The sequence below is a fragment of the Brachybacterium sp. AOP29-B2-41 genome (assembly GCF_052378395.1).
Lineage (GTDB): Bacteria > Actinomycetota > Actinomycetes > Actinomycetales > Dermabacteraceae > Brachybacterium.
Map to the genome: position 1 here is coordinate 1 of NZ_JBQSXR010000008.1, position 57671 is coordinate 57671.

At 69.0% G+C, this 57671-nt stretch carries 51 protein-coding genes, 2 tRNA genes, 1 pseudogene and 1 riboswitch (1 of these 55 running past the window's edge); of the genes and pseudogenes, 33 read left to right on the plus strand and 21 right to left on the minus strand.

Annotated features, from left to right (window positions below; genetic code table 11):
- The 4 genes from murJ to trxB form a co-directional block, all read left to right on the plus strand.
- Nucleotides 1-1558 (plus strand): murein biosynthesis integral membrane protein MurJ (gene murJ / locus ACT3T9_RS09220; RefSeq protein ID WP_444606405.1); only part of this gene is annotated, 1558 nt, incomplete at its 5' end.
- A gap of 55 nt (nt 1559-1613) precedes the next feature.
- Nucleotides 1614-4565: a hypothetical protein gene (locus tag ACT3T9_RS09225; protein ID WP_444606406.1), complete on the plus strand. Its 2952-nt coding sequence runs from the start codon at nt 1614-1616 to the stop codon at nt 4563-4565.
- A 65-nt stretch (nt 4566-4630) separates the two neighbouring features.
- Nucleotides 4631-5128, plus strand: a complete 498-nt coding sequence (locus ACT3T9_RS09230; RefSeq protein ID WP_444606407.1) for a hypothetical protein — start codon at nt 4631-4633, stop codon at nt 5126-5128.
- 99 nt (nt 5129-5227) lie between these two features.
- Nucleotides 5228-6292: a thioredoxin-disulfide reductase gene (trxB, locus tag ACT3T9_RS09235; protein WP_444606408.1), complete on the plus strand. Its 1065-nt coding sequence runs from the start codon at nt 5228-5230 to the stop codon at nt 6290-6292.
- A gap of 3250 nt (nt 6293-9542) precedes the next feature.
- On the opposite strand, the gene ACT3T9_RS09240 is transcribed toward trxB, so the two are convergent.
- From ACT3T9_RS09240 to rpmH, 8 genes are all read right to left on the minus strand, one after another.
- Nucleotides 9543-11381 carry a ParB/RepB/Spo0J family partition protein gene (locus tag ACT3T9_RS09240; protein WP_444606409.1) on the minus strand — a complete coding sequence of 613 codons (1839 nt, stop codon included), beginning with the start codon at nt 11379-11381 and terminating at the stop codon, nt 9543-9545.
- An 88-nt stretch (nt 11382-11469) separates the two neighbouring features.
- The gene (locus ACT3T9_RS09245; RefSeq protein WP_441444922.1) at nt 11470-12351 is read right to left on the minus strand and encodes a ParA family protein; all 882 of its coding nucleotides are present in this window, start codon (nt 12349-12351) and stop codon (nt 11470-11472) included.
- A 34-nt stretch (nt 12352-12385) separates the two neighbouring features.
- Nucleotides 12386-13060, minus strand: coding sequence for a 16S rRNA (guanine(527)-N(7))-methyltransferase RsmG (gene rsmG, locus ACT3T9_RS09250; RefSeq protein WP_441444895.1), 675 nt, complete (start codon nt 13058-13060; stop codon nt 12386-12388).
- Nucleotides 13061-13068: 8 nt separating this feature from the next.
- Nucleotides 13069-13848 (minus strand): Jag family protein, encoded by a 780-nt coding sequence (locus tag ACT3T9_RS09255; protein ID WP_444606410.1) that lies wholly within the window; start codon nt 13846-13848, stop codon nt 13069-13071.
- 67 nt (nt 13849-13915) lie between these two features.
- Nucleotides 13916-15025, minus strand: coding sequence for a membrane protein insertase YidC (gene yidC, locus ACT3T9_RS09260; protein ID WP_442332263.1), 1110 nt, complete (start codon nt 15023-15025; stop codon nt 13916-13918).
- An 85-nt stretch (nt 15026-15110) separates the two neighbouring features.
- Complete coding sequence (yidD, locus tag ACT3T9_RS09265) at nt 15111-15407, minus strand: membrane protein insertion efficiency factor YidD (protein ID WP_441444898.1); 297 nt, start codon at nt 15405-15407, stop codon at nt 15111-15113.
- On the minus strand, nt 15404-15772 hold the full coding sequence (rnpA, locus tag ACT3T9_RS09270) for a ribonuclease P protein component (RefSeq protein WP_444606411.1): 369 nt from the start codon (nt 15770-15772) through the stop codon (nt 15404-15406). Before rnpA ends, yidD begins: the two co-directional genes overlap by 4 nt.
- Before the next feature lie 52 nt (nt 15773-15824).
- Nucleotides 15825-15962 carry a 50S ribosomal protein L34 gene (gene rpmH, locus ACT3T9_RS09275; protein ID WP_442332264.1) on the minus strand — a complete coding sequence of 46 codons (138 nt, stop codon included), beginning with the start codon at nt 15960-15962 and terminating at the stop codon, nt 15825-15827.
- 388 nt (nt 15963-16350) lie between these two features.
- On the opposite strand from rpmH, the gene dnaA reads away from it, so the two are divergent.
- The 11 genes from dnaA to ACT3T9_RS09330 all read left to right on the plus strand — a co-directional run bounded on the left by dnaA (nt 16351) and on the right by ACT3T9_RS09330 (nt 32042).
- The gene (gene dnaA, locus ACT3T9_RS09280; protein WP_441444901.1) at nt 16351-18039 is read left to right on the plus strand and encodes a chromosomal replication initiator protein DnaA; all 1689 of its coding nucleotides are present in this window, start codon (nt 16351-16353) and stop codon (nt 18037-18039) included.
- A gap of 608 nt (nt 18040-18647) precedes the next feature.
- The gene (gene dnaN, locus ACT3T9_RS09285; protein WP_444606412.1) at nt 18648-19772 is read left to right on the plus strand and encodes a DNA polymerase III subunit beta; all 1125 of its coding nucleotides are present in this window, start codon (nt 18648-18650) and stop codon (nt 19770-19772) included.
- A 19-nt stretch (nt 19773-19791) separates the two neighbouring features.
- Nucleotides 19792-21051, plus strand: coding sequence for a DNA replication/repair protein RecF (recF, locus tag ACT3T9_RS09290; protein ID WP_441444903.1), 1260 nt, complete (start codon nt 19792-19794; stop codon nt 21049-21051).
- Between the two features lie 218 nt (nt 21052-21269).
- Nucleotides 21270-21941 (plus strand): DciA family protein, encoded by a 672-nt coding sequence (locus ACT3T9_RS09295; RefSeq protein WP_442332265.1) that lies wholly within the window; start codon nt 21270-21272, stop codon nt 21939-21941.
- A gap of 168 nt (nt 21942-22109) precedes the next feature.
- A riboswitch (FMN riboswitch) is annotated at nt 22110-22239 on the plus strand.
- A gap of 125 nt (nt 22240-22364) precedes the next feature.
- On the plus strand, nt 22365-23423 hold the full coding sequence (gene ribD, locus ACT3T9_RS09300; protein WP_444606413.1) for a bifunctional diaminohydroxyphosphoribosylaminopyrimidine deaminase/5-amino-6-(5-phosphoribosylamino)uracil reductase RibD: 1059 nt from the start codon (nt 22365-22367) through the stop codon (nt 23421-23423).
- Nucleotides 23424-23560: 137 nt separating this feature from the next.
- Nucleotides 23561-24175, plus strand: coding sequence for a riboflavin synthase (locus ACT3T9_RS09305; protein ID WP_442332266.1), 615 nt, complete (start codon nt 23561-23563; stop codon nt 24173-24175).
- On the plus strand, nt 24172-25422 hold the full coding sequence (locus ACT3T9_RS09310) for a bifunctional 3,4-dihydroxy-2-butanone-4-phosphate synthase/GTP cyclohydrolase II (RefSeq protein ID WP_444606414.1): 1251 nt from the start codon (nt 24172-24174) through the stop codon (nt 25420-25422). The genes ACT3T9_RS09305 and ACT3T9_RS09310 overlap by 4 nt, the downstream gene beginning before the upstream one ends.
- Nucleotides 25419-25928 carry a 6,7-dimethyl-8-ribityllumazine synthase gene (gene ribH / locus ACT3T9_RS09315; RefSeq protein ID WP_441444908.1) on the plus strand — a complete coding sequence of 170 codons (510 nt, stop codon included), beginning with the start codon at nt 25419-25421 and terminating at the stop codon, nt 25926-25928. The genes ACT3T9_RS09310 and ribH overlap by 4 nt, the downstream gene beginning before the upstream one ends.
- Nucleotides 25929-26357: 429 nt before the next feature.
- Entirely contained in the window at nt 26358-28502 is a 2145-nt protein-coding gene (gyrB, locus tag ACT3T9_RS09320) for a DNA topoisomerase (ATP-hydrolyzing) subunit B (RefSeq protein ID WP_442332268.1), read from the plus strand.
- A gap of 84 nt (nt 28503-28586) precedes the next feature.
- Nucleotides 28587-31481 carry a DNA gyrase subunit A gene (gene gyrA / locus ACT3T9_RS09325; RefSeq protein WP_444592047.1) on the plus strand — a complete coding sequence of 965 codons (2895 nt, stop codon included), beginning with the start codon at nt 28587-28589 and terminating at the stop codon, nt 31479-31481.
- Between the two features lie 3 nt (nt 31482-31484).
- Nucleotides 31485-32042, plus strand: coding sequence for a DUF3566 domain-containing protein (locus ACT3T9_RS09330; protein WP_441444911.1), 558 nt, complete (start codon nt 31485-31487; stop codon nt 32040-32042).
- A gap of 33 nt (nt 32043-32075) precedes the next feature.
- On the opposite strand, the gene ACT3T9_RS09335 is transcribed toward ACT3T9_RS09330, so the two are convergent.
- Together ACT3T9_RS09335 and ACT3T9_RS09340 are read right to left on the minus strand one after the other, a co-directional pair.
- Entirely contained in the window at nt 32076-32564 is a 489-nt protein-coding gene (locus tag ACT3T9_RS09335; protein ID WP_442332270.1) for an aminoacyl-tRNA deacylase, read from the minus strand.
- A 34-nt stretch (nt 32565-32598) separates the two neighbouring features.
- On the minus strand, nt 32599-32973 hold the full coding sequence (locus tag ACT3T9_RS09340; protein ID WP_444606415.1) for a GNAT family N-acetyltransferase: 375 nt from the start codon (nt 32971-32973) through the stop codon (nt 32599-32601).
- A 193-nt stretch (nt 32974-33166) separates the two neighbouring features.
- Between ACT3T9_RS09340 and ACT3T9_RS09345 the strand changes: the two genes are divergently transcribed.
- Nucleotides 33167-33955 (plus strand): hypothetical protein, encoded by a 789-nt coding sequence (locus ACT3T9_RS09345; protein WP_444606416.1) that lies wholly within the window; start codon nt 33167-33169, stop codon nt 33953-33955.
- Nucleotides 33956-34034: 79 nt separating this feature from the next.
- On the opposite strand, the gene ACT3T9_RS09350 is transcribed toward ACT3T9_RS09345, so the two are convergent.
- The 4 genes from ACT3T9_RS09350 to ACT3T9_RS09365 all read right to left on the minus strand — a co-directional run bounded on the left by ACT3T9_RS09350 (nt 34035) and on the right by ACT3T9_RS09365 (nt 37984).
- Complete coding sequence (locus tag ACT3T9_RS09350; protein WP_444606417.1) at nt 34035-35597, minus strand: molybdopterin-dependent oxidoreductase; 1563 nt, start codon at nt 35595-35597, stop codon at nt 34035-34037.
- Complete coding sequence (locus ACT3T9_RS09355) at nt 35597-36526, minus strand: anti-sigma factor (RefSeq protein WP_444606418.1); 930 nt, start codon at nt 36524-36526, stop codon at nt 35597-35599. The genes ACT3T9_RS09350 and ACT3T9_RS09355 overlap by 1 nt, the downstream gene beginning before the upstream one ends.
- Entirely contained in the window at nt 36523-37086 is a 564-nt protein-coding gene (locus ACT3T9_RS09360) for a sigma-70 family RNA polymerase sigma factor (RefSeq protein WP_441444917.1), read from the minus strand. Before ACT3T9_RS09360 ends, ACT3T9_RS09355 begins: the two co-directional genes overlap by 4 nt.
- A gap of 160 nt (nt 37087-37246) precedes the next feature.
- Complete coding sequence (locus ACT3T9_RS09365) at nt 37247-37984, minus strand: fasciclin domain-containing protein (RefSeq protein ID WP_444601169.1); 738 nt, start codon at nt 37982-37984, stop codon at nt 37247-37249.
- Nucleotides 37985-38209: 225 nt separating this feature from the next.
- Here ACT3T9_RS09365 and ACT3T9_RS09370 point away from each other — a divergent pair.
- From ACT3T9_RS09370 to ACT3T9_RS09380, 3 genes are all read left to right on the plus strand, one after another.
- A tRNA-Ile gene (locus ACT3T9_RS09370) sits at nt 38210-38283 on the plus strand.
- 21 nt (nt 38284-38304) lie between these two features.
- Nucleotides 38305-38490 (plus strand): DLW-39 family protein, encoded by a 186-nt coding sequence (locus ACT3T9_RS09375; protein WP_441444919.1) that lies wholly within the window; start codon nt 38305-38307, stop codon nt 38488-38490.
- Nucleotides 38491-38539: 49 nt separating this feature from the next.
- Nucleotides 38540-38615, plus strand: a tRNA-Ala gene (locus tag ACT3T9_RS09380).
- 591 nt (nt 38616-39206) lie between these two features.
- Here the strand turns inward: ACT3T9_RS09380 and ACT3T9_RS09385 are convergent.
- A pseudogene (locus ACT3T9_RS09385) lies at nt 39207-39656 on the minus strand (flavodoxin family protein); the annotation flags it as partial.
- A gap of 266 nt (nt 39657-39922) precedes the next feature.
- Here ACT3T9_RS09385 and ACT3T9_RS09390 point away from each other — a divergent pair.
- Genes ACT3T9_RS09390 through ACT3T9_RS09400 form a run of 3 tightly spaced genes read left to right on the plus strand, consistent with a single transcriptional unit; the run spans nt 39923 to nt 42977 of the window.
- On the plus strand, nt 39923-40705 hold the full coding sequence (locus ACT3T9_RS09390) for a hypothetical protein (protein WP_444606419.1): 783 nt from the start codon (nt 39923-39925) through the stop codon (nt 40703-40705).
- 1 nt (nt 40706) lies between these two features.
- Nucleotides 40707-41480, plus strand: a complete 774-nt coding sequence (locus ACT3T9_RS09395) for a class F sortase (protein WP_444606420.1) — start codon at nt 40707-40709, stop codon at nt 41478-41480.
- Nucleotides 41481-41489: 9 nt separating this feature from the next.
- The gene (locus tag ACT3T9_RS09400) at nt 41490-42977 is read left to right on the plus strand and encodes a PepSY-associated TM helix domain-containing protein (RefSeq protein WP_444606421.1); all 1488 of its coding nucleotides are present in this window, start codon (nt 41490-41492) and stop codon (nt 42975-42977) included.
- Here the strand turns inward: ACT3T9_RS09400 and ACT3T9_RS09405 are convergent, their stop codons facing one another.
- A complete protein-coding gene (locus ACT3T9_RS09405) occupies nt 42978-43406 on the minus strand; it encodes an Lrp/AsnC family transcriptional regulator (RefSeq protein ID WP_441445960.1) in 429 nt (142 codons plus the stop codon).
- A gap of 169 nt (nt 43407-43575) precedes the next feature.
- On the opposite strand from ACT3T9_RS09405, the gene ACT3T9_RS09410 reads away from it, so the two are divergent.
- Both ACT3T9_RS09410 and ACT3T9_RS09415 read left to right on the plus strand, forming a co-directional pair.
- Nucleotides 43576-44187, plus strand: a complete 612-nt coding sequence (locus ACT3T9_RS09410; RefSeq protein WP_345075927.1) for a LysE family translocator — start codon at nt 43576-43578, stop codon at nt 44185-44187.
- A 185-nt stretch (nt 44188-44372) separates the two neighbouring features.
- Nucleotides 44373-44762 (plus strand): barstar family protein, encoded by a 390-nt coding sequence (locus ACT3T9_RS09415; RefSeq protein ID WP_345075928.1) that lies wholly within the window; start codon nt 44373-44375, stop codon nt 44760-44762.
- 12 nt (nt 44763-44774) lie between these two features.
- Here ACT3T9_RS09415 and ACT3T9_RS09420 read toward each other — a convergent pair whose 3' ends face one another.
- The gene (locus tag ACT3T9_RS09420; protein ID WP_345075929.1) at nt 44775-46292 is read right to left on the minus strand and encodes a helix-turn-helix domain-containing protein; all 1518 of its coding nucleotides are present in this window, start codon (nt 46290-46292) and stop codon (nt 44775-44777) included.
- A gap of 176 nt (nt 46293-46468) precedes the next feature.
- Between ACT3T9_RS09420 and aceA the strand changes: the two genes are divergently transcribed.
- From aceA to ACT3T9_RS09435, 3 genes are all read left to right on the plus strand, one after another.
- Nucleotides 46469-47839 (plus strand): isocitrate lyase, encoded by a 1371-nt coding sequence (gene aceA, locus ACT3T9_RS09425; RefSeq protein WP_444606422.1) that lies wholly within the window; start codon nt 46469-46471, stop codon nt 47837-47839.
- 91 nt (nt 47840-47930) lie between these two features.
- Nucleotides 47931-49619 (plus strand): malate synthase A, encoded by a 1689-nt coding sequence (gene aceB / locus ACT3T9_RS09430; protein WP_444606423.1) that lies wholly within the window; start codon nt 47931-47933, stop codon nt 49617-49619.
- Nucleotides 49620-49794: 175 nt separating this feature from the next.
- Nucleotides 49795-51276 carry an Hsp70 family protein gene (locus tag ACT3T9_RS09435; protein ID WP_444592053.1) on the plus strand — a complete coding sequence of 494 codons (1482 nt, stop codon included), beginning with the start codon at nt 49795-49797 and terminating at the stop codon, nt 51274-51276.
- A 99-nt stretch (nt 51277-51375) separates the two neighbouring features.
- On the opposite strand, the gene ACT3T9_RS09440 is transcribed toward ACT3T9_RS09435, so the two are convergent.
- The 3 genes from ACT3T9_RS09440 to fdxA form a co-directional block, all read right to left on the minus strand.
- Nucleotides 51376-51762, minus strand: coding sequence for a YciI family protein (locus ACT3T9_RS09440; protein ID WP_444606424.1), 387 nt, complete (start codon nt 51760-51762; stop codon nt 51376-51378).
- A 91-nt stretch (nt 51763-51853) separates the two neighbouring features.
- Nucleotides 51854-52243, minus strand: a complete 390-nt coding sequence (locus ACT3T9_RS09445) for a MerR family transcriptional regulator (protein WP_444592055.1) — start codon at nt 52241-52243, stop codon at nt 51854-51856.
- A gap of 137 nt (nt 52244-52380) precedes the next feature.
- A complete protein-coding gene (fdxA, locus tag ACT3T9_RS09450; protein ID WP_345075936.1) occupies nt 52381-52710 on the minus strand; it encodes a ferredoxin in 330 nt (109 codons plus the stop codon).
- Between the two features lie 127 nt (nt 52711-52837).
- Between fdxA and soxR the strand changes: the two genes are divergently transcribed.
- The 5 genes from soxR to ACT3T9_RS09475 all read left to right on the plus strand — a co-directional run bounded on the left by soxR (nt 52838) and on the right by ACT3T9_RS09475 (nt 56551).
- Nucleotides 52838-53326, plus strand: coding sequence for a redox-sensitive transcriptional activator SoxR (gene soxR, locus ACT3T9_RS09455; protein WP_444592056.1), 489 nt, complete (start codon nt 52838-52840; stop codon nt 53324-53326).
- Nucleotides 53327-53386: 60 nt separating this feature from the next.
- Nucleotides 53387-54016: a superoxide dismutase gene (locus ACT3T9_RS09460; protein WP_345075938.1), complete on the plus strand. Its 630-nt coding sequence runs from the start codon at nt 53387-53389 to the stop codon at nt 54014-54016.
- Nucleotides 54017-54254: 238 nt separating this feature from the next.
- Nucleotides 54255-54425: a hypothetical protein gene (locus tag ACT3T9_RS09465; protein WP_345075939.1), complete on the plus strand. Its 171-nt coding sequence runs from the start codon at nt 54255-54257 to the stop codon at nt 54423-54425.
- A 102-nt stretch (nt 54426-54527) separates the two neighbouring features.
- Nucleotides 54528-55913: an ATP-binding protein gene (locus ACT3T9_RS09470; protein WP_444606425.1), complete on the plus strand. Its 1386-nt coding sequence runs from the start codon at nt 54528-54530 to the stop codon at nt 55911-55913.
- Nucleotides 55910-56551, plus strand: coding sequence for a response regulator (locus ACT3T9_RS09475; RefSeq protein WP_444606426.1), 642 nt, complete (start codon nt 55910-55912; stop codon nt 56549-56551). The genes ACT3T9_RS09470 and ACT3T9_RS09475 overlap by 4 nt, the downstream gene beginning before the upstream one ends.
- A 110-nt stretch (nt 56552-56661) precedes the next feature.
- On the opposite strand, the gene ACT3T9_RS09480 is transcribed toward ACT3T9_RS09475, so the two are convergent.
- Nucleotides 56662-57210 carry an AMIN-like domain-containing (lipo)protein gene (locus ACT3T9_RS09480; protein WP_444592059.1) on the minus strand — a complete coding sequence of 183 codons (549 nt, stop codon included), beginning with the start codon at nt 57208-57210 and terminating at the stop codon, nt 56662-56664.
- A 274-nt stretch (nt 57211-57484) separates the two neighbouring features.
- Between ACT3T9_RS09480 and ACT3T9_RS09485 the strand changes: the two genes are divergently transcribed.
- Nucleotides 57485-57671, plus strand: partial view of a flavodoxin domain-containing protein gene (locus tag ACT3T9_RS09485; protein WP_444592060.1) — the beginning only. 308 nt of this gene lie beyond the right edge of the window; 187 of the gene's 495 nt are visible here — the first part of the coding sequence; it begins with the start codon at nt 57485-57487; its stop codon lies beyond the right edge, outside the window.

Below are 57671 nucleotides of genomic sequence, written 5' to 3' on the forward strand. Positions count from 1 at the left end.
GGCCAACGCCTTCAGTGCTGCGAACACGCTGCCCAACACCATCTGGCTGCTGGTGGGCGGCGGCACTCTGAACGCGATCCTGGTGCCCGCGATCGTCCGCGCGGTGAAGCGTCCGGACCGCGGCAGCGACTACATCTCGCGCCTGATGACCCTGGTCGCGGTGGTGTCGCTCGGAATCACCGCCGCCTGCCTGGTCGCGGTCCCGCTGCTGCTGACCCTGACCAGCGGCCTGCTGCCCCCCGCGACGTACGCGCTCGCGGTGCAGATGGGCTACTGGATGATGCCGCAGATCTTCTTCTCGGCGCTGTACGTGATGTGCGGCCAGCTGCTGAACGCGCACGATTCGTTCGGGCCGTACCAGTGGGCGCCGGTGGTCAACAATCTCATCGGCATCCTCGGTGCCGCGCTGTTCCTGGGCGTGTGGGGCACCGTCGGCGATCCCGGCCAGTGGACGATGTCGATGATCGTGGCGATCGCCGTGATCAACGTGGGCGGTTCGGCCGCGCAGGTGCTGTTCCTGTTCTGGTACGTCAAGAAGCTCGACCTGCGCCTCCGCCCGAAGTGGGGCCTGCGCGGGCTGGGCCTGGGCAAGCTCAGCCGGATCGGGCTGTGGTCGCTGGCGATGCTTGGCCTCGGGCAGCTCGGCATCTGGGCATCCCGCTGGGCCACCGGCGGTGCGGTGCGGATGACGGAGCACTACCAGGATCAGCCGGAGCTGGCGGCACGCTATCCGGCGCTGCTCACCATGGAGTGGGCCTACCTGGCGTTCATGATCCCGCAGGGCATCATCGCGGTCACCCTGGTCACTGCCGCCTTCCCGGCGATCTCGCGCCATGCCGCCGACGCGGACCACGCCGGCGCGCTGGCCCGCTACTCCGAGACCAACCGGATGCTCGCGGTGCCGATGATGCTGTGCACCGCCGTGTTCATCGCCCTGGCCGGACCGATCATGTGGGTGATCGGCGGCGGCACGGCGGAGATCGGCGCCCGAGCCAACGGCACCGTGCTGATCGCCTACATGCTCGGGCTGGTGCCCTTCGCGTCCCTCTATCTCATCAAGCGCGTGTTCTACGCCTACGAGGATGCCCGCACCCCGTTCATCGCCCAGATACCGATCGCCGTGGTCACGGTGCTCTCGGTGCCGATCATCCTGACGATAGTCGATCCGGCATATGCGGCGATGGCTGCGGCCGGCTCCACCAGCCTCGGAAGCCTGCTCGCGTGGCTGCTGGGCATGTGGCAGCTGCGCCGGCTCGCGGCCCGGCACGACACGCTCCCGCCGAGTGCAGCGTCCGGGGCGCTGATGTTCGGGAAGCTCGCGGCAGCCGCTCTGGTGAGCTGGGCTCTCGGCACCGCGCTGGTACGCCTGGCGGACGATCTGTTCTGGACCCACCGGGCCCTCGCCGTGCTGCTGGGCGCCCTGGTCGCAGGGGTGATGGTGGTGGTGTTCACCGCGGTTGCCTACCTGCTGCAGGTGCCGGAGGTGCGCCACCTGGTCGACGCCGTGCAGCGTCGGCTGCGCCGGTTCACCCACCGCGGCAAGGTGGTGGGCTCGTAACATGGTCGATGCACGTGACGGGCACACCCCCGCCGGACGACGAGAAGGACGGGCCGTGAACACGAATTCAGAGCCGGACGCATTGCGGTCCCGGTGGACGCTGGAGGGCACGATCCCTCTGACCGGCGTCGCCGAGGGCGCCTCATGGCGTCGTGCCCGATCGGTGGCGACCGGTCAGAGCGTGGTCCTGTACATCGTGCACGGCGACACCGCCCTGGAGGCCGCCGACGCGGTCCGCCGCGCGTATCTCGTCGACGACCCGCATCTGCTGCCCGTCCAGGAGATCGTGGTGCTCGACGATCCACGGGAGACCTCCTCGGAGCAGCCCTCCTCCGGGAATGCGCAGGGGCCGACGACGGTGGTGGAGTATCTGCTGCCCCCCGCACCGCCGCTCGCGGCGCTGCTGGCCCGCGGCCCGCTCCACCCGGAGACCGCCCGCGCGATCATCGGCGAGGCCGCGACCGGGCTCGAGGCCGCCCGACGCCGCGGCGTGCGCCATCAGCTGCTCGACTCCAACCGGGTGTTCGTCGATACCCGCTCAGGCGCTGTCTTGATCCTCGGGATCGGGGTGGAGGCCGCGTCCCATCCCGGCCTCGACAGGTCCCGCGAGGTGGCCTCCTTCCAGGACACCGCGGCCCTGGTCGCGCTGCTGTACCGGGCGCTGACGGGCCGCAGCCCGCGGCACGACGCCCAGGGGAACGTGCCCCGGCCCTCCACCGTGGTGGACACCGAGATTCCCCAGGACCTGGATCTGCTGTGCGACCTGGTGCTGAATGAATCGGCCGACGAGATCCCCGAGACCACTCGCGGACTGATCGAGGCGCTCGAGCCGTGGCAGTCCATCCCGGTGACCCTCGAGGCATATCCCCGCCGGGCACCGCAGGAGCCCACACCAGCCGGGACCCCGGAGCCTTCGCCGTCGGACGCCCCCGAACCTTCCTCGGAGCTTGCCCCACCACCGGTGGAGGCCACGCCCGAGGCCGCGCCCACGGAGGACGGGGCGCAGCCCGCAGCGGACGGGACGCAGGACGGCGGGGAGGGCGAGGACGAGCTGCTCGAGAGCACAGCACTGATGCAGGCCGTGCCCGACGAGGACACGATCGCTCAGGCGCCGTCCGACAGCCCGACTGAGAGCCCGGTTGAGAGCCCGGCTGAGAGCTCTGCCGCTGCACCGGGCGCCGGTTCCGCCAGCGCTGCGGGCGCGACCGGCGCCGCAGCAGCGTCCGGTGCCGCAGCAGCGACGGGTGCCGCGGGCATCGCAGCGGCTGCTGCAACCCCGACGCAGCCAACCTCCGGCAGCGAGAGCTATCACTACGGTTCTGCCGACGCTGATCTCACTTCCGACGGTTCAGCGCCTGACGTCGACGCCTCACCTTCCGCAGCGGCAGAGGACCAGACCAATCAGGCCGAAGCAGCCGACGAGGCTGCCAAGGCTGACGCGGCCGACGAGGCGGCTCGCCAAGCGGCCCTGGCCAGGGCCGAGGAGGCCCGGCGCGCCTCCTCAGAAGCGAAGGCTCTGGTCACAGACCTGCAGCTCGACGAGAAGCGATCCAGCAGCCCCTTCCCGGGCCACCTGGAGATCACCCTCCCGACCCGGCCGCAGCCGACGTCGGGCCCGGTAGCGCCCACGGACCCTGCTGCAGCTACGGGCCCAGCGGCGAACGGGGCGGCCACGCACCCGGCGCCATCGTCCGCAGGGCCATCGTCCGCAGGGCCATCGTCCGAGGGGCCTCCATCCGCAGCGCGATCGTCCGAGGGGCCATCGTCTGAAGCGCCGTCCGCCCGCGCGGCCGGCGCGTCCAGCGCCCTCCCCGCAGGAGGCCTCACCGCCGGTGCCGCTGCAGGCACCGCTGCTGGCGCCGCTGCGGCTGCTTCTGGCACAACTGCCGCTGGCGGAGCGAACGCCGCCGACCTGCCATCGCGTTCCTCCGGCACCCACTGGCCGGTGGCCCACGGTGCGGAGCAGGCTGACGCCCCGACTCTCGCTCCCGACCAGTCCCCGTCGGGTTCCGACGTGCGAGCGCAGCAGCCCCCCGCTGCGCCCTCGGAGATCAGCGTCGCCTCCACCCCGGACCATTCAGCGCCGATCCCCGCGCAACCGGTCGTCCACAGTGCTGACGAGCAGTCGGTCGCTCCGGTTCCGGTCTCCGGTCGCACAGCATCCCTCGCACCCGTCCGAGAAGACGGACCGATCGTGGTCCATGGTCGAGATCGCACTCGGTTCGACGACACCCCCGACGAGAGCACCGCGCCCTTCGCCCGCAGCTCGCTGCTGCGAGATGTGGTCGGGGTGGCCGTGGATGCCGACGCTCCGGAGACCTTCACCATGGGTCCCCGCGATGAGGAGAAGCGTTCCCTGCAATCGCAGTGGATCATCATCGGCGGCGCCATCGTGGTGATGGTCGCACTGGTCATCGCGCTCACCTCGATCACTCGCGACCTCAGCGGGATCCTGGAGGACCCGCTGGCCACCTCCGCACCCTCGGCAGAGGCCCCCAGCGCGGAGCAGACCGGCGAAGCCCCGGTCGAACCGACCGCCGAGGCGACCGAGGATCCCGCCCTTCCCGCACCCGAGGTCACCGGTGTCGAGCTCTTCGCCGAGGGGAGCGATCGGGAACCCGACCACACCGACCAGCAGGAGCTGCTCACCGACGGTGACCCCGCGACGTTCTGGTCCACGAAGCACTACGGGAGTCCCGACTACGGAGGCCTGAAGGAGGGCGTGGGGATCCGCCTGAACTTCGCCGAGCCCTCGACGCTCACCGCAGTGACCCTCACCACCGCACGCAACAACGGCGGCACGATCGAGCTGCGGGCCGTGAACGACGACGGCTCCCTCGGGGACGTGCTCTCGACCGGCGAGCTCGCCGGGGACGGGGAGGTCCGGCTCGAGACCCCTGAGCCCTTCGAGGCCGAACGGGTCGCGCTGTGGATCACGGAACTGCCCCCGGACAGCAACGAGACCGGCCGGTTCCGCGCCCGCATCGCAGAGATCCAGGTCGAATGACCTCGCGGTCCCCCCGTCCTCCGTCTCCGCGCAAGGGGACAGAGAGCGGTCCGCGTCAGGTCACGGTGCTGGGCATCCCCATCCCTCTGCTGCTGATCGCGCTGCTCGTCGCTGGCCTGCTGGGAGTCCAGCTCGCCGGCGCGCTGGAACGAGCCACCACCAGCAGCTCCCACTCGGCGTCGACATCAGTCGACTCCCTCGCCGGAAGCGGGAAGAATTCAGCGGGCGTTCCCGTTATCACTGAGACGACACTCGGCACAGAGGTGCAGCGTCTGATCGACACCGGCACCATCCAGCCGATGACGAGCTTCGATGCTGCACAGTGCCTACGGGAGCAGAACATCCCGGAATCGATCCTGATCATGGAGGAGGTCGCGTGGGGCGGCGAGGAGACATCGAGCTGGTTGCTCGTCCACGGACCGATGGACCGCGAGACACTGCGGGCCAACGGCGGGACCGTCTCGGCCACCGTGGTCCTTCCCGCTTGCGGCACTTCCGGGGACGGTACCTCGTCCCAGGAGAACAGGCTCTGGTCCGGTGACGTGATGATCGGCCCCCTCTGACCTCATCCGGCGAAGGGTCCACGACCCACCCGCCGCGCAATACTCGATGGCGGTCCGCCCGCCGACCACCTACGACAGTTCCCATGGAAGGACACCCCCATGACGCAGCCCATCCAGGCGCTCAACATCCTCGGCGGCACCCCGCTGTCCACGCAGCCCGCCGCAGCACCAGCCGCTGATATCGATCAGGATGAGACGGTCCACGAGGTCGTCATCGTCGGCTCCGGCCCGGCCGGCTACACCGCTGCCATCTACACCGCGCGTGCCGAGATGAACCCGATCGTGATCGCCGGTGCCCTCGACGCAGGCGGCGCGCTGATGACGACCACGGACGTGGAGAACTTCCCCGGCTTCCCGACCGGCGTCCAGGGGCCGGAGCTGATGACGAATCTGCAGGAGCAGGCTGAGCGCTTCGGTGCCGAGATCATCTATGACGACGCGGTGCAGCTCGACCTGGAGGGTGAGATCAAGACCGTCACCCTCGACGACGGCACCGTCTACCGTGCGAAGGCGCTGATCATCACCACGGGTTCCGAGTACCGGAAGCTGGGGATCGACGGCGAGGAGGCGCTTTCCGGTAAGGGGGTCAGCTGGTGCGCCACGTGCGACGGATTCTTCTTCAAGGACAAGGAGATCGTCGTGGTCGGCGGCGGCGACAGCGCCGTCGAAGAGGCCACCTTCCTCACCCGCTTCGGCAAGTCCGTGACCCTGGTGCACCGCCGCGACGAACTCCGTGCCTCGAAGATCATGGCTCGCCGGGCCGAGGCGGATCCGAAGCTGAGCTTTGCGTGGAACAGCGAGCTGGTGAGCATCAACGGCATCGACAAGGTCGAGTCCGTGACGCTTCGGGACACTGTCAGCGGCCAGGAGCGCGTGCTCGAGACTTCTGCCGTCTTCGAGGCGATCGGGCACCTGCCCCGCACCGATCTGGTGCGCGGAAAGCTCGAGCTCGATGACGAGGGATACATCGTCTGCCAGGGCCGCTCGACCTTCACCTCCGTGCCCGGCGTCTTCGCTGCGGGAGACGTCGTGGACCACACCTACCGCCAGGCGATCACCGCGGCCGGGACCGGTTGCCAGGCGGCCCTGGACGCCGAGCGCTGGCTCGCGGACACGGCTGCCAACGCCCACGCCGAGCAGGTCCTGGCCGCCGCCGGTCAGTGACCTCCACGCCCCAGCAGACCACCACCGGCAGCCCTGAATCGCCGGTGGTGGTCCTGGTGAGCGCCTCGTGGGCTGGGCCGTCGCGCCCGGCGCCTACGGTGCTCAGGGAGCTCAGCCGGCGCTGGGGGCCGAGCATCCTCGCTCTGCTCGTCGAGGACCCCGAAGGCGACGTCCTCGAGCAGTGGGGTATCGACATGCTTCCCACCTGGATGAGATTCCGATCTGCTGCTCTAGAGGCCGCCCCCGATGACGCAGAGGAACGGCTCACCGTGTCGTCCCTGTGTGGTGTCACCCCGAATGGGGAGAGGCTCCTGCTGGAGGGGCCCTGGACGTTGACGCACCGACGCACGGGTGCCCTCGCCAAGCATGTGGTGGAGACGGAATTCGGACCGGACTCGCGGCACTGAGGGGGACGCACGTCCTGCTCCGCGGCTGTCAAATCACCTAGGACTGCAAGCGCTGACGTGCATGGATCAGGTTGTGCACAGTGTTGTCCACATGTCCGTCCACATTAGTGGACGGGTAGATCCACAAGGTTATCCACAATTGGGTGTGCACAAGTGGGGAAAGCCGTCGACCAGGCGCTTTGCTGGGAAAGCTGTCCTGACCTGCAGGAACACTGTCCAAGCGGCGGGAGATCGGCACCGCTGGTTCACGTGACCTTGCACATGCGCGTGTGACGACACCGAATCTGTACACCTGTCCAGATGTAGTTGTCCACAATGTTACGCACACTGTGCATGACGGGCACCGCCCGCTGCTTGACATGCATCTGCTGCCCGTAGCGAATGGGCACGAACGCCGTGGCCGCTGGCGGGGACTTTCCAAGTCTCGGGAGTCACGTGAAGCGACCGCAGGTGAAAGCGACGGCAGTGAACCGGCATGCACGCCTTGCCCTGCGGCCCGTGTGCGCGCAGCGCCCCTCCGGAAGAAACTGATTCCTCTCCGTCTGCTGGCGTAGGTCGACGTGGCTTGGGGAGAGTGGAGGAGTGCGGACTCGGGTTCGGTGCGCCGATCGCGCAGTTCCTCGTGAAACCTGGACCGCGCGATGTGTTGCCTTCGCCGGCTCGCCGGGAGGGGCGTTACGTCCATGTTTCACGGGCAACATCGCGTCGCCGCCCCCCCCCGCCGCGCAAGCACCGACCTTGCGCCGGGTGAAGCGTCGCGGCACGCTTTGTGCTGTGGTCGACTTCCACCGTGCCTCGGTCGGGCGGTGCCGGGCTCGGCCCATCCACGTTCCACGTGGAACTGAGTTCGAAATCATCAGTGATACCAAAGGCGGGTTGAGAGTTCGCTTGTACGACTAAGACCAGCCACCGCTCGGGCAAGTTTTCACCCGGGTAGCGATCCGCTGCGCCTTCCCCAGCACCGGCTCATCTAGCTACACACGTTTCACGGGGAACACAGAGTCGCGGTCGCACGTCGCCCTTAGCCCGTGCTGCGGAGCTGGCGAGAGCGGCCTACGGTCTACTACCCGTCCACGTTTCACGGGAAACGAGGACGGCGAAGTGAACCCGGAGGCCGCCTCAGTGGGGACGTCGATCATGGTGGCCCGCCTCCAGAAAGGGCTCGTCCACAGCACAGACGCCAGGAGGGAAGTCCATTCCCCATTTGGCCAGCGGATTCCAGGCTCCGGCGACCACGGCGCTACCCCACACCTGGGGGACGTTTCACGCGAAACCATCGCAAGATCCCTAGTTCTCGCTTGGTCCACGTGAAACGTTGATCCAAGGCGCTGTTGGCCCATGAGCTTGTCTTCTCCTCGCCGCCCTTCCTTGACCTCGCAGCAGTTCTATAGGCTTTCAAACGCTAATGACCGGTAGCCGCCTCACGGCTCTGGCGCGCACGATATCGATGTTTCACGGGGAACGATAGGGAGGCGCGGCTTGCGAGGTCTCCCCGCTGACGAGCGGCCATAGGAGTCCGGGCCGCGCTCAGTCGTGTCGTTCCAGGCGAATCTGACCTCCGGCGGGGGCCCATCTGATGCTGGCCATGTTCCACGGGAAACTGAGCTCGTGGGGCAGCAGTTGGGAAGTGGCGATGCCCTGATGTCCGCCGTCGCCACCCCGGCAGCCTGCCTACCATGCACATCCCAAGCACGAACTCATACGCGTTCCACGTGGAACTCTCGCGAGGGCACAGTTCCACGTGGACGCCGCCATATCGCACCAAGTGAAGCTCTGGAGAGAAGATTCTGAAGGTCGCCGCCGAATCCAGGATCGGTCCAGGGCGCGAAATGTCGCCCCCCATCCCCGGTTCCCCGCTCTTGGTAGTGAACGTACGGGTAAGCGGGGCTCTCGAGTCGTCGTTTCCCGTGAAACGGTGACCATGCCCAGGGGCCGACCAATCCCTTCCAGCGTACGACCGACATCGCCGAATCGATGGCTTGACGCTGCGTTCCGTGCGTTTGCGACCACGCAGAGATGACCGCACGCCAGCCCCCGTTTCACGTGAATCGCGGGGTTCGATCTAGGCTGCCCGTTAGTTGGACGACTGTCACGCCCATGTTCTTGAACCAACCGCCCAGGGAAGTAGGTGCACTAGTCCGTGTTTCACGTGAGTCGGACCTATCGCTGCCGGGCCGAATGTCGTCCGAGGCGAGCACGGACGCCACCACGCACATCGGCGTCGTCAGCAACACAACAATTCTCAGCCAGCCCGAGAGGACGTTTCGCGTGGAACGGCGCCAAAGAGCAGCCGGATCGGAGGGCTACTGGAGCACAGCCACAAGGTCCGGCAGTCGTGCCACGGTCGAAGATCCCCGGCGGCCTCGCCGGGGTAGCAGGGTTGCCTCGTACCCAAGGAGGGCTCTATCCACATGTCTGTACACAATGGTGGATAACCGAATAATGGGGCACTGACCTGTGCATACGCCGCTCAGACGGAGACGCTCTCTGCTTCTCCCAGAGCGGATAGACCACGACTACATAGATCAGCGCTTATGTGACCTGACTCTCTTCGTGCGAGGTAACTGACATATGCGCCCACTACGTCGTGTCCGCGACCAGCACGTCCTTCAGTCTCTCCAAGCTCAGGGATCTGCCGGCGCGAGGGGCGATCGTTCTCTCGCAGGCGCCCGCTCGGTACCGGAATTCTCCAGGGCCGGGACTGCGTCCTCACACCAGGACCGCGGAACACTTGACGGGCCCCGCTGCGGTCACGAACAGACGCTGGACGCTGCTGACACTGAACAGCAAAGGAGGGGCTCGCAATATCTGCGGGCCCCTCCTGGTGTGCTGCTCGTGCCTGCTCAGTCTTGCGCGGCGTGCTCTCCATCGGGCAGGGGAATGTCCAACCCCATGTTCTCCACCAGACGCTCCAGATCCTCGAGGTTGCTGAACTCGAGGGTGATGCGCCCCTTGCGCTTGCCGACATCGATGCGGACGGGAGCTTCGAGGCGGTTGGAGAGACGACTGGTGAGGTCCACGACGTGCGGGTCATAGGTGGTGCGGCGAACGGTGCGGGTACCGGTCTCCTGGCCTCCACGAGCGACCAGACGTTCGACCGCGCGTACGGAGAGCCCTTCCTGCACGATGCGCTGTGCGAGCTCCTCCATCAACGTCGGGCTGTCGAGGGAGAGCAGAGCGCGGGCGTGACCAGCGCTGATCGCGCCGCTGGCGAGCCGGCGCTGCACCAGGGCGGGGAGACGCAGAAGACGCAGAGTGTTAGTGATCTGAGGGCGGGAGCGGCCGATGCGCTCACCGAGCTCATCCTGCGTGCACCCGAAGTCCTCGAGGAGCTGCTGATAGGCGTTCGCCTCTTCGAGCGGGTTCAGCTGAGTGCGGTGAAGGTTCTCCAGCAGGGCATCGCGAAGCAGGTCATCATCGCTGGTCTCGCGGATGATGGCGGGAATTGCGAGGAGCCCTGCTCGGCGTGCCGCGCGCCAACGGCGCTCACCCATGACCAGCTCGAAGGATTCGCCGTCTTCGGTGACGGGGATCGGGCGCACCACCACGGGCTGCAGTACGCCGACCTCACGCAGCGAGTAGGCGAGCTCATCGAGCTCGTCGTCGTCGAACATGGTGCGAGGATTGCGAGGATTCTCCCGCACCTCATGGATCGGGATCTCCGCGAACTCGGCCCCGGGAACACTGACCAGGCCACGGGTTCCGGTGAGCTCTGTCGGCGGCGCGTCGCTCCCGCTCTCGTCCTGCGCGATGTCGTCCTCTGAGTTCGCGGGCTCAGACTCAGGGGCAGCATCCTCGGAGTCCTCGGCAGTATCCGTGGGCTCCGGAGGGAGATCCGTGGGCTCCTCCGCGGGAGCCGGGGCGGGGGCGTCGGGCTGTGCAGGGGTCGACGTCACCGTCTCCACGTCGACGACCGGGCTGTCCTCGCTCTGGCGGGGCGTGGTCTCGCGCGGGGACGTCGTAGCCGTCCCTGCGGGCTCCGCAGTGGACTCAGAAGTGGCCTTCGCGGGAGACGACTTCGCCGAGGCGGGCTTCGAGGAGGCGGCCTCCGAGGCAGCAGGCTTCGAGGTGGTGCGCTTCGCGGTCGTCGAGGAGGAAGCGGAAGGCTTCTTGGTCTCAGCCGTCGGGGAGGCAGCTGCGCCAGCGTTCTTGGCGGCTGCGACAGCCGGCTCAGCCTCAGTAGCCTTCGTCGGCGCGGAGTTCTTCGCCGCGGTGCTCTTCGCTGCGGCGCGCTTCGGCGCCGGGGCCTTGGCTGCAGTGCTCTTGGGGGCGGCCTTCTTCGCGGTGCCGCTGGAAGAGGAGGTGCTGCGGGAGGACCGTGTCGAGGTCGAGGTGTTCGAGGATTCCTTCTGCGGCTCCTCGTCAGCTCCCTTGGACTTCGTGGACGCAGCCCCGGAGCGTGCGGCACCGGAACCATTGGTGCGCCCGCGTCGCTCCGCCGCTGCGCGTGCCATACCGGTGGCCAGATCATGAGCGCCGGCACTGCCTCGCTGCGCGCGCTCGGTCTCGCCGACCTTCTCCCCGGAGAAGAACATGTCGACCGGCCGGGGGGAGCTGGAACGTCCCTCGGTCGCATCGGACGGGCGCGTGCGCGTACGAAGCTCCTGCTCAGGCGCAGGCCTCGAACCGGCGCCTGGGATCAGGGCGCCGAGTCCTCGACCGAGTCCTCGCTTCTGCGTCATGGCCATTGTCCTTCCAAGAAATATCGTCGCCATCGGGATGTTGACCGGGTGTGCGCGCGTCTTCGCAGCGGGTCCCGGTCAGGGGAGATCAGGGTGCGGGGCGGGTGTTGAGCTCGTGTGCGGCTGCCCGGTAGGCGAGCGCCCCGCTGGAGGCTGGATCGTAGGTCAGGACGGTCTGGCCGTAGCTGGGCGCCTCGGAGATCCTCACCGACCGCGGGATGCTGGTCTCCAGGGTCTGGTCCGGGAAGTGTTCGCGCACGTCCTGGGCGACCTGAGCCGCGAGGCGGGTGCGGGCGTCGTACATGGTGAGCATGATCGTGGAGACCACCAGGTCCGGATTCAGATGCTGACGGATCAGATCGATGTTGTTCAGCAGCAGCGAGAGACCTTCGAGCGCGTAGTACTCGGCCTGGATCGGGATCAACACCTCACGGGCCGCGACCAGCGCGTTCACGGTCAACAGCCCCAGCGAGGGAGGGCAGTCGATCAGCACGTAGTCCAGCCGCTCGAGCCCCTGCTGATCGCGCTCCTCGAGATGATCACGGATCGCGTTGCGCAGCCGGTTCTCCCGTGCCACGAGCGAGACCAGCTCGATCTCGGCGCCCGAGAGGTTGATCGTCGCGGGCGCGCAGAACAGGCGCTCCATGTCCGGGACCGGCTGGATCACGTCGCTCAGAGGAGCGGATTCCACCAGCACCTCGTACATGCTGGGCACCTCGGCATGATGGTCGATGCTCAGCGCCGTCGAGGTGTTCCCTTGCGGGTCCGCATCGATCACCAGCACGTTCAGGCCGCCCATCGACAGCGCCGCGGCGACGTTGACGGTGGTCGAGGTCTTGCCGACCCCGCCCTTCTGATTCGCGACCGTGATCACACGGGTCTTCTCGGGACGAGCGAAATCGAGACCCTCGAGCTTCTTCCTACGGGCATGGTCCCGGGTGAGCTCACGCATCAGCGGGGTGTCTTCCATCGCGCCGCGCCCCGGGGAGGAATCATCGCGCTTTTCAGCCACGTGCGTCTCCCTTCCTGGTCGCCTTCGCACGGCGACGCACTTGGACCACTGTAGTGGGAACCTCGACCTCGCCCACGCCGTACTGGGAGATGGTGGGATCCACGCCTCCGAGCTTGCTGAGGACCTTCTGAGCGTTCTCGACCTCATCCGCCGCCGAGGAACCCTTCATGGCCAACAGCATCCCGTCCTCGGCCACGAGCGGAAGCGTCCAGCGGGCCAGCTTGTCCAGCGCAGCCACCGCCCGCGCGGTCACCACGTCGAAGGACCGCACTCCGTGCAGCTCCTCGGCCCGGGCGCGGACCACCTCGAGCCCCAGAGCCAGCTCGGCGTCGACCTCCTCGAGCCAGGTGGTGCGGCGCTGCATCGTCTCTACCAGCGTGACCTGCAGGTTCGGGCGGGCGATCGCGATCACGACCCCGGGCAGGCCGGCCCCGGAGCCGATGTCGGCCAGGGTCGTCGCAGTAGGGGCGGCGCTGTCGATCGCGTCGACCATCAGCGCGCAGTTGAGGAGGTGCCGCTCCCACAGCCGGTCCACCTCGCGCGGGCCGATCAGCCCGCGCTCCGGTCCCTGCTCAGCGAGCAGCGTGACGAAGCGCTCCGCCAGCTCGAGGCGATCTCCGAAGAGACGCTCGGCTGTCGGGCGGAGGGAATCGGGAAGGGGCTGCACGGTGCGCCTCAGGATGCCGGGTAGATCACGACGTGGCGGGTCTTGCCATCACCATCGGACTCCGAGCGCAGACCCTCGCGCTTGGCCACGTCATGCACGACCTTGCGCTCGAACGGGTTCATCGGCCGCATCGGGACCGGTTCGCCGGACTCCTTGGCCTCGGCGATCGCAGTCGCGGCGAGTCCCTCGAGGCTGCCCTTGTGCTCCGCACGGAAGCCGCCGATGTCGAGCATGAGGCGCGAGCGGTTCCCGGTCCGGGTCTGCACGGCCAATCGCGTGAGCTCCTGCAGCGCATCGAGCAGCTCGCCCTTGGGCCGGTTCAGGCGGGCCAGCTTGTCGGCGCCGGCGATCTCCACGGACGCCCGGTCGCCATCCACGTCGATGTCGATGTCGCCATCGAGGTCGGCGATGTCCAGCAGCTCCTCGAGGTAGTCGGCGGCGATGTCGCCCTCCTCCTCGAGCCGTCGCATCCGCTCCTCAGTGGTCTCGACGGTCGCCTCCGGATCCTCCGGGTCCTCCGAGGACTGTTCGTCGCCCTCCACGGGGGTGTCAGCAGACGCGCTCCCGGAAGGTGCGGACTCGGCCTCGGTCGCCGCGGCGTCAACGGTCGCGGAATCGGCAGCCACGGAATCGTCGGGTGCGGACACGTCGGCAGCAGTCGCATCAGCCGCAGCCTCGTCGGGCGAGGACGGAGTGGCAGCGGACGCAGCCGCGTCGAGCGGCGCGGTCGACGCCTCCCCTCCCTCGTCGGTCACAGGAGCATCAGCGATGGGGTCATTCAGGTTCATCAGGAGTCCTCCGGAAATGCGGGATGTGGGGTGCTCCCCGGGAGCGGCTGTGCTCCCGGGGGCGAGGTCACTTCTTTCGCTTCTTCTTCGCGCCCTTGTTCAGGGCGTTCGATCCCTGCGAAGGAGGGGGCGGAGTCTCGCCCGCGGCCTCCAGCGCCTTCCGACGCTCCTCGGCGGCCTGGGCACGCAGAGCCCGAGCACGTTCGAGCTTCTCCTCGTCGGAGAGCTTCTTGCCGCTCTTGCCCTTCGAGGGCTGCACCCGGATCGGAGCCTCGGGCTCCGGCTCGGCGGAGATCTTCTTGGGCGGGGTGAAGTCCAGCGGCTCGAGGCCCTTCTTCGCCCGCTTGGCGTTGATGCGCTCGTGCTTCGCCTTCTCGGCCTCGGTGCCGGGAGTGGGGGTCGCACGGATGACGATGTACTGCTGGACGAAGGTCCACACGTTGGTGGTCAGCCAGTAGACGAGCACACCGATCGGCATACCCGGCCCCGTGATCACATAGATGAACGGGAGCATGTACAGCATCATCTTCTGGGTGCTGGCCATGGGGCCCTCGAGGGCCGCCTTGGGCATGTTCTTCATGGTCAGCGACTTCTGGGTGAAGAACGTGACTCCGGACATGCACGCGATGATGAGGCCGGAGACGATCATCGTCGTCATCCCGCCGTCACCGGGCTTCAAGAAGGAATTGGCAATGGTGACGTCGCCGAAGAAGGTCGCGGTGCTCGCGCTCTCCGCGAGCGACTGGGTGAGCGGGCCGAAGCCGTCGCTGCCCTCCGCAGCGGCCTCGGGAAGCTTGTTGAACAGCACCCGGAACAGGCCGAAGAAGATCGGCATCTGCAGCAGCACCGGCAGGCACGAGGAGAACGGGCTGGCGCCGGCGTCCTTGTAGATCGCCATGGTCTCGTTCGCCATCTTCTGGCGGGAGTCCGGGTCCGTCTTTCCCTTGTACTTCTTCTGGACGGCCTGGAGCTCCGGGGAGACCATCTGCATCGCGCGCGAAGCACGGATCTGGCGCACGAACAGCGGGATGATCAGCGTTCGCACCACAACGGTGAGGCCGACGATCGAGAGCACCCAGGTGATGCCCGCGTCCTTGTCCATGAACAGGGACAGCAGCGCATGGAACTTCACCATGAGCCATGCGACGGCCCACTCGATGGGATACAGGGGGTTCATCGGCCTGGTCTTCCTGCCGCACGGATGCGCATGACGTTCATACGAGGTGTCGGCTGTGGTCGGGAATCTGAGATAAGGGTAGGCCCTAGTGGGCCGGGTGCCGCAGTCGGCGTGGATTCGTCCACATGCCGGGGGCGGGGACCGGGTCGGGGCCCCCGCGGGTGAAGGGGTTGCACCGCAGGATCCGCCAGCCGGTGAGCAGCGTTCCCTTCAGCGCACCGTGCACACGCAGGGCGTCCATGCCGTACTGCGAGCACACCGGATCGTAGCGACAGGCGGGCGGCGTATAGGGCGAGATGCCCACCTGATAGCCGCGCACCGGGAGCATCAGCAGCCGGCGAGGCAGGCGGGTGAGGGCATGAATCCCTCGCCGCTGGCTCATCCGGCGTGCTCCAGGCGCCGGGCGAGCTTGCGCTCGGCGGCGGCGAGGGCGGAGTCCACGTCGTCCTTGAGTGCAGCGAACTCCTGGTCCTGGATGCCGGGCAGGGTGCGCAGCACGATCGCCGACCCTGCCGGAAGGGTCTCGAAGTGCGGGCGGACGATCTCCCGCAGCCGCCGTGTGACGCGGTTGCGCACCACGGCGTTGCCGACCTTCTTGGACACGACGAATCCCACGCGGGGTGCTTCTCCTCCCTGCGTCAGCAGGGCGAGATGCACGACCACGTGGGATCGGGCGCTGCGCACTCCACCGCGGGTGACCGCTCGGAACTCGTCACCGGAATGGAGCCGGTGACTGGACCAGTTCACGGTGCCACGAGTGTCACGAGGAGTGCGCCGGGAATCGCCTCGACGAGTCGCCTCAGGCGGAGAGCTCGGCGCGGCCCTTGGAACGACGGGCGTTCAGGATGGCGCGGCCTGCACGGGTGCTCATGCGTGCGCGGAAGCCGTGCTTCTTGGCGCGACGACGGTTGTTCGGCTGGAACGTGCGCTTGCTCATGGTTCTCCTCGATCGTGGGCACGGACATGCCCCTCGCGGTGGTCTGTGGTCTGCTGCACGAACGGGAAGTCCGGGCGCACCCGCCGAGGCGGGGCGGCTGCCGAGGTCCGATCCGATGCCGGAGTGGGCCCGCAGTGGATCCGGGAAGCGTATCGGGACGGCGCGCAGCGCTGACTGCACGATGTTAGGCGCGGGGGTGCGTGGGGTCAACGGCTTGAGCCCTCAGGAGGCCGGTTGTGGCCGGATTCTCACTCTTCCCGGGCGTTTCGGGGTGATCGGGCCCGTGGGAGGTGTCTCCCGTCCCGTTGTCCACATCCTCGATCCACAATACAGAAGCTATTGTGGAAAACTGTCCCGACCGCCCGCTCTACCTGTAGGGAGAGACCTGATGAACGAGGCGAATGCCGACGCGATCTGGGAGCGCACGCTCCAGACCCTGCGCCGCGACGACACGGTGTCCCAGCGTGTCATCGCCCTGCTCACGCTCTCCCGGCTGATGGCCGTGGTGGCGGACACCGCGCTGGTCGCAGCGCCTTCTACCTCGGCGAAGGAGCTGTTCGAGCATCGGGTCGCCGGGTCTCTCAAGGCTGCCCTCAGCGAGGCCACCGGGCGTGACATCCGCTTCGCCGTGACGGTGGACGAGTCCCTGCTGCTCGAGGAGGACACCGATTCGCCGGCCTCCCCGCCGTTGACCTCCTCCTCCGCTGCTGGCAGTGCACATTCTGTGGACAGAGATGTGGACAACGCCCCTCACGACCTCCACAACGCCCCGTTCCGCCGCAACGAGGGCTCGATCCTGCCCTCGACCGGGCACGTCGGGCGGCCCGCCCTGCCGGGCAGCAGCTCGGCGAGCTCCGCCGGAGGTTCCTCCGCTGCGGACCGCTTCGCCACCCACCCGGGCTACCGCGGCCGCGCCGCAGACGATCCCAGCGCCTACTCCGGTCTGACCGGCCCCTCGGCGCCCTCTCCCGGGCCTGCGCCGCGCCGTCCCACCCGCAACGGCGCCTCGCGGATGGGCGAGGATTCGCGGTTGAACAGCAAGTACACCTTCGACACCTTCGTGATCGGTGCCTCGAACCGGTTCGCGCAGGCTGCTGCGTCGGCGGTCTCGGAGACTCCGGCCAAGGCCTACAACCCGCTGTTCATCTACGGCGGCTCGGGTCTGGGCAAGACCCATCTGCTGCACGCCGTGGGCCACTACGCCCAGAGCCTCTATCCCGAGGTGGTGGTGCGTTACGTCAACTCGGAGGAGTTCACCAACGACTTCATCAACTCGGTGCAGTCCGGCCAGTTCGGCAAGGCTCAGGAGTTCCAGAGCCGGTACCGGGACATCGACATCCTGCTGATCGATGACATCCAGTTCCTGCAGCGGGCGCCGGAGACCATGGAGGCGTTCTTCCACACCTTCAACACGCTGTACAACTCGGACAAGCAGATCGTGATCACCTCCGATCTGCCGCCGAAGGAGCTGGGCGGGTTCGAGGACCGCATGCGCTCGCGCTTCGAGATGGGCCTGATGACCGACGTTCAGCCACCGGACCTCGAGACCAGGATTGCCATCCTGCGCAAGAAGGTCGCGCAGGAGAACACTGGGGAAGTGCCCCATGACGTGCTCGAATACATCGCCTCGCACATCGCCACCAACATCCGTGAGCTGGAGGGGGCGCTGATTAGGGTGCAGGCGCTGCACTCCCTCTCACGGCAGCCGATGGACGTCACCCTCGCCGAGACCGTGCTGAAGGATCTGCTCTCCCACGATGACGGTGCGCAGATCACCGCGTCGACGATCATCGTCCAGACGGCGACCTACTTCGGCCTGTCCGTCGAGGAGATCGTGGGCACCGGTCGCTCCCGCCGCCTGGTCTCCGCGCGTCAGATCGGCATGTACCTGTGCCGAGAGCTCACAGATATGCCGCTGATCCGCATCGGTGACGAGTTCGGTGGCCGCGACCACACCACTGTGATGCACGCGAACAAGAAGATCAGCGAGCTGATGAAGGAGCGTCGGGCGATCTTCAACCAGGTCACCGAGCTCACAGCCCGCATCAAGAGCTCGAGCTCCGCGTCTCGTCAGTGAGGCGGCGCCCGCTCGGAGCGGGCAGCTGGGCGAGGAGAAGAACAGGGCAGGTCAGCACGGAGTTCTCCCCAATTGTGGATAACTCTGTGGAAACTGTGGAACTACAGCTGTTCCTGCAGGAGCCGATGTGCACGGGCGAATGACAAGAATTCCCTCGATCAGTGCCTCCATGCACAGCCGACGCACGACGCGCTGACACTCCTCAACGATCCGTCCACGCCGATGGAGATCGTAGTGACCTGCAGTGATGACGGTTATCCACCAGATCCACAGTCGTGAAGAAGAGGACTGTAAGTACTTGCTCGACGGGGATGTGGACGGGGAGGGCTGCTCGGGAGCGACCGCAGAGCCTGTGATTCTGGGTGCTGGGGAACGACAGGAAGCCGGGACCAGGAGGGGTCGGCTCCCGGGGAACACGGCGGGATGAGTGCGCGAGCAGAAGTTCTCATTACGGCTGAAGCGGGGTCCGGTGACCATGGAAGTCAAGGATCCTTCCCGGTGTGTCGGCGGGAGTCCTCAGGAACCGATACGCTGTGCTCGGTTCGGCCGCGGCACATGACGCGGTCGATCTGATTCCGTCATTCGACCACTGCGAAGGAGTGGCAACGGTGAAGTTCCACCTCGATCGCGGCGTCCTCGGCGACGCCGTCTCCTGGGCCACCCGTACCCTCCCCGTCCGTCCGGCGATGCCGATCCTGCAGGGGGTGCGGATCGTTGCCGAAGCCGGCGGCGAACTGCAGTTCTCGACCTTCGACTACGAGGTCAGCGCCCAGATCCGGCTCGAGGCCGAGATCGAGCAGCCCGGTGAGGTGCTCGTCCAGGGACGGATGCTCTCCGACATCGTCCGGGCCCTGCCGAACAAGGACGTCTCCATCGCGCTCGAGGGGACCAAGCTCCAGGTCCGCTGCGGCAGCGCCCGCTTCGCCCTGGCGACCCTCCCCGTCGAGGAGTACCCGCAGCTGCCGAGCATGCCCCCGGTGGCCGGCTCCGTCGCGTCGGACGTGTTCGCCGAGGCGATCTCGCAGGTCACCGTCGCGGCTTCGAAGGACGACACCCTCCCGCTGCTGACCGGCGTGAAGGTCGAGATCTCCGGCGAGACGATGACGCTGATGTCCACCGACCGCTACCGCCTGGCATTGCGCGAGCTGACCTGGAACCCGTCGACCCCCAGCACCGAGCTCACCGCCCTGGTCCGAGGCCGCACCCTCCACGAGGTGGCACGCTCGCTCTCCACCGGCGGCAGCGTCGAGATCGCACTGTCCGATGACTCCTCGGCGAACCTCATCGGTTTCGAGGCCGGCGGTCGTCGCACCACCTCCACGCTGGTCGACGGCGATTACCCGCCCGTGCGTCGCCTGTTCCCGGACACCTCGGCGATCACCGCCGTGGTCTCCACCGGCAGCCTGATCGACGCGGTCAAGCGCGTCTCCCTGGTCGCCGAGCGGAACACCCCCGTGCGGCTGTCCTTCACCGAGGGCCAGGTCGCCCTTGAGGCCGGCGCCGGCGACGACGCCCAGGCCAGCGAGGTGCTCGAGGCGCATCTCCAGGGCGAGGACCTCGTGGTCGGCTTCAACTCCGGGTTCCTGCTCGACGGCCTCGGCGCCCTGGGCACCGAGTTCGCCCGGCTCACCTTCACCGACTCGATCAAGCCCTCCGTGATGACCGGTCAGGACTCCCTCGAGGGTGAGCCCGACAACTCGTACAAGTACCTGATCATGCCGATGCGGATCTGAGGGAGGGAGTGCTCCCTCCGTGCAGCTGACCTCGCTCGAACTCACCGACTACCGCTCCTACCAGCGGCTCTCCCTGCCGGTTCAGCCCGGCATCACCGTGCTGGTGGGGAAGAACGGGCAGGGCAAGACCAACATCGTCGAGGCCCTGTGGTACCTCGCGACCCTGTCCAGCCATCGGGTCCCGCACGACGCCGCCCTCGTCCACCGCGGCGAGAGCACCGCGATCATCCGCGCGAGTTTCCTGCGTGCGGGTCGGCCGCTCCAGATCGACCTCGAGATCACGCCAGGCAAGTCCAACCGGGCACGGCGGCAGGGACAGAACATCTCCCGCCTGCGCGATCTGCTCGGCGAGGTCCGGGCGGTGCTCTTCGCCCCCGAGGACCTGGGCCTGGTGAAGGCCGATCCCGAAGGCCGCCGCCGATTCCTCGATGAGCTGCTGTTCGTCATCGCCCCGCGCTACGCCTCGGTCAAGGCCGATTACGACCGGGTGCTCAAACAGCGCGGCAACCTGCTCAAGCAGATGCGGTCGATGCGCCGCGGCGGAAGCGGCCGCAGCGTCGGCGGGCTGGATCCCGCAGACACCGCTGCCTCGACCCTCGAGGTCTGGGACCAGCAGCTCGCCCGCCATGGCGCGGAGCTGCTGCGCGCCCGCCTCCATCTGGTCAACCGCCTGCGCCCCCACCTCGGCTACTCGTACCTGCGCGTCGCCACCGACGAAGGCGCAGACCAGGCGCTGGATCTCCCTCCTGATCAGCGGGGCGAGGTCAGTTCCCCGGCGGACATCCTCTACCGCTCCGAGGTGCTCGACGGCCTGGGCACCCTGCCGGGCACCCTCCCCGCCACGCGCGAGATCCACGACCGGATGCTGGAGATGCTCGCCGCCCGGCACGACGAGGAGATCGATCGCGGGGCCACCCTCACCGGACCCCACCGCGACGACATGGAGATCCGGCTGCACGAGTTCCCGGCCAAGGGCTATGCCAGCCATGGCGAGTCCTGGTCGCTCGCACTCGCCCTGAGGTTGGCCTCCTACGATCTGCTGCGTCTCGAAGAAGGGGATCTCGGTGACGGCGAGCCGATCCTGATCCTCGATGACGTGTTCAGCGAGCTCGACGCCTATCGCCGCGAGCGGCTGGGTCGGATCGTCACCGGTGCCTCCCAGGTGCTGATCACCACCGCCAACGATTCCGACATCCCAGATTCTCTGGACGGCGAGATCCACGTGGTCGAGGTGAGCCTGGGAGAGGCAGTGCCACGTCAGAACGGCGGCGGGCTGTGACGGGCCGTGCCGGTGGAACGAGCCGAAAAGGCGGTGCTGGCCGCGGTGACGGAACTGCCCGTCCCCGCCTCGCGAACCCCTATGACCTGGGCACCTGGTCCGGCGGGAACAGCTCAGCCGCCGAGACTGAGCGCGGATCCACGCCTCCGCCCGCGCGGCGATCTGCGGCGGATCAGTCCGCGACCCGGCCGGGTCGTGACCGCCCGGAGGTCCGCCGGATGCCGGACCACGAGCCGGATCGTGCATCTGGATTCGAGCCGAGCATCCGCTCGTTCGATCCGTACGACGCCGACGACCACACCGCCGACGATTATGCGAGCCGCTCTGGCGCTGCCGTCGAGGTGCTCTTCGATCCGCCGCAGCTTCCCACCCCGCAGGATCCCTTCGAGCTCGCCCGGCGCACGGTGAACCGCTCTCGGGCCGCGGCTCGGGACCGCGGACTGTTCCCCATCTCCGCGAAGACGCAGGCCAGGGACGTGCGAGACCGTTCCGGCCGGGCCCCAGGCTATTCTGGATCCCGGCCCGACCCGCGCGATCCGCAGGGGATCGAGAACGTGCTGAAGAAGGTGCTGGGAAACCTCGGCTGGAATGCGGGGATGAACGCCGGGCGGGTGCTCGAGGAGTGGGACGAGATCGTCGGCGAACGGCTCGCCACCCACTGCCGCCCGGTGTCGCTCGACGACGGTGTGCTGGTGGTCAGCGCGTCCTCCTCTGCCTGGGCCTCGCAGCTGCGGATGCTCACTCCCCAGCTGATCACCACGATCGAGGAGCATGTGGGCTCCCATGTGATCTCCGAGCTGAAGGTGACCGGTCCCGCCGCGGCCGAGCGCACCTGGAAGAAGGGCCGCCGTACCGTGACCTGGCGCGGCCCCCGGGACACCTACGGCTGATCGACGTGCTGTGAGGGACGAACGGCAGGAGATCAGCGGATGAGGCAGTGCCTGATCGACCTGCTGTGAGGGACGGGGACGATGTCCCGGCTGATGTGATGCGCAGTTCACGCCCCGTCATCTCCCGGCGGCGCCCTGCTACGGTGGCTCCTGACGAGCTGATGAAGCTCGCGTGCACTGGGGTCGGTGAAATTCCGAGCCGGCGGTGATAGTCCGCGACCCGATGGCCTCTGGCCCTCGGCTGACCAGGTGAAACTCCTGGACCGACGGTTAAAGTCCGGATGGGAAGCGCACGCGAACGACGTCCTCGGGCGATCCGTCTTCGCGCACCCCGGTGCGCCGCACGGTGGACCTGGGTGACGTCGTCTCCGCACACCCTTCCTCTCCCTCCGGGACCGCGAGCAGCGGACCGGAGGAGAGACCATGCTGGAGGATGCCGAACGGCAGGCCCTGCGCCGAGCCCTCGAGATCGCGGCCGATCCCGTGGTGCCCCTGGGCCCGAACCCCCGTGTGGGCTGTGTGCTGCTGAGCCCCGCCGGAGAGGTCCTCGCCGAGGGTCACCATCGAGGCGCCGGCACCCCGCACGCCGAGGCCGACGCCCTCTCCCGCGCGACCGTCCCCGTGACCGGTGCGACCGCCGTGGTCACCCTCGAGCCCTGCAACCATGTGGGCCGCACCGGCCCCTGCGCCGAGGCGCTGATCGAGGCCGGCATCCACCGGGTGATCATCGCCCGCCGCGATCCGAACCCCGTCGCGAGTGGCGGCATCCAGCGCCTGCGCGAGGCCGGGATCGACGTCGTGCTCGACGTACCGGACGATCTCGCCGGCGCTGCGGCAGCCCTCAACCGAGGCTGGGAACACGGCCTGCGGCACGAGCGTCCCCTGGTCACCGCCAAGATCGCCCTCACCCTCGATGGCCGCGCGGCCGCCGCCGACGGCACCAGCCAGTGGATCACCGGCCCCGCAGCCCGCGAAGAGGTCCACCTCCTGCGCACCACCTGCGACACCGTGCTGGTGGGCACCGGCACGGCCCGGATCGACCACCCAGCCCTCACGGCCCGTCGGCCCGACGGGACACTGCATCCGCGACAGCCGCTGCGGGCCGTGATGGGCATCGGCGAGGCGCCCACGCTGCCCGCCATCGACGGTGCCGGCGAGGAGATCCGGCTGCTCACCCGCGACCCGTCGGCCGCCCTCGCGGAGCTGTTCGATCGCGGTGCCCGGCATGTGCTGCTCGAAGGAGGGCCCACCCTCGCGGCCGCCTTCCTGCGGGAGGGCCTGGTGGATGAGCTGATCCTCCACCTCGCCCCGACGCTGCTCGGGGCCGGCCGCCCCGCCGTCGCGGACCTCTCCATCACCACCCTCACCGACCGGCTCGATCTGGACCTGGTCGATGTCACTCCGCTGCGCTCACCGGAGGGGCCGACGGATCTGCGCCTCACCCTCCGCCCCCGCATCCGGCCCTCTCCACCAGCCAACTAGCGCCGTCTGACGTGCAACGCCCGAACCGCAGCGCCTGAACCGCAGCGCCCGAACCGCAGCGCCTGAACCGCACCGTCTGATCCCCACCGTTTGATCCCCATCGTCTGAACCACCCCGCCTGACCTGGAAGGATCCTCATGTTCACCGGCATCATCGAAGAGCTCGGCACCGTCGAGTCGCTCACCCCGGGCGCCGATCCCACCCGCCTGCAGATCCGTTCCCCGCACGTGCTCGACGGCATCGCCCTCGGCGACTCGATCGCCGTGAACGGCTGCTGCCTGACCGTGACCGCGCACGAGGGCGAGCTCTGGAGCGCGGACGTCATCTCCACCACCCTCGCCGCGACCTCCCTCGGCGACCTCGCGCCCGGGGACCGCGTGAATCTCGAGCGATGCGTGCGGGCGGGCGGCCGCCTGGACGGCCACATCGTGCAGGGCCACGTCGACGGCGTCGGCGAGGTCAGCGGGCGTGAGGAGGCGGAGGGGACCACCCTGCTGCACCTCGCGCTGCCTGCCGGTCTGGCGCGTTACGTCGTGGCGAAGGGCTCCCTCGCCGTGGACGGCGTGAGCCTCACCGTCGCCGAGATCGAGGGAGACCAGGTCACGATCGGCCTGATCCCCGAGACCCTCGCCCGCACCACCCTCGGTGGCCGCGACGTCGGCGACCGCGTGAACCTCGAGGTGGACGTGCTGGCGAAGTACGTCGAGAAGCTCACCGCAAGCCTGCTGCCCACCACTGAGGAGACCCGATGACCGCCCTGCGCCTGGATCCCGTCGAGGAGGCGATCGCCGCGATCGCCGCCGGTCACGCCGTGGTCGTCGTCGACGACGAGGACCGCGAGAACGAGGGCGACCTGATCCTGGCCGCCTCCGCCGCGACCCCCGCCCTGATCGGCTTCGCCGTGCGCCACTCGAGCGGTCTGCTGTGCGCCCCGATGAGCGGAGAGCGGGCCGACGCCCTCGAGCTGCCGCTCATGGTGCGGGAGAACGCCGACCCGCTGCGCACCGCCTACACCGTGAGCGTCGACGCGAGCGAGGGCGTGACCACCGGCATCAGCGCCTCCGACCGTGCCCGCACCCTCCGGGTCCTCGCCGGAGCGGACACCGTGGCCGGAGACCTCATCCGTCCCGGTCACGTGCTCCCTCTGCGCGCGAAGCCCGGCGGCGTGCTCGAACGTCGCGGCCACACCGAGGCGGCCGTCGACCTCACCCGCCTCGCCGGCCTGCCCGCGGTGGGGATGATCGTCGAGCTCGTCCACGACGACGGCGAGATGATGCGCGGCCCCGCCCTGCGCGAGTTCGCCGACCAGCACGGTCTGGTGATGATCTCGATCGAGCACCTCGCCGCATACCGCAGGCGGGAGGATCAGCCAGCCCTCGAGATCACGGCGCCGGTCCCGCTGCCCACCCCTCACGGCACCTTCCAGGCGCTCGCCGTGCGCGAGGGCACCGCCGAGCACCTGGTGCTGGTGCGCGGAGACGTCACCGCCGGTGGCCCGGTGCTCACCCGGGTGCACTCCGAATGCGTCACCGGGGATGTCTTCGGCTCCCGCCGCTGCGACTGCGGTCCCCAGCTGCAGGAGTCCCTGGCCCGCATCGACGCGGCCGGGCGAGGGGTGCTGATCCTGCTGCGCGGCCATGAGGGCCGCGGCATCGGCCTGGTCGAGAAGCTGCGCGCCTACGCCCTGCAGGACGCAGGGCGGGACACCGTCGACGCGAACCTCGACCTCGGCCTGCCGGTGGACGCCCGCTCCTTCGCCGCGGTCCCCGGCATCCTCGCCCACCTCGGGGTGCGCGCCGTCGAGCTGCTCACCCACAACCCCGAGAAGGCCCACGCCCTGGTGGGCGGGGGCGTCGAGGTCGCCGGCACCACCGACCTCACCACCCATCCGACCCCTGAGAACCTCACCTATCTGACCACCAAGCGGGACCGACTGGGACATCGCCTCCGCGATCTCCCCGACCTCCCCACCACCCACCTCGAAGGAGAGACCGCATGAGCGGCCACGGAAGCCCCACCACCCAGATCCCCCACCAGCCCACCACCCGGCTCGCGATCGTCGCGGCGTCCTGGCATGAGCAGGTCATGGACGGACTGCTCGCCGGCGCTCTGCGAGGCGCCGCCGAAGCCGGCATCACCGCCCCGACCGTCGTGCGCGCCCCCGGCTCCTTCGAGCTGCCGGTGATCGCGGACGCCCTGGCCCGCGAGCACGACGCGGTCGTGGCGCTCGGCGTCGTGATCCGCGGCGGCACCCCGCACTTCGAGTATGTGTGCTCCGCGGCGACGGACGGCCTGAACCGGGTCGCCCTGGATCACGGCGTGCCGATCGGATTCGGCCTCCTGACCTGCGACGACGAGGAGCAGGCGCTCGATCGGGCGGGGCTTGCGGACTCGCGCGAGGACAAGGGCTACGAGGCGGTGGCCGCTGCGCTGATCACCGCGAGCGTGCTGAGAGAGCTGAACGGGAGCGGCGCCGGAGCCTCCTCGGAGCTCCCGCGAGGCTGAGGGGAGCTCCCGCGAGCCCGAGGCTATCGGGGCGTCTGGTGCGAGCACGCCAGGCGCCCCTGTGCCGCGACAGGACCCGGGGAGGGGTACGGGACCCCGTCCCACGGAGGTTGATGTCGAAATCGAGGGGGTTCCAGGCCATCTGAGGGCCGTTCCGGGTCACGTTGTCCACAGAACAGGCCATGAGAATAGGTTCAGGAGACGATTTCCGCTAGAATCAGGGAGGTTCGGCCGACGTCCTCCGACGTCCTCGTGGACTCGATGCTGTCGGCTCGATCGCCGTGGCCTACGGATGTCTCACGCGCGCACGCGCGCGGGCATCAGTGGGCCGCCTGTGCGAAGAGTCGGCGGTCCCGTCCGCCTGGTCTGCTGAACCACCCTCGGCGCTCTCCCGACCGAGGGACCCTGGACTGCGAGGAGCCACATCAGGTGAGCGACAGCGACCGCCCCATGCCCGATCAGGACGTGCCCGTGGGCACGACGGACCCAACCCCCGTGCCGGGCGAGGGTGCCGTGCCGGTCGAGTCCGGCTCGACGGAGCCCACCGCCGGAGAGCGTGCGGCCCGTGCGCCCGAGCACTACGAGGCCTCGGACATCACGGTCCTCGAGGGCCTCGAGGCGGTCCGCAAGCGTCCGGGCATGTACATCGGCTCCACTGGTGAGCGCGGCCTGCACCACATGGTCCAGGAGATCGTCGACAACTCGGTGGACGAGGCGATGGCCGGTCACGGCGACACCATCGAGGTCACGCTGCTGGCCGACGGCGGCGTGCGCGTGGTGGACCACGCCCGCGGCATCCCGGTGGACATGCACCCCACCGAGGGCAAGCCTGCGGTCGAGCTCGTGCTCACCGTCCTGCACGCCGGCGGCAAGTTCGGCGGCGGCGGCTATGCGGTCTCCGGCGGTCTGCACGGCGTCGGCTCCTCCGTGGTCAACGCCCTGTCCATCCGGATGGAGGTCGAGATCCGCCGCCAGGGTCACGTCTGGCGCCAGGCGTACAGCCGCGGCGTCCCGCTGGCCCCGCTCGAGAAGGGCGAGGAGGCCACCGAGACCGGCACCACCATCAGCTTCTGGGCCGACGACGAGATCTTCGACGAGACCGTCTACGACTTCGAGACGCTGCGCAAGCGGTTCCAGCAGATGGCGTTCCTGAACAAGGGACTGCGCATCACCCTGACCGACGAGCGCCTCCCGGAACAGGGAGACGACGGCGAGGACGACATCGTCGACGTCGAGCTCGAGGCGGAGGGCGCCGAGAAGGACAAGGGCCCCCGCACCATCTCGTACCACTACGAGCGCGGCCTGCAGGACTTCGTCGAGTTCATCAACACCTCCAAGCGGGCCGAGGTGATCCACCCCGACATCATCTCCTTCGAGTCCGAGGACACCGACGCGCACATCAGCGTCGAGGTCGCGATGCAGTGGACCGGCGCCTACTCGGAGTCGGTGCACACCTACGCCAACACGATCAACACCCACGAGGGCGGCACCCACGAGGAGGGCTTCCGCTCCTCGCTGACCTCGATCGTGAATCGCTACGGTCGCGCCCAGGGCCTGCTCAAGGAGAAGGACGCCAACCTCACCGGCGAGGACATCCGCGAGGGCCTGACCGCGGTCATCTCCGTGAAGCTCGGCGAGCCGCAGTTCGAGGGCCAGACCAAGACCAAGCTCGGCAACACCATCGCCCGGACCTTCATGGTCAAGGTGATGACCGATCAGCTGCAGGACTGGTTCGTCTCCCACCCGCAGGAGGCCAAGTCCATCGTCATGAAGGGCCAGGCCGCCGCGGCCGCCCGCGAGGCGGCCCGCAAGGCCCGCGACGCCACCCGTCGCAAGTCCCCGCTGGAGACGGGCGGCATGCCCGGCAAGCTGCGTGACTGCGCCTCGCGCAACCCCGCCGAGTCCGAGATCTTCATCGTCGAGGGCGACTCCGCCGGCGGCTCGGCCGTGATGGGCCGGGATCCCCGCACCCAGGCGATCCTGCCCATCCGCGGGAAGATCCTGAACGTCGAGAAGGCACGCCTGGACCGAGCCCTGGACAACCAGGAGGTCAGGTCCCTGATCACCGCCTTCGGCACCGGCATCGGCGAGGACTTCGACGCCACCAAGCTGCGGTACCACAAGATCATCCTGATGGCGGATGCCGACGTCGACGGCCAGCACATCTGCACCCTGCTGCTCACGCTGCTGTTCCGCTACATGCGGCCGCTGATCGAGCTGGGTCACGTGTTCATCGCGATGCCGCCGCTGTTCCGCCTGAAGTGGACCAACGCCCCGCACGAGTACGTCTTCAGCGACGTCGAGCGGGACGAGCGCCTCGAGGCCGGTCGCGCGGCAGGCCGCAGGATCCCCCGGGACAACGGCATCCAGCGCTACAAGGGTCTGGGCGAGATGGACTGGAAGGAACTCCAGTCCACCACCATGGACACCAACACGCGCACGTTGAAGCAGGTCACGGTCGATGAGGCCGCCGATGCGGACACCATCTTCTCCGTCCTGATGGGGGATGACGTCGAGTCCCGGCGCCGCTTCATCCAGGAGAACGCCAAGGACGTCCGCTTCCTCGACATCTGATCGTCGGACCCCGGGGCGGCGCCGGCCGCCGTGCGCCCCCGGGGGCCCTGACCCATCGGCCCCATCTGAAAGGCCTTGTGCCCCATGAGTGACACCCCGCAGAACCCAGACGAGACCCCGCGCCCCGACCAGGACCCGAGCCCGGAGCAGACCCCGGGCGAGGAGACCACCCCCGCGCAGAGCGCCGGCATCGGTGGCCAGGAGACGCCCGAGGGCGCCCACGAGATCTCCGCCGAGGAGGCCGCCTCGCGCACGGTCACCCTGGTGGATCCGTTGGACGAGCACGAGGTCGACCGGATCACCCAGGTCGACCTGAACCAGGAGATGCAGCGCTCCTATCTCGACTACGCGATGAGCGTCATCGTCTCGCGCGCCCTGCCGGACGTGCGCGACGGGCTCAAGCCCGTCCACCGCCGCATCGTCTACGCGATGTACGACGGCGGCTACCGGCCCGACCGCTCCTTCTCGAAGTCCGCGAAGGTCGTCGGCGAGGTCATGGGCAACTACCACCCCCACGGCGACAGCGCCATCTACGACGCCATGGTGCGCCTCGTGCAGCCCTGGTCGATGCGCTACCCGCTGATCCTGGGACAGGGCAACTTCGGCTCCGCCGGTGATGACGGCGCCGCCGCCCCCCGGTACACCGAGTGCAAGATGGCCCCGCTGGCCCTCGAGCTCGTGCGTGACATCGACCAGGAGACGGTCGACATGCAGGGCAACTACGACAACACCGTCGACGAGCCCACCGTGCTGCCCGCCCGCTTCCCGAACCTGCTGGTCAACGGCTCTTCCGGGATCGCCGTCGGCATGGCCACGAACATCCCGCCGCACAACCTGCGCGAGGTGGCCGAGGCCGCCCAGTGGCTGCTGACCAACTACGAGGCCACCAAGCCTGAGCTGCTCGAGGCCTGCCTGCGCCTGATCAAGGGCCCCGACTTCCCCTCCGGCGCCACCATCGTGGGCACCTCCGGCATCGAGGATGCCTATCGCACCGGGCGCGGCTCGATCACCCAGCGCGCCGTGGTCTCCACCGAGGAGATCAACGGCCGGATGTCCCTCGTGGTCACCGAACTGCCCTACCAGGTCAACCCCGACAATCTTGCGCGGAAGATCGCCGAGATGGTCAAGCTCGGCAAGATCCAGGGCATCGCCGACATCACCGACGAGACCTCCGGCCGCACCGGCCAGCGGCTGGTCATCACCCTCAAGCGCGACGCCGTGGCGAAGGTGGTGCTGAACAACCTCTTCAAGCACACCCAGCTGCAGGAGAACTTCTCCGCGAACATGCTGGCGCTTGCGAACGGGGTGCCGCGCACGCTGTCGATCGACTCCTTCGTGCGCGAGTGGACCAAGCACCAGATCGACGTCATCGTGCGCCGCACGAGGTTCCGTCTGCGCAAGGCCGAGGAGCAGATCCACGTCTTCCGCGGCTACCTCAAGGCGCTCGACGCCCTGGACGAGGTCATCGCGCTGATCCGCCGCTCTCCGGACGTCGACGAGGCCCGCACCGGCCTGATCGACCTTCTCGAGATCGACGAGATCCAGGCCAACGCGATCCTCGCGATGCAGCTGCGCCGCCTGGCCGCCCTCGAGCGCCAGAAGATCATCGAGGAGCACGACAAGCTGCAGGCCCTGATCGAGGAGTACACCGCGATCCTGGCCTCGCCCGAGCGGCAGCGCGAGATCGTCTCCGAGGAGCTCGCCGAGATCGTGGACCGCTACGGCGATGACCGTCGCACCCAGATCCTCCCCTTCGCCGGAGACATGGCGATGGAGGACCTGATCCCCGAGGAGGATGTGGTCGTCACCATCACGCGCGGCGGCTACGTCAAGCGCACCCGTGAGGACCAGTACCGCGCCCAGAAGCGGGGCGGCAAGGGGGTCCGCGGCGCGTCGCTGCGCGAGGACGACGTGGTCGAGCACTTCTTCACTACGACCACGCACCGCTGGCTGCTGTTCTTCACCAACCAGGGCCGTGTCTACCGCTCCAAGGGCTACGAGCTGCCCGAGGCGCCGCGGGACGCGAAGGGCCAGCACGTCGCGAACCTGATGGCCTTCCAGCCGGACGAGCACATCGCCTCGGTGCTCGCGATCGACAGCTACGAGGACGCCCAGTACCTCGTGCTCGCGACCGAGTCGGGCCTGGTCAAGAAGACGGCTATGTCGGCCTTCGACTCGAACCGCACCGGCGGCATCATCGCGATCAACCTGCGCGAGGTCGACGGCGTCGACGGCACCCGCCCGGACCGCGTGATCGCGGCCCGCGCCGTGAACGCCGACGACGAGATCCTGCTGGTCTCCCGCAACGGCCAGTCCGTGCGGATGCCTGCGGATGACGGCACGATGCGCCCGACGGGCCGCGCCACCAGCGGCGTCACCGGCATGAAGTTCCGCCATGACGACCAGCTGCTGGCCATGGACGTGGTGCGTCCGGACACCTTCGTGGTCACCGTGACCGACGGCGGCTTCGCCAAGCGCACCAGCGTCGACGAGTACCGCCTGCAGGGTCGTGGCGGCCTGGGCATCCGGGTCGCGAAGCTGCCCGACGACCGCGGCCACCTCGTCGGTGCCGCCGTCGTCGAGGAGTCCGACGAGCTGCTGGTGGTCATGGAGCGCGGCCGCGTGGTCCGCTCCAAGGTCGCCGAGGTCCCGGCCAAGGGCCGCACCACCATGGGCGTCGTCTTCGCCAAGCCCGACAAGGGCGACCGCATCCTGCTGGTCACCACCGGCCAGGAGACCGAGGTCGACGACGAGGACGCCGAGGCGCCCGAGATCATCGATGCCGACGCGAGCACCGACGCAGCTGGAGTTGCCGAGGCTGCTGAGGTGGCCGAGGGCGCTGTCGACGGCGCAGGCGAGGATGCTGTGGAGATCTCCTCGCAGGGCGCGCCCGAGGGTGTGGCCGACGAGGCTGATGTTCTAGGCTCTGACGAGTCCGACCAGTCGCCGCAGGGCGACGCCGACCCGAACCAGGAGTGACCCGTGAGCACCAGTGAGTCCAGGACAGCCTCCGGGTCCCCCAGCCCGGCCGAGTCCACGACCAAGCTCCCGGCCTTCGAGGACACGTCCTCGCCGGCCGAGTCCCCGATGGGTGCGGGCCGTGGCTCCGCGGCCAAGGGCGCGAGCCGCAGCCCGAAGAAGACCAGTGGGATCGCGAATCCGGCGGAGAAGGAACGTCGCGGCCCCCGCCGTGTGCGCCTGACCCTGGCCCGGCTCGACCCGTTCTCGGTGATGAAGCTGTCGTTCCTGGCCGCGATCGCCATCGGCATCGCGACCGTGGTCGCCGTGGTGCTGCTGTGGAACCTGGTCGAGGCGATCGGCATGTGGGACCAGATCGAAGAGCTGGGTCGCTCCCTGAACGGCGGCGATCCGCTGCCCTTCATGGAGTTCTTCAGCTTCTCGAAGATGACCAGCTACGGCACCATCGTCGCGGTGGTGAACGTCGTGATCATCACCGCCCTCGGCACCCTTCTGGCCTTCCTCTACAACCTGGTGGCGGCGCTGCTGGGTGGATTGAAGATGACCTTCACCGACGAGTGAGGCTCATGGCGGGCCCCGCGTGAGACCGGTGGCTCAGGCGCCCTGAGGGTCGGTGAGGTCGGTGATGTCGGCGAGCTGGGCGGCGAGGTGGGAGAGTGCCGCCTCGGCGGGAACAGTGACCGCGACCCCGTGGGCGCCGGCACCGAGGGAGATCGTGCGCTGTGGGTCACCGGTGAGGTCCATGTCGGCGATCACGGGCCAGGCGGTGATCGACCCGAAGGGTGTGATGGTGCCGCGCTCATAGCCGGTGACCTCCTGGGCGACGTCCTTGTCCGGCATCGACAACCGGTTCACCCCCAGCAGCGCCCGCAGCTTCGGCCAGGAGATCTCACGATCACCCGGGACCAGCACGAACAGGAAGTCCCCCTCGCCGCGACGCACCACGAGGGTCTTGATGATGTCGCGAGGCTCCACCCCGCGAGCGGCCGCCGCCTCGGCGAGGGAGCCCACCCGGCCGTGCCGGGTGATCTCGTAGGTGAGGCCGGAAGCCTCCAGGGCGTCGATCGCACGCTGTTCGCTCATGGTGCCAGGGTAGGCCCGGCTCTCAACCTCGCTCTCAACCTCGGCGGCGCTCCATCCAGTCCTCGGGGCCGTCGAGGGGAGTCCAGCCGGCGCGTTCGTAGAGCACTCGGGCCTCGGCGGAGGCTTTCAGCACGACCCTCGTGAGGCCCAGGGGTGCGAGGTCCTCGAGCACGCCGTCGACGATCGCCGCGCCCAGGCCGCACCTGCGGTGGGCGGGATCCACGACCACGTCGGCGAGCCAGGCGAAGGTCACCCCGTCGGTGACGACTCGGGCGTAGGCGACCTGGTCACCGGTGCGCCCCTGGTAGATCCCGTAGTTCCGGGACCCGGCGATGATCGCCTCCTGAGTCTCCCGGTCACGGCCCTGCGCCCAGTGCGCGTGCTCGAGCAGCAGCTGGTGCACGCGCACCGCGTCGATCCGCCCGGAATCCGTGGAGAACTCGTAGCCGAGGGGAGCTGGGGAGGCGTGACCATGGGAAGAAGTGTGGGTGCTCGGGCGCCGTGTGTCCCAGGTGTCCTGCTCTGCGGACCATCTCTGCGACGGGCGTGAGGGTGATCGCGGTTCCCTGGGCGGGGTGCACAGACCTCGCTATGGTCGAAGGATGTCCTCCTCCACGATGACGACCGTTGCCGCCCGCCCTGCCGCTCCCGAGGACTACCCGTGGCTCGGTCCGGCCGTGCGCTCGGCCCTGCTGCGGAGCGAGGGCGTCGTGGAGCTGGATCCGAGCGGCGGCGTGGACGCCCCGAGCGAGCAGCTCGAGGAGGCGCTCATCGACACCGCGGCGATCGAGCAGGCCCTCGCCGCCGACGGGGTGGCCCCGCTGGCCGAGCGCACCCTGGTGGTGGCCGTCGGCTCCAACCAGACCCCGCAGACGATCGCCCGCAAATACCACCGCTCCGGCCGCCGCATCCCGGCGACCACGCCGTTCGTGCGATGCACCGTGCACAACCTCGCCGTCGGGCACGTCGCCCACACCGCTGCACCGGGGTATGTGCCCGCAGCCCCGTACCTCGCCCCAGGGGAGCGGATGGAGCTCGTCGCAACCTGGTTCGACGACGAACAGCTCGAGGTCCTCGACGCCACCGAGCCGAACTACGACCGGGTGCGGCTGTCCACCGACGACTTCCCCCTCACCCTTGCCACCGGTGTGAGGCCTGCACATTTCGATGTCTACGCCTCGCTCTGGGGCGTGATCGCCCGGGAGGAGCAGCCGATCCCGCTGCGCCATCGCCAGCAGGAGATGTTCGACGAACTGGTCGGGCTCACCGGAGATCCGCTGACCCACGGCGAAGCCGCTGAGGTGTGCGCAGCGCTGGCCGCGTCCCCGGAGGCGCTCCATGAGCTGGTCACGGTGCACGAGCTGGTCGTGGGCGACGGCCTGCCCCGCTGAGAGGCGGCTGACTCGCTGAGAGGCGCCTGCCCGTGGGTGCCGCGCAGGCCACGAAGCCGCTCAGGCCACGGTGCCGCGCTCAGACCACGGTGCAGCGCACCGTGTGCCAGCCGCTGGACCCGTCGGGTGCGGGGTTCGCCCGCTCCTCGGTCTGCACCTCGCCCTCGCCGTCGGTCGCGCGGACCATGATGCTGTGGTCGCCGGGGGACGCATCCTCCCAGCGCAGGGACCACTGGACCCAGGTGTCCTCGGAGACTTCCGCGCCGAGCTCGGCCGCGCGCCAGTCGCCGTCGTCGATCCGTACCTCGACCGCCGCGATGCCGCGCTGCTGAGCCCAGGCGGTGCCGCCGAGCATCACGGCACCGCTGGCGTCGGGGCGGAGATCCCCGAAGGAGCGGGGAACGTCCACGCGGGAGGCGATCTTGATCGGCCCGCGCTCGGACCAGCCACGGGTGGACCAGTAGGCGACGTCGTCCGCGAAACGGGTGACCTTGAGCTCGGTGAGCCATTTGGTCGCGGAGACGTAGCCGTACAGGCCCGGCACCACCATCCGCACCGGATAGCCGTGCTCCGCAGGCAGCGGCTCGCCGTTCATGCCCACCGCGATCAGCGAGTCGCGGGAGTCGGTGAGCGCCTCGAGAGGGGTGGAGGCGGTGAACCCGTCGATCGAGCGAGAGAGGACCATGTCGGCCCCGTCCTTGACCCCTGCGCGCTCGAGCAATGTGCGCACGGGGACCCCCAGCCAGATCGCGTTGCCCACGAGATCCCCGCCGACCGCATTGGAGACGCAGGTCAGCGTCAGATTCGTGTCGATCATGGGCTCCGCGAGCAGCTCCTCGAAGCTCAGCGTCAGCTCCTGGTCCACGAGCCCATGTATCCGCAGCTGCCAGGTGGTGGGGTCCACCCGAGGCACCGCGAGAGCGGTGTCGATCCGATAGAAGTCCCCGTTCGGGGTGACGAAGGGCGGCATGCCCTCGAGGTTCACCTGGGCGCCCTCCGGGATCGGGTCCGCGGGGGTGCGCGGAGCGGGGAGCATGAACTGCGCCGCACGCTGAGCCACCTCACGGCTCGCGCTCACCCCGCGGGCGGTGGCGGCGGCGATCACTGCCAGGACGCCCACGGCGCCGATGCCCACCAGTGAGCGGCGCCGCGTCCAGCCGTCGCCGCGCTCCTCGACGGGGGCGTGGACGGTGCGCAGCAGGAACAGCAGAGTGGGCGCGGCGATCACGGTGCCAAGCAGAGTGGGGATGACATCGAGCGCAGAGTTCTGCGCGCGGGTCAGCACGATGATCATCGCGAACACCCCGAGAACCGCGAGGAGGCCGGCGGCGAGGCGCGGCCGGGCATCCCCGAGACGGCCGATCAATGCCGTGAGCACGAGGTACACGGCGATCATCGAGGCGAACAGCACCACCTTGTCCCAGGTGCCGAACAGACCCACCACCAGGTCCTTCACTGCAGGCGGGATGATGTCGACGAAGCCACCTCCGACGGCCACGAAGGGCGCGGAGGAGGAGCTGAAGGCCAGGGAGACCAGCTCCGCGACGGCTACCAGCACCACCCCGGAGATGGTCCCGGCCAGCATCGACCACAGGGGCTGTCGGGCCCGGCGAGGAGCGGCGGGCTGTGTGGCGGCGGACATCACAGCACACCCATCGCGATCGGGGTCATCGTCGGCTGGTCGGAGCCCCCGGCCGGCTCGATGGTCAGGCCGATGCTCGCGCCCTCGCTGATCTCGCCGGTCCTCATCACCGCCGTCGCCGGGTCCTCGATCGTCCCCGCGCTGTGGATGCTCTCGGGACTCTCGATGACCCACAGCTGGTAGTCCTCATCCGCGGGCAGCGCGGGCAGTCCGGCGGACTGGATGATCATGGCCTGCTGGTCCTTCGAGTACATGAGGTTCAGGCTGCCGCCGTGCTGGGAGGGGACCGTGAGGTGGGCGGCGTCGGAGGAGGCCATGATCGTCGAGACCAGCTGGCTCTCCTGCTCCGCACCGGCCTGTGCGGATTCCATCGCCGCGAGGGCCTCCAGGGTCTCCTGCTGTGCGCCCCGCTCGGTGCCCCACAGGCCGAAGCCGACGATCGTCGTGACCATCAGCGCCGCGGCCGCGACGGCGAGCCAGCGAGTGCGGGAGCGATAGCGGTCCAGGGGGATCACAGCAGCGTCGTGCCCGGCAGAGTTGTGCTCAGCGGCGTCGCGCCCAGTGGGGTTGTGCTCCGCAGCGTCGTGCTCGGCCGCGGAGGCGCTCTCCGTGCGGGTGTCCGGCTCGACGGCTGAGTGCGTGGCTGTGCCTGTGCCTGTGCCTCTGTCGCCTGTGGAGACGTCCTCAGCCGGCTCCGGCGAGAGCTGGCGGGTCTGGGAGATCTGCGCCATCAGTGCGCGCTTGAGCTCGGGTCGGGGAGCCTCGCGCTCGAGGCTCCCGGCCAGCTCGCCGGCGGTCTCCTCGAAGGAGCGTGCCTCGGCCGCGGCCTCGGGATCCTTCGCGAGGAACTCCTCGAGCAGGGCGCGCTCCTCGGCATCCAGGGCGTTCAACGCCCAGGCACCAGTCATGTCATGCTGCTGATCGTTCACGAGGTCACCCCCAGGCTGTCGCGGAGGACGATCATTCCGTCCCGGATTCGTGTTTTGGCCGTCCCGACGGGGATGTCCAGAAGTTTCGCCACCTCCGTGTGGCTGTAGCCGCCGAAGTAGGCGAGGCGGATCGCATCGGCCTGCAGCCCGCTCAGCGAGCCCATCGCTGCCTGCACGCGCTGTGCCTCGACCCTCATGATGCCCTCCTCCTGCACGTCGACGACTTCGTCCTGGATGATCCGCAGCCCCTCCTGGGAGTCGCGGCGCCGAGCGGCGGCGCTGGAGCGGACCGTGTCCACCGCGCGGCGGTGGGCGATGGTGCAGATCCATCCGTGGGCGGATCCGCGCCGAGCATCGAACCGCGGGGCCTGCTTCCAGATCTCCACGAATACCTCCTGGAGCACTTCTTCGCTGATCGACACATCCCTCACCACGCGCTTGATCAGTGAGAACAGCAGCGACGAGGAGTCGTCGTAGAGACGGGAGAAGGCATCCTCGTCACCCCGAGCGACGCGGGGCAACAGCTCGGAGAGAGTGGGCGCGGCGGGAGCTTCCGCCACGTACCTTCCGCTATTGGTCTCCGGCGGTCGCCGTCGCTCGGCTGATGTCTCGGGAGGGTCGTGCACCATTCACAGCTCCTTCGAGGACCGGTCGAGCGGGCGGAGGTCATCGGGTCGATGCTCCCGCCCGCTCACCGCGTCTCCACAGTGTGCGCTGATATCAGCTGGCGTCCGCCATCGACGGAGGCATCAGAACGGTATCGACCAGGTAGACGGTCGCGTTCTGGGTCTTCACGCCGCCGCAGATCACGGTGGATCCATTGACCATCAGATCGTCGCCGCTGCCGGTCACCTCGACCTCTTCGCCCTGCACGGTCGTGTGCGTGCCGGCGATCTCGTCGGGGGAGAGCTGCCCGGGGACCACGTGGTAGGTGAGCACGGAGGAGAGACCCTCGGCGTCACCGGCCAGGGCGTTCAGATCCGCCTCGGGGACTGCCGCGAAGGCGTCGTCCACCGGCGCGAACACGGTGAACTCGTCTCCATCGAGGGTATCGACGAGGTCCACGTCCGGGTTCAGCTCGCCGGAGACCGCTGAGGTCAGGGTGGTGAGGATCGGGTTGTTCGAGGCCGCCACGCTCAGCGGGTCCTGGGACATGCCCTCCACGGAGCCGGCGCCGTCCGGCACCATCGCGGCATAGTCCGCGCAGCCGGCGCCGACGAGATTCGCCGCGGGGTCCATGTCTCCGCCGCCGTCGGACGTCATCCCGCTGTCCTCGCTCTGCGTGGACGCGGGCTGCTCTCCGCCGTCGGCAGAGGTCGGATCATCGGTCATCCCGCCGGAGCATGCGCTCATCAGCGCGACGGTCGCCGCCAGTGCCCCGAGTCGGGGAAGGATCATGCGAGTGTTCATGGCGATCTCCTTGGTGATCCTGCTGTCGAGCTCGGAGGACCCGAGCACCGGACCTCCTCGGAAGGGGGTCATGCCGGAAGTTCGGAGCCGGACGGCGACCGGATTGGAGGTATTTCGCCGAGGCGTGCGGTGTCGTTGCCCGGACCGGTCCAGCGATGGGTCCGCTGTGACCTCGGAAACACCCGGTCGGACGGGTTGGACGCGGTGGCCTGCGTCGCGGTAACGTAGTCCGTCGGTGGCTGACACCGGTACGCTTCGGAGATCAGCCCCCATGGGCCTATAGCTCAGTCGGTTAGAGCGCTGTCCTGATAAGACAGAGGTCACTGGTTCAAGTCCAGTTAGGCCCACTTCGAGGATCGGAGGAACGTATGAAGAAGTTCATCACCGCCGCCGTCGTCCTTCTCGGGACGTCGATCGCCGGGATCCTCACCTGGCGGAAGGTCGAATCTGACCGCATCCGCAATGATCTGTGGAGCGAGGCGGAGCGCGTTTCCGCCGAGCAGGACGCGTCTGCTGCGAAGCAGGCTCAGCCGGCTCCCGCAGCTCGCGCCTGATCCACGGCCTGCCGCTGCGTGCGGCGGTAGGATCGGGACAACCGAATATGGGGACTTAGCTCAGTTGGTAGAGCGGTAGCTTTGCAAGCTTCAGGTCAGGGGTTCGACCCCCCTAGTCTCCACCAGTGAGAACGATGAGACCCCTTCCCGGATCGGGAGGGGGTCTCGTTCGTGATGAGGTGCATTTTCGCAGCTGATCGACAGATCGCCGGTCGCGGGTTCACGCTGGCGACCGTCTTCACGCCGACGACCGTCCGCACTCGTTCAGCGGTGGTGGCGATAGAGCGGGAAGTGGCCGTCATGCCTGGTGAATCAGGTGCGGCCTGCACGCCCCGTGAACGCACCAGGTGACCAACAGCCTTGGTGACGCTCCGGAGGGGGAGGGGCCTGGACACCGTGAAGATGCAGGGTGAGGGCTTCACGACGCTCGTGGCCTCCGGGGAGCGGGTCAGCGCGGGCACCCGCTGCTGTGCGCGGACCTCTCGGCGATCCGGACCGCCGGATATCCCGTCGTCACGCCGGTGATCGTCATGAACGACAAGGACACCCGCATCGAGCTGGTCTGAGTCCCGTCCTCCCGAGACCGCTCCAGGGCGAGCGACGGGGCGGTGCCGACCGGCGTCACTCCCGCGGGACCGCTTCCGCCGCCGTGCCGTCGGCCCCCACGAGCGTGACCATCTCCTCGGCTCCGAGCCGGGCTCCCGCCGGGACCTGCGCTGCGCGGGCAGGGTGAAGCCCACGTCGTTCAGACCCTGACCGAGATCCGCGGTCACCTTGTGCGCGCCGTCCTCGTTGCCGACCACGCCGATCAGAGCGACCTTGTCGAAGACGCGGGGACGACCTCCCTCGTCCGTCTCCGAGTCGCCGTTCAGTCGCTCCAGCACGCGCTGGGCGATGCTGCTGGGGTGCCCGAGCCAGATCGGGCTGGACAGCACCAGGATGTCCGCCGCGAGCACCTTCTCGTACAGGGCAGGCCACGCGTCTCCGGCGCCCATGTCGACCGCCACGCCCGGCCTGACGTCTTGGTCGACGACCCGCACGGAGAAGGTGCTCACGCCGTGCTGCTCGAGCTCGTCCAGCAGCTGTCGGGCGAGACGATCGCTGCTCGAGGGCGCGGGGGAGGGCGTGAGGGAGCAGGTGAGGGCAAGGGCGGAGAGGTCGGTCATCGGTGGTTCCTTCCATCGAGGGGCGGACTGCCGGTCCTGCCATGCTGGCCTCCGCGGGTGGGCCTGTCGAGATTCTCGACCGATCAGTCGGGCCGACGCGGTCGGCGCCGGTGACCAGCGGCTTCTGCGCCCGGGGCCTCCGGTCACGAGCCCTCCCCGCCGCGCCGGGAAATTCCCTCCCATCCGATCCGCCCTGGGTTCCGAACCACGTGATGGAACGCCGCCCACGACGGCTGCATGGTCGTCCGGCGTCCGACGAAGGAGTCATGATGCGCACGACGACGAAGCGACTGCTCCCCCTGTTCGCGGCCACGGCCGTGCTCGGCATGTTCGGGGCCTCCGGTGCCGCCCTGGCCGAGGGGCATGACGGCGGACACGGATCCACCACCCTCGAGGCCCACCTCACCGAGCTGAACGACTCCGGGGCCTCCGGCACCGCCTGGGTCACGGTCGAGGGCAATGAAGTCACCGTGAACCTGGAGAACACGGGCCTGCTGGCCGGGTCCCCGCATGCCCAGCACATCCACGTCGGCGGCAAGAACCAGTGCCCCGATCCGAACATGGAGGGAAGCGGCGAGAACGGGGCCATCCAGGTCTCCGACGCCCACGACGACTATGGACACATCGTCACCTCGCTGACCACCGAGGGCGACACCAGCCCGGACAGCGGCCTGGCCGTGGACCGGTTCCCGGTGGGCGAAGATGCGTATGAGCGGACCATCGAGGTCAGCGACGAGGTCGCCGCGGATATCGCCGCCGGCGACGGCGTGATCGTCGTCCACGGCGTCGACCACAACGGCAGCGGGGCGTACGACGGCGATGTCGTCTCCGACCTCGACCCGAACCTGCCCTCCGAGGCCACCGATCCGGCCGCCTGCGGAACGCTCGACGTTGCCCAGATGGAGCAGTGGCCCGAGGGTGGTGCCGAGACCGGTGACGGCACCACTGCCGGGATCGAGCAGTCCGGTGCGATGCTCGCCGGTGGTGGGCTGCTGACCGCAGCGGCCGCCGGTGCCTTCGCACTGCGTCGTCGTCAGACCCAGAAGTGAGATGACCTCTCACGGAGAATCCCGACAGAACGGCGGCCGTCGCACGGCGGCCGTCGTTCTGGCGGCCCTCGCCCTGCTGGGTGCGGCGCTCCTGGTGTTCGCGCTGACCAGTCAGGTCGGCGCCCCGCCGGAGCCCGCGCTGCGCACGACCGGTGCGAGTGCGGACGGCACAGTTTCGGACGGCGCAGGTTCGGACGGCGGCGGCGCGGAGCCGTCGGACGCCGGAGGTGACGAGTCGTCGGCCGCTCACCGCGCCGAGACCGCCGAGCCTTCGCAGCAGCCGGCGACCGCGGCGCCGGAGAAGGCCGCCGCGGCTGCGCTCCCGGCGTCCGAGCCGACTGGCCTGCGCATCGATTCGATCGGCGTCGACGAGCGGGTCTTCCCGATCGGTCTCGGCGAGGACGGGAAGCTGCTGGCCCCCCGTGGGGAGCAGGCGGATCTCGCGGCCTGGTTCGACGGCTCTCCCACCCCGGGGGAGTCCGGGCCCGCCGTCATCGAGGGTCACGTGACCTGGGGCGGTGAACCCTCGGTCTTCTTCGAGCTCGGGGGCCTGCAGCCGGGGGACCGCATCGAGGTGGACCGGGAGGACGGCACCGTCGCGACCTTCGAGGTGTACGACGCGGCTCGGTACCCGAAGGACGAGTTCCCCACGGTGGCCGTCTACGGGAAGACGGACGGGTCGGAGCTGCGCCTGATCACCTGCAGCGGTGACCTCGACGTGGACGGGCACCACCTGGACAACACCGTGATCTCCGCACGACTCATCGAGAGCTGAGGACAGACCATGGCCGCCTCCCGCACTTCGCAGGGCTGGCTCGGTCCGCTGCTGCTGCGCCTGCACTTCTACGCCGCGATCCTGGTGGGCCCGTTCCTGCTGATCTCCGCCGCCAGCGGGGCTCTCTACGCGGTGAGCCCCCAGCTCGAGAAGGTCGTCCACGCCGAGGCGCTCACCGCCCCGGCCGACGCCGCCCCGCTTCCGCTCGCAGACCAGGTGGAGGCGGCGCAGGCCTACATCGGGCCGGACGCACAGCTCGCCGCCGTGAGACCGGCACCGCAGCCCGGGGACACCACCCGGGTGATGTTCGTCGACGAAGCGCTCGCCGAGGGCGAGTCCCGGGCGATCTTCCTCGATCCCGCCTCCGGCGAGGTGCGCGGTGACCTCACCGTGTACGGCACCAGCGGGGCCCTGCCGCTGCGCGGCTGGATCGACCAGCTCCACCGGAACCTGCACCTCGGGGACGCGGGACGGCTCTACAGCGAGCTCTCCGCCTCCTGGCTCGGAGTGATCGCCCTGGCCGGGCTGGGGCTGTGGATCCGGCGGGCTCGGCGCTCCCGGCGAAGGCGCGACCTGGTGCGACCGGATCTGCGGGCGCGCGGCTACCGACGCACCCTCTCCCTGCACTCCTCGGCCGGCTTCTGGGTGCTGCTGGGCGCGCTCTTCCTCGCCGCCACGGGGATCACCTGGTCGCAGTACGGCGGCGGGAACATCGGCACGATTCGCGCGGCATTCGGATTCACGACCCAGGCCGTCAGCCCCGCGTTGCCCGCCGCTGGCGACCCGACGGAGCCGGCCGACGGACAGGGTGAGCACGCCGGCCACGGCGCCGCTGCCGGTGGCGAGCAGGGGGAGCACACCGAGCATGGAGCATCGGGCGAAGCGCCGGACTGGGCCTCGATGGCCGGGCCGACCGACCGCACCGATCCGGCGGCGATCGACGACGTTCTCGCTGCCGGCAAGGCCGTCAACGTCGACACCGGCCTGGTCGAGATCCTTCCCCCGGCCGACGCCGACTCGGCCTGGGTGGTGCAGGAGATCCAACGCAGCTACCCGACGAAGGTCGACGCCGTGGCTGTCGACGGCGCCACTCTCGAGGTCATCGACCGGACCGACTTCGCCGAGCAGGATCTTGCCGCGAAGCTCACGCGCTGGGGCATCGACCTGCACATGGGGACGATGTTCGGCCTCGTCAACCAGATCGTGCTCTTCCTGATCGCCTCGACCTTGGTCGCGATGATCCTGTGGGGCTACGCGATGTGGTGGCAGCGGCGCCCGACCCGTGGGGGCCGCGGGCCGGGCAGGCCCCCACACCGCGGAGCATTGCGCCGCGCCCCCTGGTGGGGCCTGGCCCTGGTGCTGCTGGTCGCGCTCGGCATTGGTTTGATGCTCCCGCTGCTGGGACTGAGCTTGGCTGCGTTCGTGCTGGTCGACTCGATCGTGGGGAGGATGAGGAGGTCGTCGCAGCGGGGAGGGGCCTCCGGTGCCGACGCGTGACTACGCGGTCCGCAGCGAGCTGAACAGCAGGCTTGTCTGTGTGGAGTTGACCCCGGGGATGGCCCGGATCCGCTCGAGCGCCAGATCGAACTCGGAGAGGTTGCGGCAGCGGAGCTGGATCACGAGGTCCCAGGTCCCGGTGGTCGAGTGGAGCAGCTCGATCTCCGGGTAGCCGCGGATCTCGTGGACGATGTCGTGGTTGCGCCGGGTCTCGGTGGACACGAGCATGACGCCCTGGACCGAGTCCTGCTCGAGATCGCTGCTGACCCGGATCGTGAATCCCTCGATCACGCCGGTGTCCACGAGCCGGTCGATCCGCGAGGTGACGGTCGAGCGATTGATCCCCAGCTCCCGCGCCAGGACCGCCACCGGGGTGCGGCTGTTGGAGCGCAGAAGGGCGATGAGGCGGTAGTCCAGGTCGTCGAGCACGCAATCAGCGTAACGCCACCCGACAGAGTGCGGAAACATCGCGCATTCTGCCCGCAAGTCGGCGATTGCGCCGCCACATCGCCGAGCTCTACCGTCTCTCTTGGCCCAGGTGAGGGCGTGGTTCCGGGAGTTCCTCCCGCTGAGAGTTCGAGGTAGCGAAGTGCTCGATGTGTCCGTCCTCCCTGCCTTCCTGGTGGCGGTGCTCGTGATCCTGGTGACCCCCGGACCGGATATGGCCTTCCTGGTCGCGACCGGGATCAATCAGGGCCGCAGAGCGGCGGTGCGCGGAGCTTTCGGTGTCACCTCGGCGATGACCATCTGGGTGCTCGTCGCGGCGACGGGGCTGGGGGTGGCGCTGACGCAGCTGCCGTCGGCCCTCGATGCGATCCGGATCGCCGGCGCGGGCTATCTCCTCTTCCTCGCCGTCACCACCTGGCGGAACGCGGGGGCGGCGATGGCAGACGCGCAGACGGTCCCCCACGTGTTCCGTCGCGGCTTCCTGGTGAACCTCACCAACCCCAAGGTCGCGCTCTTCTTCGTGGCCTTCCTGCCCCAGTTCCTCGGCTCGGCGGATGAGCACCCCTTCGGCCAGATCCTCATGCTGGGCCTGCTGCTGCAGGCCACGGGGCTCATCGCGGACATCGCGATCGGCAGCGCGGCCGGACTGTTCCGGGATGCTGTGCTGGGCCGCCGCAAGGTGCGCCTGGCGCTCGACGGCGCGGCCGGCACGGTCTACGCCGCACTCGCCACCCTCCTGGTCGTGGGGGTCGCCCGCTCGTAGCGGCGAGATGCTGCCCCTCGGCATCGCTCGCGGTGTCGGCGCACGGGCCGGCTCGGTCATGATGGTGCGCGGACATGATGGTGCCCAGGCATGCCGGTGCACGGGCATGCCGGTGCCCGCGCGTCATGCGCCGGAGATCCCGGCGCCCTGCCCCGGATCCGCACCGAGTTGCGAGGAGGGACCCGATGATCACTCTGCACATCGACGGCCGACGGGTCGAAGACATCGCCTCCTTCTACGAGGAGGTGAACCGCGTCTTCATGCAGGGGGAGGACTGGCGCCTGGGGGAGAGCCTCGATGCCCTCGACGATCTGCTGTACGGCGGGTACGGTGCCCTGCACCGGCACGAGTCGGCCCGGGTGGTGTGGGAGGAGCACGAACTGTCCGCCGCCGCACTCGGTCTCCGCGCCACCCGCGAGCAGCTGCTCACGAAGCTCGCGACCCCGCAGCGGTATGACCAGGACCTCCTCCGTCGCCGACTCGAGCAGCTCGACGCCGAGGGCGGCCCCACCTACTTCGAGACGGTGCTGGAGATCTTCGGGTCTCACCCGGGGATCGAGCTCGTGCTGGCCTGAGCGGAGTGCAGCTCAGTCCTCCTGCCCCTGAGCGCTCCCGTCGGCCACCGGGGCGTGCCGCTCGAGGAACTCGAGCATCGAGACCCGGTCCACCCCGGTGAAGGTGCCCGTCGGCATCGCGGCCAGCAGCGAGGCGTGCAGCCGCGCGACCGGCCACACCGACCCCTCCCAGCGCTCCACGAGCGTCGGATCCGGCTCTCGGCAGCAGACCGGATCGGGACAGGAGGAGGAGTGGCGCACCGTCGTCTCCCGGCCCCGGAACCACTTCGTGTGCTGGTAGGCGGTGCCCACCGAGATCGAGAACTCCCCACCCGGACCGGATTCGATGTGCGAGGTGCACCAATAGGTGCCACCCGGCTTGTCGGTGTACTGGCAGTACTGCCCCATCCGGTCCTCGCTGCGGAACACCCGCCGCGCGCTCCACCAGCGGCACACCCGCTGCCCCTCCACCGCGCCGAGCGCATCGGTGGGGAAGCGGACCTCGTCGTTCTGGTAGGCCTTGAGGATCGTGCCGGAGGAGTGGACTTTCAGGAAATGCACGGGGATGCCCAGGTGATGGGTGGCCAGGTTCGTGAAGCGGTGCGCAGCCATCTCGTAGCTGACAGCGAACTCGTCCCGCAGATCCTCGACCGACAGCTCCCGTTCCGCCTTCGCCCGGTGCAGGAAGTCCAGTGCCCCCGCCTCGGGCAGCAGCAGCGCGCAGGCCAGGTAGTTCGTCTCCACGCGCTGACGCAGGAGGTCCCCGTAGTCCGCGGGCTCGCCCTTCTGCAGCACATGGGCGGCGATCGCCTGCAGCACCGTGGTGCGAGGATCCGAGGTTGCCCTGCCCAGCGGCAGGTAGATCCGCATATGCTCCGAATCCGTGATCGACCTGGTCGAATGCGGCAGGTCGGGCACCGAGTGCAGGGAGAAGCCGAGCTTCGCGGCCAGCAGTGACACCTTCGACTGGGACAGCGGCCCGCCTCGATGCCCGATCTGCTCCAGCAGCTCCCGGGCCGCCTCCTCGAGCTCGGGATAGTAGTTCCCGCCCTCGGACTGCTCCTGGCGGAGCTGTCCGTTCACCCGCCGCGCCTCCTCCGGGGTCGCGGCCCGCTCTTCGTGCAGGCGCCGCAGCTCCTCGTGCAGGGCCAGGATCGTCTCGATCGCCGCATCGGAGAGAGACTTGCGCACCGGCAGCTCGGGCAGTGGGAGGCTCTGGTAGAGGGTGCCGGCCTGGGCTCTCTCCAGCGCGATCTCCAGTGCCGCCCGACGGGACGGCGGCTCGGGCTCCAGCAGGTCATCCACGCCCACTTCGAGCGCGCGGGCGATCCTTCGCAGCTCGCCGAGTTTCAGCTCCCGCCTGCCGTTCTCGATCACGGACAGCTGGGAAGGGGCGCGCTCGACCCGCTGCGCCAGCTGGGCGAGGGAGAGACCACGCTCCAGCCGGCGCGCACGGATGCGCTGACCGATCAGCAGCGGGTCGAAGGAGTCATCCTCGACATCTGTCGCAGGGGTCGTCGCCGGGCCGGGAGCAACCTCGTCGTGCACCATGCGCACACGGTGCCATAGAAAAGTTCTGATCGACAGAAATATCGAGAAAGTTCTTCGAATCGGGGGGTTCTAGGGGGCTTACGTGGGCTGCAGAGTGTGACTACTCGATGAAGTTCGTCGAGAGCGACGGTGGACCCACCGCCCCGCACACCCCGATCGATCCCGAGGAGCCGACGATGACCACGCCCATCCCTCCCACCACCCCCATCCCTCCCGCAACCTCTCTCCCTCCTACCGCGCCCGGCACCCCCCGTGCCGGAGACCAGACCATGACCGCCGAGGAGCTCGCCCGCGATTGGGAGATCGACCCCCGCTGGCGGAACGTGCGCCGCGACCACACCGCCGAGGACGTCATCGCGCTCGCCGGGCCCGTCCGCGAGGAGCGCACCCTCGCCCGCCGCGGCGCGGAGACCCTGTGGGACCTCATCGAGCTGAACACCTCCGATCCGGAGCAATGGGTGCGGGCCCTCGGTGCTCTGACCGGCAACCAGGCCGTCCAGCAGGTCCGCGCCGGGCTGAAGGCCATCTACCTCTCCGGCTGGCAGGTCGCGGCCGATGCGAACCTCTCCGGGAAGACCTACCCCGACCAGTCCCTCTACCCCGTCAACTCGGTGCCCGCCGTGGTGCGCCGCATCAACAACGCCCTGCAGCGCGCAGCTCAGATCGAGCACGCGGAGACCGGCACGACCAGCCGCGAGTGGATGGCGCCGATCGTCGCCGACGCCGAGGCCGGCTTCGGCGGCCCGCTGAACGCCTACGAGCTGATGCTCTCGATGATCGAGGCCGGCGCCGCGGGTGTGCACTGGGAGGACCAGCTGGCCAGCGAGAAGAAGTGCGGCCACATGGGTGGCAAGGTCCTGGTCCCCACGTCGCAGCACGTGCGCACCCTCAGCGCCGCGCGCCTCGCCGCGGACGTCGCCGGCGCGCCGACGGTGATCATCGCCCGCACCGATGCCCTCGCCGCGAACCTGCTTACCAGCGACATCGACGAACGGGATCAGCCCTTCCTCACCGGGGAGCGCACCGCGGAGGGGTTCTACGCGGTCCGCCCCGGGATCGAGCCGGTGATCGCACGGGGCCTGGCCTATGCGGAGTACGCGGACCTGCTGTGGGTGGAGTCCTCCGAGCCGGATCTGGAGCTGGCCCGCACCTTCGCCGAGCGGATCCACCGCGACTTCCCCGAGCAGAAACTCGCCTACAACTGCTCGCCCAGCTTCAACTGGAAGCGCCACCTGGACGACGCCCAGATCGCCACCTTCCAGCGCGAGCTCTCCGCCATGGGCTACGCCTTCCAGTTCATCACCCTGGCCGGCTTCCACTCGCTGAACCACGGCATGTTCGAGCTGGCCGCCGGCTACCAGGAACGCCAGATGAGCGCCTACGTCGAGCTGCAGGAGGCCGAGTTCGCGGCAGCGGACCGCGGCTACACCGCCCACCGCCACCAGGCCGAGGTGGGCACCGGCTACTTCGACCGGGTCGCCACCGCCCTGAACCCGTCCTCCAGCACCCTCGCGCTCGTCGGCTCCACCGAGACGGCGCAGTTCTGATCGCCGCACCCCACCCCCACGTACCGGGCTGCACCCGCGCCCGCGCCCCGCCGTCGGCCCCCCGCACGACCTCCCCAGAAGGAGCAGGATCATGACTCTCACCCAGCAGCGTCCCACCCCGCCCGGCCCTCGTTCCCCGCGGCCCCCGCAGACCGTCCCGGCTACCTCCCAGCCGAGCCGGATCGAGCTGCTCGGACCGATGGAGCACCGCTTCGACGAGATCCTCACCCCGGAGGCGATGAGCTTCCTCGCCCAGCTGCACGACCGCTTCGCCAGCCGCCGCTCCCAGCTGCTCACCTCGCGAGCCATGCGACGCGAGGCGATCTCGGGTGGTGCGATGTTCGACTTCCGCCCCGAGACCGCCGCAATCAGGGACGACCCGACCTGGCAGGTCGCCGGCGCCGGCCCGGGCCTGACGGACCGCAGGGTCGAGATCACGGGCCCCACCGATCGGAAGATGACCGTCAACGCGATGAACTCCGGCGCGAACGTGTGGCTCGCCGACGGCGAGGACGCGTTGAGCCCCACCTGGCACAACGTCATCACCGGGCAGCTGAACCTGCATGACGCGATCCGTCGGCGGATCGACTTCGTGAGCGACGAGGGCAAGGAGTACCGCCTGGGGGAGCAGACCCCCACCATCGTGTTCCGGCCCCGCGGCTGGCACCTCCCCGAGCAGCAGCTGCGGTATCAGCGGGCCGATGGCCGCTCCTGCCGAGCCTCCGCCTCGCTGGTGGACGTGGGCCTGTACCTCTTCCACAACGCCCACGAGCTGATCACCCGCGGCACCGGGCCCTACCTCTACCTGCCGAAGCTGGAGTCCCATCTCGAGGCGCGGCTGTGGGACGAGGTGTTCACCATCACCGAGCAGCACCTGGGCCTGGAGCACGGCACCATCCGCGCCACGGTGCTCATCGAGACGCTCCCCGCAGCCTTCGAGATGGACGAGATCCTCTATGAGCTGCGCGATCACTGCGCGGGGCTGAACGCGGGCCGCTGGGACTACCTGTTCTCGATCATCAAGCAGTTCCGCGATCGCGGCCGCAACCAGGTCCTGCCTGACCGCTCGCAGCTGACCATGACTGTCCCGTTCATGCGGGCCTACACGGAACTGCTGGTGCGCACCTGCCACCGCCGCGGCGCCTACGCGATCGGCGGGATGAGCGCCTTCATCCCGAACCGTCGGGACCCTGCGGTCACCGCGAACGCCTTCGCGAAGGTCTCCGAGGACAAGGCGCGGGAGGCGGCCGACGGATTCGACGGCACCTGGGTCGCGCACCCCGACCTGATCCCGGCGGCGCGCGCCGAGTTCGACGCGGTGCTGGGGGAGCGACCCCACCAGCTCGCACGCATGCGGGAGGACGTGCAGGTCACGGCCGCGGACCTGCTGGACCTGCGGGTCGAGGGCGGCCGCATCACCACCGCCGGGATCCGCCAGAACATCCAGGTGGCGCTGCGCTACCTCGACTCCTGGCTGCGGGGCCAGGGCGCCGCGGCGATCGACAACCTGATGGAGGACGCGGCGACCGCCGAGATCTCCCGCTCTCAGCTGTGGCAGTGGATCAACCAGGGGATGCTCACCGAGGAGGGCATGCCGATCGTCAAAGAGCGGATCGAGTACTTCATCGACCGCTGCGCCGAGGAGCTCGGCGGTGATCCCGGAACGGACACCCCGGGCAGCCGGATCCCAGAAGCGGTCGAGCTGCTGAAGGATGCGGTGCTCGGCGAGGAGTTCCCGGCCTTCCTCACCACCGCGGCGTACGAGCGGCACCTGCGCTGAGCGCGGGCGGGGTGTCCGGTTCTGCTGCCCTGGCGACCGATGCGGACCTTCGCATCAGTCGCCAGGGCAGCAATAGTGAGAGGAGAGCGGGGCGCGGGGGCGTCCGTGACGGACGCGACGTGGAACTGCGTGGAACCGCGACGCTCCGGAATCCCCCCGGGGGTATCTTCAGCACATGCGGATCGGTATAGATGTGGGCACGACCAGGACAATTGCAGCGGGAGTGGATCGGGGTAACTACCCGGTGCTGAGCTTCCTGGACCCCGACGGGGATCCGCACGACCACTTCCCCTCCGTGATCGCTCTCGAGGGCGACGCCTTGGTGCACGGCTTCGAGGCAGAGCGTTCGGCGCGGGCCGGGGCACCCCATCTGCGTTCCTTCAAGCGACTGCTCGGAGACCCGACCACGCATCCCGGGACCACGGTCGAGCTGGGCGGGCGTGAGTTCGCCCTGCTGGATCTGCTCACCGGCTACCTCAGCGCCGTGCGCACCGCCCTGCCGGAGCCGGTGGGGGAGGTCGCGGTCTCCGTCCCGGCCCATGCCCATTCCGCTCAGCGGGTGATGACCCTCGAAGCATTCCGGCGCGCGGGCATCGACGTGATCGCGATGATCAACGAGCCCTCCGCCGCGGGCTTCGAGTACACCCACCACCAGAGTCGCTCCCTGACCTCGCGCCGCACCCGGATCGCGGTCTACGACCTGGGCGGCGGCACCTTCGACAGCTCCCTGGTGGAAGCCGACGGCGCCAGCCACGTGGTGCTCGGCAGCCGCGGCGAGAACCGCCTGGGCGGGGACGACTTCGACCAGGTCCTCGCGGACCTCGCGCTCGAACGGGCGGGACTGCGTCCCGAGGACCTCACTGCGGATCAGCACGCCGCGCTCCGTGAGGAGTGCCGCGAGGCCAAGGAGCGCCTCACCCCGCAGACCCGCCGGGTGATGATCGAGATCTCCGCAGAGCATGACCCGGTGATCCTCTCCGTGGACGACTTCTACGCCGCCGCGGCACCGCTCGTCGAGCGCACCCTGGAGGTGATGACGCCGCTGGTCGGCGCCCTCGACGCGGACTCCGGCATCGCCGGCATCTACCTGGTGGGCGGCGGTTCCGGTCTGCCGCTGGTGGCCAGGCTGCTGCGCGAACGCTTCGGCCGACGGGTGCACCGCTCGCCCTATCCCGCAGCCTCGACAGCGATCGGGCTGGCCATCGCCGTGGACCCTGACGCCGATGTCACCCTCACCGACCGGCTCTCCCGCGGCATCGGGGTGTTCCGCGAGGCGGATTCCGGCGAGGGCGTCACCTTCGATCAGGTCCTCACCCCGGACGCGCCCTTGCCGCAGACCGGCAGCACCAGTGTGACCAGGCGCTACACGGCCGCTCACAATCTGGGCTGGTTCCGCTACGTCGAACATCCCGCGCTCGACGAGGCCGGGGAGCCCCGCGGTGACCTGGTCCCCTTCGCGGACGTCCTCTTCCCCTTCGATCCCGCGCTGCGCGAGCTCGGCGCGGCGGAGCTCGCCGCCGTCACGGTCGAGCGCCGGGACGGCGGGCCGGAGATCGAGGAGACCTACACGGTGGACGCCGCTGGCATCGTCACCGTGCGGATCTCCGACCTGAACAGCGGGTTCAGCCGGGAGTACGGGCTCGCCCGTCGGGGCTGAACGCGAGGCGCGGCCGGCTGAGTGATCTCCGTCAGGTCGTGCTCGAGGACATCCCCGAGCCGCCTGGTGGGATGGTTCTCGACACCACCGGCGCCGTGATCAGTCGAGGACGGGCCGAAGCTCGAGCCATTCGTGGATCGGCTCGCCATCTTTCCCGGGCTCCGCGGAGAGCTCGGCGGCCAGCTCCACGGCCCGTTCATGACTGGCGACGTCGATGATCATCCAACCTGCCACCAGGTCTTTGGCGTCGAGGGCGGCGGAATCGGTGAGCGGGGGACTGCCCACTCCGTCGTACCTCACGAAGGTTCCCTCGGCGGACAGCGCCAGCGAGCCCACGAACTCGCCGCTCTCCCGCAGTCGGTCCGCGAAGTCCTCCATGTACTTCATGTGGTCCGCGACATCGCGCTCGGACCACTGATCCATCGGGACGTCGTTCACCCCGGCCGGGGCACCTCGGTAATGCTTCAGGAGCACGTACTTGGCCATGGCTGGCCTCCTTCGAGAGGGTCCGCCCAGTCTCCTCCGCGGAAGGTCTCACGGGAAGTGGGGAGGCGCGGCGACTCCCGGGCCGGGGGCTTCAGGACTGTCCGTGGAACTCGATGACCTCGTCGAGGATGTCGATGGTGTCGAGCTGCCAGGCGATCTCCTGCCGCAGGCGTTCGCGGTGCTCGCTCAGCACAGCCACGAGATCTTCGGTGCGGCACCCCTCCCGGACCAGGCCGGGCAGCACCGGCTGGATCTCGGTGCTCGTGAGCCCGGCGGCGAACAGCCGCTGGACCAGGCCGACCCGGTCCACCGCCTCCTGGCCGTAGCGACGATGCCCGGCCGGGGTGCGCTCGGCCAGGAGCAGGCCCTGCTCCTCGTAGTACCGCAGGGAGCGATGGCTGACCCCGGTGCGGGAGGACAGCTCACCGATGCTGAACGTGGACCCGTCGGTGGTCCTCACAGCGATGTCAGTGGTGGTCATGCCCGCACTGTACGACCTCCGTGGCGACGGTTCATGCAGGTCAGCGGCGTGTCGTCCGAAGTGACAACGATGTGAGGGCTCTGACATCAGGCCAGCGGAGACGTCAGGCCAGCGGAGACGTCAGGCCGGCGGGGACCTCAGGCCAGCGGGTTCGGCTGCGGGGGCAGGGCTTCGATGATGGGGTGGTCCTTGTTGATCACGCCCATCTTCGCCGCTCCGCCGGGGGCGCCGAGGTCATCGAAGAATTCGACGTTGGCCTTGTAGTACTCAGCCCACTGGTCCGGGGTGTCGTCCTCGTAGAAGATCGCCTCGACGGGGCAGACGGGCTCGCAGGCCCCGCAGTCCACGCACTCGTCCGGTTGGATGTAGAGCATCCGGTCGCCCTCGTAGATGCAGTCCACGGGACATTCGTCCACGCACGCTCGATCCTTGACGTCCACGCAGGGCAGTGCGATCACATAGGTCACGGGATTCGGTCCTCTCACTCGATGCTCCTCGGAGCGTAGGATCTCAAGTGCACTTGAGGTCAAGGAGACGCACCCGAGATGGGCGCGGCACAGGCCATGACATGGAGCACGAGGAGAGGGGGTCCGGGTGAACCCCACCCACGAGCCCGATGACCTGCTGACGATCGGCGAGATGAGCCACCGCACCGGCGTCGCGACGTCGGCGCTGCGCTATTACGAGGAGCTCGGTCTGGTGGGCTCGGTGCGCACTGGCGGTAACCAGCGTCGCTATCCTCGCCATATGCTGCGTCGGGTCTCCCTGATCTCCGTCGCGAAACGGCTCGGCATGCCGTTGTCCGATGTCAAAGAGGCTTTCGGAGATGTCCCGATGGAGAGCACCCCCTCGCACTCGGACTGGCAGCGTGCCTCCCGGCGCTGGAAGAAGCGGCTCGAGGAGCGGCGACGGGCCATCGAACGGCTCGAGCACGAGCTCACTGGCTGCATCGGTTGCGGCTGCCTCTCGCTCAAGGCCTGCGCACTGCTGAACCCGGATGACGCCCTCGCCGAGATCGGCCCGGGACCACGCCGCCTCGAGGATGTCACCGAGTTCCCCGAGGGCGACGCGGAGAGGTCTTGACCTCAAGTGCACTTGAGGTCTTATTGTCGTGGCAACACCACCATTGAAAGGATGATCCACATGGCTGACTACACGCTTCCTGATCTCGATTACGACTATGGCGCGCTGGACCCCTCGATCTCCGGGAAGATCATGGAGCTGCACCACTCCAAGCACCACGCGACCTATGTCAAGGGCGCGAACACGGCGCTGGAGAAGCTCGCTGCGGCTCGTGAGGCGAATGATTTCGGGACGGTGAACCAGTTCTCGAAAGACCTCGCGTTCAATCTCGGTGGTCACACGAACCACTCGATCTTCTGGAAGAACCTCTCGCCCGAGGGTGGCGACAAGCCCACCGGTGAGCTCGCAGCGGCGATCGATGAGTTCTTCGGGTCGTTCGATGCTTTCCGTGCGCATTTCACGGCGGCGGCGCTGGGTATCCAGGGCTCGGGCTGGGCTGTGCTCGCGTATGAGCCGCTCGGTGGGAACCTCGTGATCGAGCAGTTCTACGATCAGCAGAACGGTGTGCCGGTCGCGACGATCCCGCTGTTCCAACTGGATATGTGGGAGCACGCGTTCTACCTGGATTACCAGAACGTGAAGGCTGATTACGTCAAGGCGATCTGGAACATCGTGAACTGGGCGGATGTCCAGGCACGGTTCGTGAACGCGACGAGCAACGCCTCCGGCCTGGTCATCCCCACGGCCTGAGCTGAGCCTCGGCGCCGGCTCGACGACGGCGCCGGATTCGTCCTGCAGCACCGGCCTTCACCGGTCCGTGCTCCGCGGTGACAGTGGCCGGTCCCTCCGCGGAGGGACCGGCCACTGCGCTGTGACGGGACGGCCTTCGGGTCAGCTGTGGCGGTGAGTCGTCGCAGGCACGGACGTATCCTGGAGCCTCGGGAGGCGGGCGCTCCCGCGACAGCAGAACACGGCAGAGGAGGTCCCCATGGACGTCTCCGTCCTCGGCATCCTCTTCCTCCTGGCCATCCTCGCGGTGGTGGTGATCGCAGGAATCGCTCTGGTCGCCGTCGTGCTCGGGATCATCATGCTCGTGCGCAGGTCCACCGCACGCCCCGCCCCGATGACCTCCGTCGGCCGAGAGCATCCGCGCCGATAGCAGCCTCGGCCGGCCCTGGCGCCTTCGCCGCTCCGTGAGCCTTCACCGCACCGGACCTTTCGGACGATGTGTCAGCGCTGTCGCCCCCTCTACAGTGACAGGGTGGATGTCGATCGTGCCCCCTCTCCGGAAGCGCCCCGTGCTGTGATGCCGGCGCCGGCCGCTGCCGCCGGCCGAGCGGTCGCGGAGGGCGACACCGCCTCCGCCCTCGCCGCCACCCTGCGCGGCGCGATGCACGTGGCGTTCCTGGTGCTGCCGAGCGTCGGCGCGCTGCGGGCCATCACTGCCGAGGCGGTGACGCCGGCTCTCGCGATCCTCGCCGCCGCCGTGGTCGCCGCGATCTACCTGCTCGGATCCCAGCGCGCCCTGGCCCGCGGCGCAGCGGGACGCTCCACCCGCACCGACCTGCTGCTGCCCTCGCGCGGCTGGGTGCTGACGCTCTGCGTGGCCTGGATGGCCAGCACCTTCGTCTCCGCGGCCTTCGTCTGGATCGCCTTCCCGCTGTTCTTCCTGGTCCTGTTCGCGCTCGGCCGCATCGCCGGACCGCTGGTGATGTGGGGGGTCGCGCTCTGGGCGGTGATCGCCCCCGTGATCGCCCGCGAGCAGTGGTCGCTGGGAGTCGGCGAGATCCTCGGCCCGCTGGTCGGGGCGGCATTCTCACTGATCGCCCATGCCGTCTACCGTCGGCTGCTGCAGGAGACGGACCGCAACCGGGAACTCGTCGTCCAGCTGCGGGCCGCCCAGGCCGAGCTGGCCGATTCCGAGCGCCGCAAGGGCATCGCCGAAGAACGCCAGCGCCTCGCCCAGGACATCCACGACACCCTCGCCCAGGGGTTGAACTCGATCGTCATGCTCAGCCGCGGCGCCCGCAACGCCCACCCGACGGCCGGCGTCGAGTTCGGCCGCATCGAGGACACCGCCCGCGAGAACCTCGCCGACGCCCGCCGCCTGGTGCGGGATCTCGCCGACCGCGCTCCGCAGACCACCCTCGAACAGGCGCTGCGTGCCGCGATCTCGCGGGCCGAGGCGCTCGGGGACCTGGGGGAGCAGCCCCGCTGGGAGCTCCGCATCGACGGCACACCGCGCGAGCTGGAACCAGCGCAGGTCGAGACCCTGCAGCGTGCCGCCCAGTCGCTCATCGCCAACGTGCAGAGACACGCCGAGGCGCAGCGCTGCGTGCTCACCCTCGCCTGGTGGCCGGATCGGGTGAGCCTGGACGTGGTCGACGACGGCCGCGGCTTCGATCCTTCTGCCGCTCCCCGCCGGGGTGAGGGCGAGGGCGGCGACGGGCTGCGCCTGTTGCGCGCGCGGATGGACCGCGCCGGGGGGACGGTGACCATCGATTCGGCACCGGGAGAGGGCACCACCGTCGGCCTCTCCTTGCCGACCCGCACCCCGTTCACCTCCGACCCCACGAACCCCAGGCCACCGAACCCCGCCCCACCGAACCCCGCTGGGTCGACCCCCCTCCAGGAGCCAGGCGAATGAGCATCCGCATCATGATGGTCGACGACCATCCCGTGGTCAGGGCAGGACTGCGCGCCCTGCTCGAGGCCGACGAGGGGATCGAGGTGGTCGCGGAGGCGAGTTCCGGAGACGAGGCGATGAGGTCGCTGAACCTCCTCGCGCAGACCCCCGAGAGCGTCCCCGATCTCGTCCTCATGGACCTGAACCTCGGCGATGGGATCGGCGGGATCGAGACCACCCGGCAGCTGCGCGCCCGCTATGCCGCGGTCCAGGTGCTCGCCGTGACCACGTTCGACGCCGAGGCGGACATCGTCGGCGCCCTCGAGGCCGGCGCCACCGGCTACGTGCTCAAGGACTCTCCCACCGAGGCGCTGATCGCCGCCGTCGGCGAGGCCGCGGCCGGGCGCAGCATCCTCTCGCCCGAGGTGCAGCAGCGGCTGGTGGCCCGGATGACCAACCCCGCCACCGCTCTCTCACCGCGCGAGACCGAGATCCTCGAGGCGCTCGCCACCGGCGCCACGAACCGGGAGGTCGCCAAGGCTCTGTTCATCTCGGAGTCGACGGTGAAGACCCATCTGGTCCACCTCTACGACAAGCTCGGCGTGGACAGCCGCACCTCCGCGCTGCGCGTGGCACGGGAGCGCCGGCTGATCCGCTGATGCAGGTGGGAAGCGGGCCGACAGGCCGTGCCCGCGCACGGGGAGACCAGCGGTCCTCCCCTGCACGGGGGTGGACCGCCGGTCACGTGGAAGGCCGGAGAGACGGGGTCTCACCAGCGATGGGCCACGTCGATCACCAGGCGGGATCCGTCGCCGGGGCCGTCGAGCACGAACGTCCTCATCGGGAGCCGGGCGCGCACGCCGAGCCCGATCAGGGTCTGTCCCTCGAAGCTGCCGCTGAAGGCGACCTGACGGAAGGTGCGGTAGCCGTCGACGTTCACGGCCTGTGTCCGGTGGCGCGGGCTGAAGGTCGCGCGGTAGTCGCCATCGTGGGCCGGGGCGTTGATCAGGATCTCCAGGTCAGCGGCGCCGCTGAGGGGAACCGTGAATCCGGAGCCGAGCTGGGACACCCGGCTGACGTACTGCACGGAATACCCCGAGACGTCCCCCTGGAGGTCGACGACGAGCCGGTCGAAGCAGGAGTGCCGACCGGAGCGGAGGTTCTTGATCTGCGCCGAGGACATTCCCGTGGCGGATTCTGGGAGCGAGCCCCAGGTGAGGCCGCAGTAGGGGGCGGCGGTGGCCGTGGCGGGGGCGAACATCCCCAGGCCGAGCAGCAGTGCGCACGTCGCGAGGACGGACAGGACTCTCTTCTTCATGGCGGGCTCCTCAAGGAGGCGGCTGTGGCCACGACGGCCGGGCCGTATGCTGAGATTGTCCGCCTTTGCGGGGGCGCTATCCAGTGACCAGGCGGTCATGACAGCAGGATCGTGATCTGCCGCTGACCGGGGATCTCGTCGCCGCCCGCCCGGAAAACGAGACCATCAGGGCGAGCGCTCAGGCGAGTGCTCGACCGGGCGCTCGGTCAGGCAGACAGGCGCCACGAGACTTCGGTCCCGCTGGGCTGGCGGAGCGGCTGGCAGGATGGTCCCCATGACCGTGCTCGTCGCCTACGCGACCCACTCCGGAGCCACCCGCACCCTCGCCGAGACCCTCGCCGCCGCACTGCGCGCCGCCGGGCTCGAGGCGGACCTCATCGACATCGAGGACTCGCCCGATCCGGCCGACTACGACGCCGTGGTGCTCGGCTCAGGAGTACGCGTCGAGGCAATCGAGAAGA

Bases quoted from the DNA above. Each gene is read 5' to 3' on its own strand.
- trxB (WP_444606408.1), top strand. From the start codon at position 5,228: ATGACGCAGCCCATCCAGGCGCTCAACATCCTCGGCGGCACCCCGCTG.
- ACT3T9_RS09240 (WP_444606409.1), bottom strand. From the start codon at position 11,381: ATGACGCAGAAGCGAGGACTCGGTCGAGGACTCGGCGCCCTGATCCCA.
- ACT3T9_RS09245 (WP_441444922.1), bottom strand. From the start codon at position 12,351: ATGGAAGACACCCCGCTGATGCGTGAGCTCACCCGGGACCATGCCCGT.
- ACT3T9_RS09255 (WP_444606410.1), bottom strand. From the start codon at position 13,848: ATGAACCTGAATGACCCCATCGCTGATGCTCCTGTGACCGACGAGGGA.
- yidC (WP_442332263.1), bottom strand. From the start codon at position 15,025: ATGAACCCCCTGTATCCCATCGAGTGGGCCGTCGCATGGCTCATGGTG.
- yidD (WP_441444898.1), bottom strand. From the start codon at position 15,407: ATGAGCCAGCGGCGAGGGATTCATGCCCTCACCCGCCTGCCTCGCCGG.
- rpmH (WP_442332264.1), bottom strand. From the start codon at position 15,962: ATGAGCAAGCGCACGTTCCAGCCGAACAACCGTCGTCGCGCCAAGAAG.
- dnaA (WP_441444901.1), top strand. From the start codon at position 16,351: ATGAACGAGGCGAATGCCGACGCGATCTGGGAGCGCACGCTCCAGACC.
- ACT3T9_RS09295 (WP_442332265.1), top strand. From the start codon at position 21,270: ATGCCGGACCACGAGCCGGATCGTGCATCTGGATTCGAGCCGAGCATC.
- ribD (WP_444606413.1), top strand. From the start codon at position 22,365: ATGCTGGAGGATGCCGAACGGCAGGCCCTGCGCCGAGCCCTCGAGATC.
- ACT3T9_RS09305 (WP_442332266.1), top strand. From the start codon at position 23,561: ATGTTCACCGGCATCATCGAAGAGCTCGGCACCGTCGAGTCGCTCACC.
- ACT3T9_RS09310 (WP_444606414.1), top strand. From the start codon at position 24,172: ATGACCGCCCTGCGCCTGGATCCCGTCGAGGAGGCGATCGCCGCGATC.
- ribH (WP_441444908.1), top strand. From the start codon at position 25,419: ATGAGCGGCCACGGAAGCCCCACCACCCAGATCCCCCACCAGCCCACC.
- gyrA (WP_444592047.1), top strand. From the start codon at position 28,587: ATGAGTGACACCCCGCAGAACCCAGACGAGACCCCGCGCCCCGACCAG.
- ACT3T9_RS09335 (WP_442332270.1), bottom strand. From the start codon at position 32,564: ATGAGCGAACAGCGTGCGATCGACGCCCTGGAGGCTTCCGGCCTCACC.
- ACT3T9_RS09345 (WP_444606416.1), top strand. From the start codon at position 33,167: ATGTCCTCCTCCACGATGACGACCGTTGCCGCCCGCCCTGCCGCTCCC.
- ACT3T9_RS09350 (WP_444606417.1), bottom strand. From the start codon at position 35,597: ATGTCCGCCGCCACACAGCCCGCCGCTCCTCGCCGGGCCCGACAGCCC.
- ACT3T9_RS09375 (WP_441444919.1), top strand. From the start codon at position 38,305: ATGAAGAAGTTCATCACCGCCGCCGTCGTCCTTCTCGGGACGTCGATC.
- ACT3T9_RS09390 (WP_444606419.1), top strand. From the start codon at position 39,923: ATGATGCGCACGACGACGAAGCGACTGCTCCCCCTGTTCGCGGCCACG.
- ACT3T9_RS09395 (WP_444606420.1), top strand. From the start codon at position 40,707: ATGACCTCTCACGGAGAATCCCGACAGAACGGCGGCCGTCGCACGGCG.
- ACT3T9_RS09400 (WP_444606421.1), top strand. From the start codon at position 41,490: ATGGCCGCCTCCCGCACTTCGCAGGGCTGGCTCGGTCCGCTGCTGCTG.
- ACT3T9_RS09415 (WP_345075928.1), top strand. From the start codon at position 44,373: ATGATCACTCTGCACATCGACGGCCGACGGGTCGAAGACATCGCCTCC.
- ACT3T9_RS09420 (WP_345075929.1), bottom strand. From the start codon at position 46,292: ATGGTGCACGACGAGGTTGCTCCCGGCCCGGCGACGACCCCTGCGACA.
- aceA (WP_444606422.1), top strand. From the start codon at position 46,469: ATGACCACGCCCATCCCTCCCACCACCCCCATCCCTCCCGCAACCTCT.
- aceB (WP_444606423.1), top strand. From the start codon at position 47,931: ATGACTCTCACCCAGCAGCGTCCCACCCCGCCCGGCCCTCGTTCCCCG.
- ACT3T9_RS09435 (WP_444592053.1), top strand. From the start codon at position 49,795: ATGCGGATCGGTATAGATGTGGGCACGACCAGGACAATTGCAGCGGGA.
- ACT3T9_RS09440 (WP_444606424.1), bottom strand. From the start codon at position 51,762: ATGGCCAAGTACGTGCTCCTGAAGCATTACCGAGGTGCCCCGGCCGGG.
- ACT3T9_RS09445 (WP_444592055.1), bottom strand. From the start codon at position 52,243: ATGACCACCACTGACATCGCTGTGAGGACCACCGACGGGTCCACGTTC.
- ACT3T9_RS09460 (WP_345075938.1), top strand. From the start codon at position 53,387: ATGGCTGACTACACGCTTCCTGATCTCGATTACGACTATGGCGCGCTG.
- ACT3T9_RS09465 (WP_345075939.1), top strand. From the start codon at position 54,255: ATGGACGTCTCCGTCCTCGGCATCCTCTTCCTCCTGGCCATCCTCGCG.
- ACT3T9_RS09475 (WP_444606426.1), top strand. From the start codon at position 55,910: ATGAGCATCCGCATCATGATGGTCGACGACCATCCCGTGGTCAGGGCA.
- ACT3T9_RS09480 (WP_444592059.1), bottom strand. From the start codon at position 57,210: ATGAAGAAGAGAGTCCTGTCCGTCCTCGCGACGTGCGCACTGCTGCTC.